Genomic DNA, 56,255 nt, shown 5'->3' with positions numbered 1-56,255 from the left:
CCCGGGACGGCCGGGCGGCGGGGTCGAGGCGCTGTCGTGCCCGCCGCGCACCTGCCGCCAGAACGCGGCCAGGTCGGACGCCCCGGGATAGCGCCCGGCCATCCCGACGACGGCGACGGGCCCGGCTGCCGGCTGCGCCGCCCGCTCAGCGGGCGGCTCCGCGGGGGCGGGGTGCGGCTGGAGTTCCGGCAGTGCGAGGACGACGGGGCCCGTCCCGGTGCCGGCGTCGGTCAGCAGCGCGGCGACCTGGGCCCGGTCAAGTTGGCCGTTCTTGAACCGGGTCAGGACTTCCTTCTCGTCCATCTGGACGTGCTCCTTCTGGGTCGTGTCTTTCGGATCGGGACACGGCTCGGGAGGTGTCCGGTGAATCGGCTTCAGCCGCGGCGGCCGAGCAGCACGAGGGCCTCGTCCACGGTGAGCCGGTCGTCGCGGATCGCGTCCAGCAGGGCGTCGAGGCCGCCGCCCGCAAGCGGCCGTACGCCGGGCGCCGCGGCCATGACAGCGGGGGCCGTGGCGGTGGGGGCGGGGGCGGGGGCGGACCACGCGACGGCCGGCCGGAGGGCCGGCTCCGGCGTCCGCGGGGCCGGGGTGAGGTCCTGCGCCACCTGCACGGCCCTGACCGCCTGCGCCGCCGCTCCCGTCCGCGTGGCGATGTACGCGGCCATGGCGGCGAGGTTCGGGTGCTCGTACAGCAGGACGGACCGCTCCTGGAGGCCGAAGCTGCGGTTCACGACGGCGATGAACTCCGCACCCACCATCGAGTCGACACCGAGCACGTTGAACGCGGCCGTGGTGTTGATGTCCCAGGGGTCGCAGCACAGGATCCCCGCGAGCTGCTCGCGCAGCACTTCCGCGATCCGGGTCGCCGCGGCGGCCGCCGGTGACTGCCGGGCGGTGGCGGCAGCGGCGGCGGCCGGCACCTCGTGCCCCGCCGCGGCGGGCACCGGCCCGGCCGCAGCCACCGGTGCGGTCACGGCGGGAGCCGGCGCGGACACGGCGGCCGCGCTGCCCGCCGCCCGCGCGACCTCGCGCGCGAAGGACACCGGGGTCGGGAAGTCGTACAGGTCGGTCGCGCGCACGCGCAGTCCGTACCGGGTGTTGACGACGGCCACGAACTCCACGACCAGCAGGGAGTCGAGCCCCATGGACTGGAAGGTCTGTTCGGGGTCGATCTTCTCCGCCTTGACGCGCAGGACGTCGCCGAGCACTCCGATGAGGTCGGTCAGTACGTCCGCAGGATGGTCCATCGTCATCGCAGGCTCCTCCAAGCCGTCGGGTGGAACACGGTCGCGCTCACGCGCTGCTGCCGGAGAACACCGGACGGGACGAGTGGTGGACACCCGTGTGCCGGACCTCGTCCCCGGCCTCCCCCACCCGCCCGGGCGCCGTGTCGGGGTCCGGCATTCCGACCCGGAACTCCCGTTCCGCGCCCTCCGGCACCAGGCTCGGCAGCAGCAGCGACCACAGTCCCGACACCCGGCGCTGCAGCTCGGCGTACGGCATGCCCGTGGCCGCCAGCGCCTCGATGCCGCAGGCTGCGGCGGCGACCAGGGATTCGATGCTCTCCCAGCGGCCCTCCGCGCGCAGTTCGCCCGCGTCCCGGGCCTCGCGCAGCAGTCCGCAGACCTCCGCGAGCCAGATCCGGTGGAAATCGGTGGCGGGCTGCTCGGGCAGCCCGGCGCACTCCTTGGTGATGCGGAAGCTGGCCGGAATCGCCGGTTCCTCACGCAAGTTGAGCGCGAGCCAGTGCGTCGTGTCGACCAGGATCTGGAGCGGAGAGCGGCAGGACGCGCGCAGTTCGCGCACCGCTTCGCGCAGCAGCTCACAACCGCGCAGCTGCACCGCCGCCGCCAGTTCGTCCTTGGAGGCGAAGTGGAAGTACAGCGCGCCCTTCGTCACTCCGGCGAACGCCGCGATCTCCAGGAGCGTCGCGTTCGCGTAACCGTTGCGGTGGAACATCTCGGCGCCCGCGTGCACGAGCTTCCTGCGGGTCCGCTCCGACCTCTCCTGCACGGCGCTGCCTCCTCGGTCCGTGGTCCGGAAGCGCCCCCGGCCCCGGGCCCCGGTCCCGGCCGCGTTCCCGGTGTCGGTCTCGCGTGCGGCGGCCATCTCAGCCCACGCGTACGAGTCGCTCGCTGCCGGCCTCCGCCGCCACGGGGGCCTCGGGGCCGGCCATGAGGATGGAACGCTGCAGCCGGCGCAGGGCGACCGAGGGCTCCAGCCCCAGCTCGCGTACGAGCGTGGCGCGCAGCCGCTGGTAGACGTCGAGGGCCTCGCCGCGGCGACCGGAGCGGTGCAGGGCCAGCATGAACTGGCCGTGCAGGTTCTCGTGCGTGCGGTAGCGGCTGGCCAGCACGGTGAGTTCGGCCAGCAGTTCGCGGTGCCGGCCGATCCGCAGATCGGCCTCGATGCGCTGGTCGAGCGCGCAGAGCCTGGTCTCCTCCAGCCGCCGCGTCTCCATGTCCAGCTGGATGCCGCCGGGTACGTCGGCGAAGGCCGGTCCGGACCACAGCGCCAGCGCCTCGCGCAGCAGCCGGGCCGCGTTCGGGAAGTCGCCCGCGTCCATCGCCCGGTAGCCCATGCCGGCGAGCCGGTCGAACTCGCGGACGTCGCTGGTGCCGCCGCCGCTGTTGAGCAGGTAGCCGCCGGGCAGGGTGACGAGCACGTCCTTGGCGGTACGCCGGCCGGCGGTGGCCGCTTCGCCCCCGCCGGCGGCCTCCCCCTCTTCCAGGGCGGTCGCGATGAGGGCCCGCAGCTGCAGGACGTAGGTCTGCAGTGTGGTCCGCGCGCTGCGCGGCGGGGCCCCCTGCCACAGTTCCTCGATGAGAGCCGACACCGGAACGACCTGGTCGGCATGGAGCGCCAGCAGTGCCAGCACCTGTCGCGGCTTCGGGGCGGTCGGCGTCACGGAGACTCCGCGTTCGCGCACCGCCAGTGTGCCCAGTACTTCGATGTCCACGCCGTACTCCCCTGTCCGTGGATGAGACTTCGCCAGTAAAAAACAGGACCGGCGGTTTGTCAATACGAAACCGACCGCGCTGTTTTGTTTCTTAGCTCACCTAACGAACCCTCAAAATCTGGCCCTGACCTGCACTTTCACGAGACCGCCAGAGCCCGGACGGCGCTGCAGCTTCGCTCCGTACCCCCTCCAGAACAGCCCTAGATTTGGCAAAACAAACCGCAAAGTCTCTGCACAAGTACGGTGAACAGGCGGATCCGCCCGCCCGTTCACCCCGAACGAAGCGGCCCCGGCCCCCCGCGTGCGAGCGGGGGGCCGGGGCACCGTCCCGTGGCCCCGGCGGGGCCACGGGAACGACAGGGACCAGAGGGACTGGCGCGATGACTAAGGGGAGAGCCTGACCGTCCCGGCGGCCTCGAAACCGGCGAGCCGGGCCGCCGGTACGACCGTCGGCAGCAGCAGCCGCCAGAACCGGGTCACCGTCGCCGCCGAAAGCCACGCGCCGTCCCGTACGGCGAGCACCTCGAAGCCCACGGTGGCCGCCACCACGGCGGTCGCCACGTCCCCGGCCTCCGTCTCCGGACGCAACTCCCCGTCCTCCTCCGCCTGCCACAACGCATCCTCGACCCAGCGGCGCCACCGTTCGCGCAGGTCGCCCGGGCGCGGCCGGGACAAGTCACCGCTGAGTGCGAACCCGGCCCGCAGCACCGGGTCGGCGCGCAGCGCCGCCGCGAGCCCGTGGGTGACGTCGACAATGAGCTGCACACGGCTCAACCCGGGCCGGAACACGCCCCCTTCCGCACGGGCGTCCCCCGTGAGCGCCAGAAGCCGGGTCAGCGCCACCTCCTCCACGGCGTTCGCCAGCGCGGCCTTGCTGGGGAAGTGGAAGTGCAGCGCCCCGTTGCTCACCCCGGCCAGCGAACTGATCGCGGTGAGGGAGGCCACCGAGAAGCCGTCCCGCTCGAAGGTCTCGGCTGCGGACCGGATCAGAGTTTCACGCGTGCGTGCAGCGCGTTCCTGCTTGACCATCGACTGCTCCGTCACTGCGAGGCGTGCCACGCCTGCGAAGGCGGGCCGGCGGGTGCTTGCTGCGGAGCGTCGCGACGCGGTCGGACGCTCCGGGGCCTCACTATAACAAACCGTCTGTGCGGTTTCTAAGTGGGAGAGTCCACACGGCCGGACATCAGACGAAGTTGACCGAAGTGCGCGCCGGACCGGCGACATTCGGACACAGTTGGTCAGCAGGCTCGAGAAACACTCAGACCGCACTCGACGCACCGGGCACCACAGAAAGCCCCGTAACGCGTGGCCGGACTGGGGCAGAGGCTAGAAGAATGGCTCTGACCAGCGGATACCTTCTATTCGGAATCAAATCATCCGCAATTCACACGAGTGGATGGTCAGATACCGCTAGAAATTAAACCGGTTGGTATGTATCTTTCCCAGCCAGAGGCAACACGTCCTTCTCGCCAGCGGAGCCCAGGGGGAGCAATGTCTGCGAGCACGTTCCAAGTCGATCGCTCAGCGGTCGGCGAAGAGCACACGAGGGACCTCTCAGCGGTCCCGACCCAGCCGAGCGGTTTCCGCTTTCCGTCGCTGACCGTCACCGTGCCCAAGGAATTAGTGCACCGGGCTTCCGTTGCCGAGGTCCTCCTGACCGACTGGCAGCGGGTGGACGACACGCACTTCCAGCTGACCGCGCAGTGGCCCCGGGGGCACAGCTTCTTCACGCCGGTCGTGGACGGCTACCACGATCCGCTGATCGGCTGCGAGACGATCCGCCAGATCGGCATGCTGCTGGGTCACGCCGAGTTCGGCATCCCCCTCGGCCACCAGTTCATCGTCTGGGACATCGACATAGCCGTGCGCCCGCAGCACCTGCGGGTGGGCTGGGCCCCCGCCGCACTCGACATCGAGGTCGTCTGCACGGAGGTCAAGCGGCGCGGCCGCAACCTGTCGGGTCTGCGCTTCGAGGCGGTGCTGCGGCGCGAGGGGAACATCGTCGCCACGGGGGGCGGCTCGTTCTCCTGCATGGCACCGGGGGTGTACAAGCGCGTCCGCGGCGACCACAACCTCGGCGGCGACTGGTACCAGCTGCCGCTCATCAGCCCGGCCGCGCCGCAGAGCGTCGGGCGCATGTCGCCCATGGACGTGGTCCTCTCTCCCACGGGCGAGACCGACCGCTGGCAGCTGAGGGTGGACACGCGCCACCCCATACTGTTCGAGCACGCGGTGGACCACGTACCGGGCATGGTGCTGCTGGAGGCGGCCCGGCAGGCGACGGCCTCCGTGCTGGGGCGGTCCTCGTACCTCCCGCTCGGCATCGCCGCCGAGTTCAAGCGGTACGCCGAACTCGACTCCCCCTGCATGATCGAGGCGCACCGCCTCCCCGAGCGGGGTTCCGACGGCGAGGAGACGGTGCTGGTGACCGGCCACCAGGACGGCGTCATGGTCTTCAGGGCCACCGTGACCGCGGGAGAACACGGCCTCTGACCGACGGCGGACGGGAAGGCGGCGGACGGGAAGACGCGTGACCGCGGGGCACCTTCACGGTGAGGAGAAGGCACTCAGATGTGCCCCGGCCCACCCACGGAAGGTGCCCGCGGGACGGCCCAGCAGCACGGGGACCGTCGCGTCCACCCCGGCCTTCGCCCCCGCACGCTGGCGCTCGGCGGCGGCCAGGATCGCCTCGGCGACCTCCTGCGGATAGCGCGCGGCCAGCGCGGTCCGCGCCTGCCGCGGACCGAGTTCCTCGAAACGCAGCGGACGGCCCAGCAGCTCGGCGAGCTGGGCCGTCTGCTCGGCCGCGCTGATCGCACGCGGCCCGGTCAGCGTGTACGCCCGCCCCGCGTGCCCCTCCTCGGTGAGGACGCGTGCGGCCACCTCCGCGACATCGCGCGGATCGACACACGCGTTGACCGACTCCCCGTACAGGGCGCGCACCACACCGTCCGACCGGACGGACCGCGCCCAGGACAGGGCGTTGGACATGAACGCGCGCGGGCGCAGCAGGGTCCAGTCCATCCCGGAGCCGCGCAGCACCTCCTCGGTCGCCCGCTGCCAGCGGGTGATCGCATCGTCCGCCCGCGGGTCCGTGACCGCCGCCGCCGACACCTTCACCACGTGCCGCACCCCGGCCGACAGCGCGGCCCGGACGAAGCGCTCGTCGTCGTCCCCGACGCGGCTGGTCACCAGGAAGGCGGAGCCCACTCCGTCGAGGGCGCGCGCGAGCGAGCGCGGATCACCGTAATCCGCGCGGACGATCTCGGCCGCGGCGGGCGCGTCCGTGACACGGGCCGGCTCCCGGGCCAGAACACGGACCGCCCGGTCCGTGGGGAGCCGGCCGAGCAGTGCCCGACCGACCGTCCCGGTGGCACCGGTGACGAGAATCATGGGTTTTCCTCCCTGAGGTGACTTTCTTCTTCCGCCGCCTGCGGCCGATGCGCGTTACTCGCTGTAAGATACGAACTGGGCGGTTTTTTTGTGGCCCACACGGAACGACACCCCTGAGGAAGGGGAGGAGGCACAGTGGCTGAGCAAGTCCGGGCCGTCCGTACACGGCAGGCGATTCTTTCCGCGGCGGCCAAGGTCTTCGAGGAGCACGGCTACCAAGCCGCCACGATCTCCCAGATCCTCGGCGCGGCCGGAGTGACCAAGGGAGCGCTCTACTTCCACTTCCAGTCGAAGGAAGACCTGGCCCAGGGGGTGCTCGCCGAACAGGACCAGCAGCTCATGGTCCCCGAGCGCGCCTCCAAGGTGCAGGAGATCGTGGACGTGGTCATGCTGCACGCCCACCGCCTCCAGACCGACCCCATGGTGCGCGCCGGCGTACGGCTGTCGATGGACCAGTTGGCACAGGGCCTCGACCGCAGCGGCCCGTTCCTGCGCTGGGCCGAGGTCGGCTGCACGCTGCTGGAGAAGGCGCAGGCCCAGGGCGAGCTGCTGCCGCATGTCGGCGTGCCCGAGACCGCGGACGTCATCGTGGGCTCGTTCGCCGGCATCCAGTCCATGTCCCAGGCCATCTGCGACTACGGCGACCTGGTGGCCAGGGTCTCCGCCCTGATGCGGCACCTGCTGCCCAGTGTCGTGATGCCCTCCGTCCTCGCCTCGCTCGACCTCGCGGAGACCCGCGGGGCCGCGGTGTACGCCGAGGCGCGCAAGGCGGCGGACGAACAGGCGCTCGCCACCGCGGGCTGAGGACCGGCCGCCGCCGTCCGCCGGGCGGGGCCGGCAGATCACCGGCCCCCGCTCCGTCACGCGCACCGCGTACGGGTGCCCCCGGCGAAGTACACCGACAGCGCGGCGCCCAGGCCCGCGCCTCCCGGTGCCCACGCGATGTACCCGTCGGGGCGCACCAGCAGGGCCTCGTAGGGCACGTCGGGCGTGGGCCGGGCGTGCACCACGCGCACGGTCCCCTCCCAGCCCCGCGCCTCCTCGCGGTGGACGGCGCCCGCGTCCCCGAGGAGCAGCAGCAGCGGCCGGCCGCCCTGGAGCAGCCGGATGACGTCCGTCTCGCCGGTCGAGGTGGTCAGTACCGCATTGTGGAGGAACGTTCCCGCGTCCGGACAGGCCCTTCCGGACCGCGCCGGGAGCAGCGCCGGGAGCACCGTGTCCTGTGCGCTGATCAGCCCGCCGAGGTGCCCTTGGGTGCCCTCCTGCGCCAGCAGCCCCGAGAACACCCCGCGCAGGGCGTCGAGCTCGGGCCCCGGCCGCATCAGCGCGAGCTGGGCCCGGGTGTTCTCGATGACCCGCCGGGCGACCGGCCTGCGCTCGGAGTCGTACGTGCCGAGCAGCTCCGGGCCCGCCTCCCCGCGCACCGCGAGGGCCAGCTTCCAGGCCAGGTTGAGGGCGTCGAGCACCCCGGTGCTCAGGCCCTGCCCGCCGATCGGGAAGTGCACGTGCGCCGCGTCCCCCACCAGGAAAACCCGCCCCTCGCGGAAGGTCCGGGCCAGCCGGGAGAAATCGCTGAACCGGCCGAGCCAGCCCGGCTCGTCCATCGCGATCCCGCGTCCGGCGATCCAGGACACCTCCGCGCGCAGTTCCTCCAGGGTGGGCGGCCGGTGCCGGTCGGCGTGCGCCCCGGCGCAGTTGAGCGTCCGCAGGTGCGTCCTGCCCTCGGCATCGACCTTGGCCACGATCCAGCCGCGCGGGGTCCGGTGCCAGCCCGCGGGCAGCGCGTCGGGCTCCGCGAGCCGGACCGCCCCCATCAGCGCGGAGATGGTGGCCGGATGGGTCTCGGAGCCGATGCCCGCCAGCTCGCGGACCGTGCTGCGCGCACCGTCCGCCCCCACCACGTACCCCACCTCGTACGCGACCGGCCCCTGCGGCCCCTCGGCCCCGATCCGTACCCCGTCGGCCTCCTGGACCATCCCGGTCACCCGGTGCTCGCGCAGGATCCGCGCGCCCGCGGCCCGGGCCCGCTCCTCGAACTCCCTCTCCAGCCGCGCCTGGGGGCACTTGAGGATCGGCGCCGGCTCGGTCTCGGGAGCGGTGATGAACAGGCCGGGCATCCCGGCGAAGTGGAAGGGGCTCCCGGCCCGGCCGCCCGGGGCAGCGGCGTACGGGGCGGCCGGAGCGGGCACATGGCCGCGCCGTGCCAGGCACTGCACGGCCCGGGCGTGCAGGGTGGTCGCCTTGGGCCGGTCGGACACGCGAGCCCTGGATTCGAGGAGCACCGTGTCGACCCCGTACGCGGCCAACTCCGCCGCCACGAGCATCCCCACGGGCCCGCCGCCCACCACCGCCACCTGCGCCCGCATACGACGTTCCCCCTGCACCGCGGCGCCCTCCCCCCTGGACGGCCCCCCCGGCGCGGAAATATACCGGGTGTCCCGTTTCTTTTCTAGGCGGCAAAACCCAAGGTCGAAAAGAACGCGCGGGCGGGCCGCCGGGGGGTGTCGTCGAAGTGGCCTCGTCCGCCAGTGAGGGACGACCGGAAGGGACTTCGACGACACCCCTTAGGGAAGGAGCCCGCGCACCGCCGAGGACATCGGCCCGCCCTCCGAACGCTCCGTCTTGCGCCCCTTCTTGCCCGGCGCCAGCGTCCGGGCGTCCACGGCCTCCGCCGGCGCCCCTGTCGCGTACAGCCCCTCCGGGGCGGTGTCCCGGTCGTGCGGCAGCAGCCAGAACACCCGCCGCCGGAACGTGCCGGAGGAGCGCGAGGGCTTCGCCTTCGGCCCCAGCAGCGCGTACCCGACCATCCGCCCGTCGCGGTGGTAGGCGGGCCGTCCGCGCCGCGTCGGCAGCCGGTCCAGGCTCTGGCGGACGTAGTCGAGCCGGCTGATGTCCTCCAGCCAGACGAGGTCCACCTCCTGGACGATCTCGTCTTCTGCGATGAGGGCGCTCACACTGTCTCCTCGTCCGCGAGCAGGCCGATGCCCGGGTAGTACTTGCGCTGGTTGGACAGGATCATTTCCTTCGGCGAGGCCAGTCCCACCGATTCGCGCACCCGCGCCGCGAAGGCCCGGGACGAGATCGCCGGAGCGCCCTCATGCTGGCACCAGCCCCTGTAGGCCGCGTAGAGCTGTGCCTGTTCCGCCCGCAGATCGGCCTCCAGCCGGCAGGTCTCGCCGATGAAGCGCCCGGTGTGGTCCTCGGTCTCCGCGTACGCCGTCGTCGCGATGCGGACCCGCTCCGGTCCCGTGAGGTCGCGGTCGCCGCCGAGGTAGCGGCGGGCGCCGTCGATCAGCCAGTTGAGGATGCCCGGGCCCTCCTGGGTGACGAGTACGTCCGCCAGGTTGTCGACCTTGCGGTCGTCGGAGACGACCCGCTCGAACGGGATCAGCCGCATGCGCCGCCAGAACGCGAACCCGCCGGTGCCGACCTCGGGACGGTGGTTGCCCAGCAGCCACATCTTGTGCGTCGGCTCGAAGCTGAAGAAGTCCTGCCGCATCCGGCGCGCCTTGATGCGGTCGCCTCCGGTGAGCAGTTTGACCCGGGCCTCGTCGAAGCGGTCGCCCGGCTTGACCTCGCTGCACACGATGACGCGGCGGCCGTGGAGTTCGGCGAGGTCGGTCGGATGCCCCTCGTACGGGCGGGACATCAGGAACCCGGGGGGAGCGGCGTCCGCGTAGTCCCCGAGCAGCTTCATCAGGACGTCCAGCAGGACGGACTTGCCGTTCTTGCCGGATCCGAACAGGAACGGCATGACCTGGGCGCCGACGTCCCCGGTGACGGAGTAGCCGAGCAGCAGCTGGAGGAAGTCGATCATCTCCGCGCCCTCCGGCCCCTCGCCGAACGTGTCGGTCAGGAAGCGGTTCCAGCGGGGCGTGGGCATCTGCCGCGGGGCCGCCGACGTGGAGCGGGAGTGGAAGTCCTTCGTGGGCTCGGCGGGGCGGATGTGGCCGGTCCGCAGGTCCACGACGCCGGCCGGGGTGCACAGCGCGTACGGATCGGCGTCCAGGCGGGCCGCGTTGAGCACCATCCCGGGGGCGGACTTCGCCTGGGTGAGCATGGCGTTCATCCCGCTGGTGCTGAGCGCGCGGCGGCGGTGCTGCTGGAGCGCGGCCGGGGGATGGACGCCGCGCGGGTCGGTGGTCGCGATGGACTCGGCCAGGTCGCCCGCGGACCACATGACGGTGTCGTCCTCGTCGATCTGCCAGCGCGTGCCGTCCCAGCGGAACCAGCCGATGCCCGGGACGTGCCGGTAGTCGTTGCGGTAGAGCTTGACGAACAGTTTGGCGTTGCCTCGGTCGGTGAGCGTGTCGGGCAGCAGCCCTTCGGCCGTCGCCTCGCTGCCCTCCACCGCCGATCCAGCCACCGGCAATGCCTCCATCGTCCCCGTCGCCGTCTCTCCCGGGAATCCGTCGGCCGCCTCCCGTCCGGCCGTCATCGCGGCGGGCTCCGGGCAATCCCGGGGGGCGCGGGGCGCCGGTACGGGCTGCGCGAGGATCTGCGCCGCGACGGCCTGTACGTCGAATCCGGCCAGCATGCTGTCGTTGTCCGGCCTCACATGCGGCCTCTGAGGGCGAGCGGGCGCGCCAGGCCCGCACTCAGTCCGCCGCGGATGATGGCGCGGCAGCGGCGCTCCTGCCCGGGGCGGGAGGCTGCGGCCGCGTCCTCCAGCGCCCGCAGGGCCTCGGCCTCGGTGACGTGTCCCGCCGCGACGAGTCCTCCGGCGGTGTAGGCGGCGCGGTTCAACTTCTCGGAGAAGGCGGCCCCTTCGGGTATCTCCGCGCAGCCGGCCACCTCGGCCAGCACGCCCGCGAGCACCCGCTGCGCGTCCGCTCGTCCCCCGCCGGCCGCGATGACGGCCTGCCGGGCCCGGGGCGGTACGGGCCGGGGGCCGGCGGCGGGCTCGGCGGGCAGGTGCCCGGTGCGCTCCAGTTCGCCCGCGAGCCAGGCCGGAAGCGGCGCGGGGCCGCGTACGGCTCCCAGCGGTCGGTAGACCCCGGCGGGGGTCACGGTCCCGGGAGCCACGATGTACCCGCCGTGCGCCCGTACGTCGACCTGCCAGGCCAGTGCCCGGGCGCTGCCCGACCCGGCGGAGCACTGCCACCGGCGGCCGCCCTCGTTGCGGTACCAGACGTGCAGGCCCCCCGACGGGGTCCGTACGCGCAGGGTCGTCTCGTCGTCGGCCGGGCTCGTGGCACCGCGCAGGGCGGCCAGCACGCCCAGGGTGTGGAAACCGTTGGCCAGCCCGGTCAGGTCGACGGTGTCGTGGATCGGAATCCCCGGCAACAGCCGCTCACGGCCAGGGAGTTCCGCCCCGTGCGCGTCGATGTCGATGACGACGAGGCCCGCCGGGCCGGTGGCGACGCCGACCCCGAGATCGGGGCGCGCACCCCACCACTGGCGGATCCGGTCGCAGTCGAGCGTGGCTGCGTGGAACCCGTGGCACCAGCGGCCCGCCCGCAGGCACGCGCAGGATCCCCGGTCGTGGCCCGGGACGCGGCACGCGTCGCAGTTGCCGACGGGCGTCTTGCGGCCCGGCGCAAGGGGGTGAACCGGCCACCCCTGGCGCGCGCACCACGTGGCAGTCGTCAGAGGCTGCGACACGACCGCTGCAGCTCTCGTGAACTGCCTTCGGTCGCTGCGCGAAACCCGCAGGTCAGCTGCCATTCACTTCCCCCATAAGCGACTGAAGCGACTCAACGCCCAACAACAGATTAGCGAAGCCACTGGGAGAGGAGAGGCATATGAGCCAGAACAGATGTGCGTGCCCACGAGCGGTCCCAGCGACTGTGCGACCTGGCCGAAAGCGACTGGCCCTCCTTCGGTCGCTCGTGGCGTGGCTCACAGAACACCAGGTCACAGACCCGTGCAAGGCAAAACAGCGACTGAAGCGACTGAAGACCCCCATATATGACACGCGCGCACGCACACACACGCGCACGCCAATGCCTCCATATACCCGAAACTTGAGTCGCTTCAGTCGCTGTTCTCTTCAAACAAGTCCCTGACCTGCATCTTCTCTCCTTCTCTGCGAGCGACCGAAGAGCCGCTCAGTCGCTTTCCTTCGGTCGCTGCCCCCGTCCCGCCCGCTCCGGGCATCCTTGAGCGGTTCTGGAGCCCCGCTCCGGCGGGAAGCGAGCAGCGGCTGAAACGGCGAACGTCCCGCCCTGGGGCGGGACGTTCTGCGGGAGACGGTCCGGGCCGTCGTCCCGGCTACTTGGGGTCGCGGTCGAAGACCGACTTCGACCAGAAGTAGCCGAGCAGGGTGAGGGCGAGGCACCAGCCGAGCGCCAGCCACCCGTTGACGCCGATCTCGGTGCCGAGCAGGAGCCCGCGCAGGGTCTCGATGGCCGGGGTGAATGGCTGATACTCGGCGATCGGCCGGAACCAGCCGGGCATCGCGTCCACCGGGACGAACGCGCTGGAGATGAGCGGGAGGAAGATCAGCGGCATCGCGTTGTTGCTGGCCGCCTCGGCGTTCGGGCTGACCATGCCCATCCCGACCGCGATCCAGGTGAGCGCCAGGGCGAACATCGTCAGGAGCCCGAAGGCCGCGAGCCATTCCAGGGCCGTGGCGTCCACGGAGCGGAAGCCGATGGCCACGCCCACGGCCCCCACCAGGACCACGCTGACGACCGACTGCAACACGCTGCCGACGACGTGCCCGACGAGCACCGAGCCGCGGTGGATCGCCATCGTGCGGAAGCGGGCGATGATGCCCTCGGTCATGTCGTTGGAGACGGACACGGCGGTGCCGATGGTGGTGGAGCCGACGGTCATCAGCAGGAGGCCCGGCACCAGGTAGGCGATGTACGCGGAGCGGTCGGCGCCGCCGCCCATGCCGGCGCTCATCACGTCGCCGAAGATGTAGACGAAGAGCAGCAGCAGCATGATCGGCGTCAGCAGCAGGTTCAGCGTCATGGACGGATAGCGCCGCGCGTGCAGGAGGTTGCGGCGCAGCATCGTGGACGAGTCGCGGACGGCGAGGGCGAGCGAGCTCATCGGGAAGTCTCCTTGGTCTGGTTGCCCGGGTTGGTCCGGTTGCTCCGGCCGGCCTTGTCGCCGCCACCGGTCAGGGCGAAGAACACGTCGTCGAGGTCGGGGGTGTGCACGGTCAGCTCGTCCGCCTCGATGCCCGCGGCGTCGAGCCAGTCGAGGAGGGAGCGCAGCTCGCGCTGGCTGCCGTCGCTGGGGATCTGCAGCGACAGCGCCTCGTCGTCCCGGGTGACCTCCCGCAGCGCGAGGGAGGCGCCGCGGTAGGCGGCCGGGTCGGAGAAGCGGAGCCGGACGTGTCCGCCGGGGATCAGCCGCTTGAGCTCTTCCGCGGTGCCCTCGGCCGCGATCCTGCCGTCGTTGAGCACGGCGATGCGGTCGGCGAGCTCGTCCGCCTCCTCCAGGTACTGCGTGGTGAGGAAGACGGTGACGCCGCCCGTGACCAGCTCGCGGATGATCTGCCACATGTTGTGGCGGCTGCGGGGGTCGAGGCCGGTGGTCGGCTCGTCGAGGAAGATGATCCGCGGGTCGCCCACCAGGGTCATGGCGATGTCGAGGCGGCGCTTCATGCCGCCGGAGTAGGTGGACGCCGGCTTCTTCGCCGCCTCCACCAGGTCGAAGCGCTGCAGCAGTTCGGCCGCCACGCGCCGCCCCTCGCTGCGGGAGAGGTGGTGCAGGTCCGCCATGAGGAGCATGTTCTCCTCGCCGGTGATCAGCCCGTCGACGGCGGAGAACTGCCCGGTGACGCCGATCGCGGCGCGCACCCCGTCCGGTGCCGTGGCGACGTCGTGGCCCGCGACCCGGGCCTGCCCGCCGTCGGCTGAGATGAGCGTCGAGAGGATCTTCACGACGGTGGTCTTGCCGGCTCCGTTGGGCCCCAGCAGTGCGAACACGGACCCGGCCGGGATGTGCAGGTCGACCCCGTCGAGAACGGTCTTGTCACCGTACGACTTGCGCAGACCGGTGGTGGTGACGGCGGCGGGCGACGCGTGACCGCCGGCCGACCTTGGCGTGGGCATGACAGAAGAAGGCATGAGGCCCTCCATTTCGAAGGCGTGGGAAGACGGAAGGGGCAGGGTGTCCGGTGCTCAGGCCTTGGCGCGGCGGACGTCGATGTTGCCGTGCCGGGTGCGGGCGCGGACCTGGACGGTCTCCTCGCCGCCCTCCGGGCTCTCGGACGGGGTGAGCCCGTTGCGGACCTGGCCGGAGGTGGAGCTGACGTCGAGCCAGGCGGCGGTGCCCTCGCGGACGCCGACCTCGATGGCCCCGTACGAGGTCTCCAACTGGACCGTTCCGCGGACCACTTCGCCGACGCGCAGCGTGCCGTGGGCGGTGGTGGCGGTGACCGAGTCCTCGGCCCGCCGGATCTCGATGTCACCGTTGGCGCCGTTCACCCGCAGCTCTCCGATCGCGGCGCCGACGGTCGTGCTGCCGTGCGAGTTCTTCAGGACGGCCGGCCCGTCGACGAGGCCGACGCGCAGGCTGCCGGAGCTGGTGGTGATCTCGGCCGATCCCTCGACCCGGTCGACGGTGATCGACCCGTGCGAGGCCTTCAGGTGCAGCGGGCCGGTGGTGTCGAGGCGGACGTCGCCGGACGAGGTCTTCACGCGGACCTCGCCGAGCCGGCCCTCGCCGAACACCTGGGTCCAGGAGCCGGTCGTGTCGATGCGCGAGCCCGTGGGCAGTTCGACGGTCACGTCGACGACGCCGGTGCGGCCGAACATGTTGGACTTGGGCGTCCTGACGGTCAGTACGCCGCCCGAGCAGGCGACCTCGGTCTGCTCGGCCGTCCGCACGTCCAGGTCCTTCTTCGGGTCGCGGGGGCGCACCTCGACGACGGTGTCGGTGCGCTCGCCGGCGACGAACTGGATGGAACCGGCCTCCACGCGCGCCGTGGCCGAGATCGGTTCGGGAGTGTCGAAAGAAGGCATGGCTGTCCCGTCCTCTTGGGTCTGTGGGGTGAAGTGGTGGCTTTGCGTGTGGGCTGCTGGGCTGGGCTAGCGAACCCAGCCGGTGATGCTCTGTCCGACGCTCTTGGTCTTCTCCGCCGGGCGCGGCCGGGCGCCGCCGTCGACCGCGGCGGACACGGCCCGCACCAGCCAGGCGTTGACCGACAGGCCCTCGCGGTTCGCGGCCTCCTCGGCGCGCGCCTTGAGGTGGGCCGGCAGGCGCAGGTTGACGCGGGCGGTGCTGCCCTCGTCGCCGTCGGGCACGGCCGGTGCCGGTGCCGGGAGCGGCTCGAAGGGCGCGGCCGGCCCGGCGGAGGCGCCGCCCTCGGTGGGCGGCAGCGTCACCACGAAATCCGGGTCAAGCCCCCGCAGCCTCAGGTCGACCGAGCCGGGCGCGAGCTCGCGGGTGATCTCGTCCATCGCGGCGGAGAGCACGTTGAGCATGGTCAGCCGGGTCGCCGACTCCAGCGGAGCCGTGAGCCGATCGGCCAGGTTGCGCGCTTCTTCCCCGCCGGCTTCGGCGGCCACCGCGAGCTCGCGGCGAAGGTTGTCGACATAGGGCGTGAGGTCCATGACTCAATGATGGCACCACAATGGCGCCACTTGCAAGCCCCGATGGCACCACCGATGGCGCCAGACTTTAAGAAGCGCCTCCCACCTGCGGAAACACCGGAGATATTCCCGCAACCGCGAGGGTGCGGCACCCGAGAACACACCCGCGAGGGCTCCGCATGGCACCGCATGGCGCCACCTGACGCCACCTGACGCCACGTGGCGCCACATGACGCGTCATAGCGCCACCAGCCCCTCAGCCCGCCTGCGGTCCGTACTCCCCCGTCAGCAACAGCTTCTTCTGCGGCTTGCCCATCGCATTGCGCGGCACCGCCGCCACGAACCGCACCTCCCGCGGCCTCTTGTGCACGGACAGGTACGCGGCGACGAAGTCCGTGAGCTCCTGCGCCGTCACCCCCTGCGCCACCACGAACGCCACGATCCGCTGCCCCAGGTCCGCGTCCGGGACCCCCACCACCGCCGCCTCGCTCACTGCGGGGTGGTCCAGCAGCGCGTTCTCGATCTCCCCCGCGCCGACCCGGTACCCGCCCGTCTTGATCATGTCGATCGAGGCCCGCCCCACGATCCGGTGCACCCCGTCCGCCTCGTCCACGGCCGCGATGTCGCCCGTACGGAACCACCCGTCCTCGGTGTACGCGGCCGCCGTGGCCTCCGGCCGCCCCAGGTACCCCGCGAACAGCGTCGGCCCGGTCAGCTGCAGCTCCCCGATCTCGGCGCCCGGCTCGGCCGCGATGCGCGTACGGATCCCGGGCAGCGGGGTGCCGACCGTACCGGGCCGTACCTCGCCGCCCGCCCGCCCGCTGACCGTGATCAGCGTCTCCGTCATCCCGTACCGCTCCACCGGCCGCAGCCCGGTCAGCCGCTCCAGGTCCCGGAACACCGGCGCCGGCAGCGCCGCGCTGCCCGAGACCAGCAGCCGCGCCCCCGACAGGGCGCCCGCGGCCTCCGGCTCCGCGGCGATGCGGGACCACACGGTCGGCACCCCGAAGTACAGGCTCCCGCCCGCCCGCGCGTACGCCTCCGGCGTCGGCCGCCCGGTGTGCACGAGGCGGCTGCCGGTGCGCAGCGCCCCGAGCACGCCGAGGACCAGCCCGTGTACGTGGAACAGCGGCAGCCCGTGCACGAGGGTGTCCTCCGCGCTCCACTGCCAGGCCCCGGCCAGCGCGTCCAGGTCGGCGGCGAGGGCCGCACCGGTCAGCACCACGCCCTTGGGCGCGCCCGTGGTCCCGGAGGTGTACAGCACCAGCGCCGGATCCCCGGGCGCGGCGCCCGGTCCGGTCCGGTCGGAGCGCCGGGCGAAGTCCACCTCCACCACCTCCGCCCCGGAGTCCCGCAGGATGTGCTCCCGCTCGGCGGGCCCGGCGTCGGGCGGCAGCGGTACGAACGGCACCCCGGCCAGCAGCCCGCCGACGGCGGCCGCGACGGTCTCCAGGGAGGCCGTCGCCGTCATCGCGAAGGCCTTGGCCCCGGCCACGTCGGCGGCCACCGCCCGCGCCGCGCCGAGCAGTTCCTCGTACGAGGCGCTGCGCCCCGCGACGGAGACCGCGTCCGCCCTGTCCCCGTAGACCCCGTCCAACGCCGTCAGCACGCTCGCGTCCCCCTCGGTGTTCACTCCGGCAGCTCGGCCCCAGGCTACGGCCCGCCACCTCCACCGGGGCACGGACGACGGGGCCCGGGGCCGCAGCCCCGGACCCCGTCGCCCGTGATCCCGCGGCCGGTCAGATGACGCCCTGGGCGAGCATCGCGTCGGCGACCCGCTCGAAGCCGGCGATGTTGGCGCCCGTCACGTAGTCGCCCGGCGCCCCGTACCGCTCGGCGGTCTCGTACGCGACCGCGTGGATCGACCGCATGATGCCCGCGAGCTCGTCCTCGACGCGCTCCGCGCTCCACGCGACGCGCGCCGCGTTCTGGCTCATCTCCAGCGCGCTGACGGCGACTCCGCCCGCGTTGGCGGCCTTGCCGGGCCCGAACGCGACCCCGGCCTCCTGCAACAGCCGCACGGCTTGCGGCGTGGTCGGCATGTTGGCGCCCTCGGAGACCGCCTTGACCCCGCTCGCGATGAGCGTACGGGCGTCCTGGCCGTCCAGTTCGTTCTGCGTGGCGGACGGGAAGGCCACGTCCGCCGGGACCTCCCAGACCCGCCCGCCCTGCACGTACCGTGCCGAGGAGCCGCGCCGCTGCGCGTACTCGCTCACCCGGCCGCGCTCGACCTCCTTGATCTGCTTCAGCAGCGCGAGGTCGATGCCCTTGTCATCTACGACGTAGCCGTGGGAGTCCGAGCAGGTCAGCGGGTTGGCGCCGAGCTGCTGGAGCTTCTCGATCGTGTACAGGGCGACGTTGCCGGAGCCGGAGACCACCGCGGAGAGGCCGTCCAGCGACCCGCCCCGGACCTTCAGCATCTCCGCGGCGAACAGGACGCTGCCGTAGCCGGTGGCCTGCGGCCGGATCGCGGAGCCGCCCCAGCCCGCGCCCTTGCCGGTCAGGACCCCCGCCTCCCAGCGGTTGGTGATGCGCCGGTACTGGCCGAACAGGTAGCCGATCTCGCGGCCGCCCACGCCGATGTCCCCCGCGGGCACGTCGGTGTGCTCGCCGATGTGCCGGTGCAGCTCGGTCATGAACGACTGGCAGAACCGCATGACCTCGGCGTCCGAGCGGCCGCGCGGGTCGAAGTCGCTGCCGCCCTTGCCGCCGCCGATGCCGAGCCCGGTCAGCGCGTTCTTGAAGATCTGCTCGAAGCCCAGGAACTTCACCACGCCGATGTCCACGGAGGGGTGGAAGCGCAAGCCCCCCTTGTACGGGCCCAGCGCGCTGTTGAACTCGACGCGGAAGCCGCGGTTGACGTGGACCCGGCCGCGGTCGTCCTGCCACGGCACCCGGAACACGATCTGCCGCTCCGGCTCCGTCAGCCGCTCCACCAGCGCCACCGCCGGATCCGCGTACTCGGGCCGCGCGGCGAAGACCGGCGCGAGGGTCTCCAGCACTTCCCGCACCGCCTGGTGGAACTCCGGCTGCGCGGGGTTGCGGCGCTCGATCTCGGCCCGCAGTGCTTCCAGCGTGTCCTTCGAGTCCTTCACGTATGTCCTCCTGGGGAGTACGGGTGCGTAGACGACGGCAGGTGCATGCTGCCATCAGGTCCGCGAGTACAGGTCGCTTCCAGGCGGAGTCTGTACGTACACGCGCACTTTTCCGAAGCGCGGTCCACCCCCCGGACACCCCGCGTGCCCCTACGATCGGCTGAGCCGTGAACGACCGCCCGCGCACGATCCGATCAGCAGGGGGAACAGGACGTGGACACCGCACGACTCGTCGTACTCATCGCCGCGACCGTGCTCGTGGGCCTGACGGCGGGCCTGTTCTTCGCCTTCGACGTGTCCGTGATGCCGGCGCTGCGGCGCTCGGACGACCGTACGCTCATCCAGGTGATGCAGCGCGTCAACGTCGCCATCATCAACGGCCTGTTCATGACCGCCTTCCTCGGCTCCCTGCTGCTGACGGCCCTCGCGCTGGTCCTGCACCTCGCCTCCGGCGCGGGCTCCGTGGCGCCGCCGCTGATCGCCGCGCTCCTCGCGTACGTCCTCCAGCTCGCGGTCACGGGCCGGGTCAACGTCCCGCTCAACAACGCCCTGGACCGGGCCGGCCCCGTCGAGCACATCGCCGACCCGGCCGCCGTCCGCAGGGCCTTCGAGTCCCGCTGGGTGCCGGCCAACCACTGGCGGACGCTGCTGTGCACGATCGCCCTCGGCTGCCTGGCCTGGGCCCTGGTCCTCAGCGGCCGCCTCTGACGCGGCCCGGCCGCTCCGTCACCGGGCGGTGGCCCGCCCGTACAGCACCAGCGCCCGTACGAGGGCGATCAGCGCCACCGTGCAGCAGAGCGTACGCACGATGTTCGCCGCGACCCAGGTCCCCTTGAACCGGTCCACGATCGGGAGGGCGGCCGTCCGGGCCGCGTCGCCCGCGGCCGCGAGCTCGTTGTTCAGCGGGATGTTGACGGTGAAGGTGATCACCAGGACGACGAGGTACAGCAACGCCCCCGCCCCCGCCCACACCGCGACCCCTCGCCGGCCCCCGCGCAGTTCCGCGGCCGCCGAGGCGACGGCGGCGAGCAGGGCCACCACGAAGACGGTGCCGAACAGCCCGTTGCCGTCGATGACGGCGTTGATGTTCCGCATCGCGGTGACGTACGTCTGATCGTCGCCCCGCGCCAGCCCCGGCATCACCGAGACGTCGAAGGCGAAGAACAGGCCCGCCATCAGGCCCACGAGCACGGTCGAGACCGTGAGCAGGGCGGTGGTGATCCGGCTGCCGCCGCCGGCGGCGAGGTCTGTCTGCATGTGAAGCTCCTTGTCTCCGCTGTCGGTCCCTGCTGTCGGTCTCTCTCGAAACATCCGCCGTCCGCGCACGACGCACCCTCGGTTAGGGTGCGGCCATGAGCACCTCCGCACTCCGCCTGGAGCCGGTCACCGCAGCCAACTTCGACGCGGTGTGCGCGGTCCGGGTGCGGCCCGACCAGGCCCATCTCGTGTCCCCCGTGGTCAAGTCCCTCGCCGAGGCCTACGTCCACGGGGACACCGCCTGGCCGCGCGCGGTCGTCGACGGCGACGAGGTCGTCGGCTTCGTCATGGCCTTCGTCGACATCGCCTGGGACCCGGAGAGGGACCCCGCAGACATCCGCTCGGGCATCTGGCGCCTGAACGTCTCCGCCGGCCACCAGGGCAAGGGCTACGGCCGCTTCGCGGTCCGCGCCGTCACCGCCGAGCTCCGCCGCCGCGGCTCGGGCCGCGCGTACGTCACGTGGGAGCCCGGCCCCGGCACGCCCGAGCCGTTCTACCTGGGCCTGGGCTTCCGCCTCACCGGCGAGTTGAGCGGCGGCCAGACCGTCGGCGTACTGGACCTGTCGGCCTAGGGGATCTTCGGACCGGGTCCTGTCCCGCCCGGCAGGACCACCGTGCGCGAGGGCCCGGCGGCCTCCGGCCGGGCCGTCCGCGCGGCCGCCGACCCCGTGCGGAACTCCTGCGGGCTCACCCCCCGTACCCGCTTGAAGGCCGTCGACAGCGCGAACGCCGACCCGTACCCCACCCGCCGGGCCACCGTCGCCACCGTGGCGTCCGGCTCCCGCAGCAGATCGGCGGCCAGCGCCAGCCGCCACCCCGTCAGGTACGCCATCGGCGGCTCCCCCACCAGCTCCGTGAACCGCCGCGCCAGCGAGGCCCGCGAGACCCCGGCCTTGTGCGCGAGCTCCTCCACCGTCCAGCCGTGGGCCGGGTCCTCGTGCAGCAGCCGCAACGCCCGCCCGACCACCGGATCACCCTGCGCCCGGTACCAGCCCGGTGCCCCCGAGCCGGGATCCGCGAGCCACGTGCGCAGCACCCCGATCAGCAGGAGGTCCAACAGCCGGTCCAGGACCAGCTCCTGGCCCGGCTCGTCCCGGGAGATCTCCGAGCCCAGCAGCCCGATCAGCGTGGCGTCCGCGGCCGCCGCCGGCCGGACCACGATCGTCGGCAGCGCGGCCAGCAGCCGGCGGCCGATCTCGCTCGGCGCCTGGTACGTGCCGCTCAGCATCACCGCCGACCCGGCCTCCTCGTGCTCCGCTCCCCACGTGCGCACACCCAGCGCCATGCTGTCGGTGACGTCCTCGCCGTCCGCGGTGCTGCACCGCTGGTCCGGATCGACGGTGACCTGCACCGGCGTGTCCGGGGAGTCGGCGATCGTGTAGGGCTCGGGCCCGCGTACGACGGCCACGTCCCCGGGGCCGATCAGCACCGGCTCGCCGCCGTCGGGGAGCAGCCAGCTCGTACCGTGCACCATCGTGGCCACCGAGAGCGGGGCCCGGTCCTCGATCCGTACCGCCCAGGGCGGGTTGTACACGGCCTTGAGGAGGAATGCGCCCCGGGCCTTGGGGCCTTCGAGGAGACCGCTCAGCGTGTCCATGGCCCCATCCTCTCCCCGCCCCCGCGTCAGGAACTCAAACCTCCCAGACACCGGTGGCCGCCGCCTCACGGGCGTAGTCGGCGAAGTCCTTCGGCTTCCGTCCGAGCACCTCCTCCACCCCGTGCACCAGGTGCGCGTTGCGCCCGTCGAGGATCTGCGCGAACAGGTCGGCGAACTCCTGCGGCAGGCCCACCTCGCGGAGCACGCCCCGGTACTCCTCGTCCGAGACGGGCACGTACGCGATCTCGCGCCCCGTCGCCTTCGACAGCTCGGCGGCGACCTCGGCGAAGCTCATCAGCCGCGGCCCGGACAGCTCGTACGTCCGGCCGGCGTGCCGGTCGTCGGTCAGCGCGGCCACCACCACCTCGGCGATGTCGTCCGTGTCGACGAAGGCCTCCACGGCGTCCGCGGTCGGCAGGGCGAGCTCCCCGGCCCGTACGGGCTCCAGGAAGAAGTCCTCGTCGAAGTTCTGGTTGAACCAGCTGGCCCGGACGACCGTCCAGTCGGCCCCCGACACCTTCAGGCACTCCTCCGCGTGCCGCGCCGCCGCCTCGCCCCGCCCGGACAACAGCACCAGCCGGCGCGCCCCGGCGGCCACGGCCACCTCGGCGAACGCCCCGACCTGCTCGGCGGCCCCGGGGAAGCCGAGGTCGGGATGGTAGGTGACGTACACCCGGTCGACGCCCTCCAGCGCCGGCCCCCAGGTCCCGGGCGCGTTCCAGTCGAAGGCGGGAGCGCCGGTACGCGAACCGATGCGCACGGGGCGCCCCTGGGCGCGGAGCTTCTCCGCGACGCGCCGACCGGTCTTGCCGTTCCCTCCGATGAGGAGGGCGGCGGGCGAGTTGTCGTTCGTCGTCTGTGTCATGGCTCAAGTCAAGCCCGCCCGGACGAGACGCGACATCGCCGAAGAGCTCAACTCCATGCGCGAGCGTCCACGCGCGGCTCAGGCCGGCCCCGCATCCTCGTTCAGGGTCCCGAAGTGGCCGATCACACTCCCTCAACTAGGGTCGAGATCAAGCAATGTGATCACATGTCGGTATGACCCCCACGAGGACTCTCTACCTGCTCTGCTCCGCCGCCCCGCCCGTCTTCGACGTGGCCCACGTGATCGAGGACGCCCAGTCCCGCGGCTGGGACGTCTGCCTCGGCCTCACCCCCACCGCCGCGCACTGGGTCGCCGGAAGCCTCGACGGCCTGGCGGCCCTGACCGGGCACCCGGTGCGCTGGCAGTACAAACTCCCCGGCGAGGCGGACGTATGGCCGCCCGCCGACGCCCTGCTCTTCGCCCCTGCCACCTTCAACTCCCTCAACGCCTGGGCCCTCGGCCTCACCGACCGCTTCGTCGTGGGCGTCGCCGCCGAGGCGATCGGCAAGGGCACCCCCGTCGTCACGATGCCCTGTACGAACGCCGCGCTCGCCGCCCACCCGCAGTTCGACCAGTCCCTGGCCACCCTGCGCGGTGCGGGCGCCTCCGTCCTCTACGGCGAGGGCGGCTTCGTCCCCGGCCCGGCCGGCCCCGACTCCCCGCCCCACTTCCCCTGGCCGGCGGCCCTCACCGCCCTGGACGCCGCGAGCGCCCCGCACATCCCGTGAGACGCGGCCCGTCGCCCATTCCACATCCCGGACCGTTAACGGCGTTAACGCCGTTAACGCCGGGCCGACCCGTCCGCCGGCGGACCACCGCACCGGCAACGCGGGATCCGTCCCAGTGGATCATTAACGGCGTTAACGCCCGGCGCCCCCGGCGGCCGGGACCGTTAACGGCGTTAACGGCGTTAACGGCGTTAACGCCGAAGGCCGACCGGAGCGGCCGCACCGTCGCCCCCGGCCCCCTCCCGTCCCCGCCCGCGCAGGGCCCGTACGACGGGGCCCGTCACCGCCGTCGTCACCAAAGCCATCAGCACCAGCGCCGTGAACAGCTCCGGTCCGATCACCCCGAGCCCGAGCCCCACGTTCAGCACCACCAGCTCCGTCACCCCCCGGCAGTTCATCAGCGCGCCCAGCGTCACCGCGTCCCGTACCGGCTGCCCCGCCAGCAGCGCGGCCCCCGCCCCACCGCCCCACTTCCCGGCGACCGCGACCGCCAGCACCGCCACCGCCCACAGCCACGCGGCGCCGCTCCCCAGCAGCCCCACGTCCGTCTTGAGTCCGCTCCCGACGAAGAACAGCGGCAGCAGCACCGGCACCGCGAACGCCCGCATCCGCTCCGCCGCCGCCTCGACCGCCTCCGTCCTCGGCACCACCGCCCCGAACACGAACGCCCCGAACAGCGCGTGCACCCCCATGGCGTTGGTCGCGTACGCCGACAGGCAGAGCCCGCTGCACAGACCGACCACCATCCCGGCTCCGGGCTCCCCCTCGGAAGCCCACCGCTTCACCCCCCACGCCAGCAAGGGCCGCACCCCCCACCACATCCCCGCCAGGAACACCCCGGCCAAGACTCCCATCCCGGCGATCCCCCACCCGGCCCCTCCCCCGCCCCCGCCGGCACCCGCGCCCCCGCTCGCCCGCGGCTGCGCCATGGCCACCACCAACGCCAGCAGACACCACGCCACCACGTCCGCCACCGCCGCGCACGCCATCGCCAGCGCCCCCACCGGCGTCCCGTAGAGCCCCTGGTCCTTCAGGATCCGCGCCAGCACGGGGAAGGCGGTCACGCTCATCGCGACGGCAACGAACAGCACGAACTCGGCGCGCCCGACCCCCTCCGGCGCGAGGACCCCGTACATCGCCAGCGCCAGCAGGCTCCCGAGCCCCAGCGGGATCCACACACACGCCTGACTCACCACCGCCACGGCCCTCCCCCGCCCCCGCAGCAGCCCGGGGTCAAGCTCCAGGCCGACCAGGAACATGAAGACCAGCAGCCCCAGGTTCCCCAAAACCCCCAGGTACGGCAGGACCTCGCCCGGCAGCAGCCACCGGCTCCCCGCCGGCCAGAGCCACCCGAGCAACGAGGGCCCGAGCAGGATCCCCACCAGGATCTCCCCGACCACGGCCGTCTGCCCGAGCCTGCGCATCAGGGCGGCGGCCACGCCACAGGCGAGGACGACGACGGGTACGGCCACCAGCACGGCTTCGAGCGGATCACGTGACGCTCCCACCACCACAGGCTTCCGCCGAAGCCCCCGCCCCGGCAACGAACCGCCCCACACTTCCAGGGGTCCGAGTGTCAACGGCGTTAACGGCGTTAACGGCGTTAACGCCCTCGGCTCCCACGAACCGTCAGTCACCCGGCACTTAAAAGTACTTGTCGACTGGTTTTCTTTGGCATCGCCCGAGTAGATTGAACCTTGTACGAGTTCCGGTCGCAGCAGTCGGCCGGGGCCCGCACACCGCCGACGGCAACCAGCAAGCGGCGAGCGCCAACGCACCAGGAGATCCCCACATGGCAAGGGCCCGGCAGGAACGTGCCGAGATCACCCGGCAAGCGATCCTCGACGGCGCGGCCATCGCCTTCGACCGCTTCGGCTTCGGCGCCGCCAGCCTCAGTGACGTGGTCAAGCACGCCGGAGTCACCAAGGGCGCCCTCTACTTCCACTTCCAGTCCAAGGAAGCCCTCGCCCGCACCCTGATGGACGAGCAGTTCCAGGTCTCCGAAGGCGTCCCCGCCATCGAGGAGCCCGGCCTCCAGACGGTCATCGACCTGACGCACCAGATGGCACACGGACTGCGCTCCAACGTCCGCATCCGGGCCGCCATCCGGCTCGTCATCGAGTTCGGCTCCTTCACCAACCCCGACCCCACCCCGTACAACGTCTGGATCGACACCGTCTTCGGCTGTCTGAAGCCGGCCCAGCACCGCGGCGACCTCTTCCCGTCGCTCGACCTGTACGACCTCTCGACACTCCTCGTCGGCTCGTTCACCGGGATCCAGGTCACCTCACACGTCCGCACCGGCCGCGGCGACCTGCACACGCGGGTGACCGACCTGTGGAACTTCCTCCTCCCCGGCATCGTCCCCGCCGACCGTCTCCCCCTCTTCGCCCCCGCCGGCTCGCCTGCCTGCCGGGCCGAACTCGGACTGACCACCACCCCGGACTCCGTGGCGGTACCGGTCGGCTGACGGCGCGTACAGGGCGGCCTCGCACACGCCGTGGTGAACCACGGGGGTGCTCGCTACGGCGGGTGCGAGGCCGCCCTGCGGCGTTCCCGGAGCCCATCGCACCGCCTCTGGCGCCATTTCGATAGCAAAACCCAAGCGTGGCGCGCACATCGGCCTGTGAACGTTAGTAAAGTCCCTCTCATGACTTCGCCCTCGTCTCAGAGCGACCGAGAGAAGGTCGTCTCCAAGCTCCCCCCGTGGCTCCGCCAGGAGTTGAAAATCCGCACCGCCCAACTGCGGGTCGACATCCAGGACGCCGTCCACCAGGGAATCTCTCACTGGAGCGCCCTCGCTTCCGCCCCCTCCCCCGTCGACACCTCGGGCGCCGAATCGTTCTCCACCTGGCTGCCCGCCGGCCAGTGGGAGTCCTTCCGCGCCGGCTCCAAGGACCGCGGCGTCTCCCTCATCCAGGGGCTCGCCCAGGCCGTCCGCCTCTGGCTGGAGATGAACCCGGCGCCCACGGTCAAGCGGCCCTCCGTCGTACGCCGCATCGTCGTGTGCAACCAGAAGGGCGGCGTGGGCAAGACCGCCATCACCGCCGGCACCGCCGAGGCCCTCGCCGAGGACCCGGACAGCCTCCACCCGGTCCGCATCGCCCGCCAGCTGGCCCGCGCCGCGTCCGAGGAGGCCACGGCCGGCGGGGAGCAGCACCCCGAGACCTCCTCCCCCCTGGACCTCGAAGACCTGCCGGGCCTCGGCATGCGCGTCCTGCTCATCGACTTCGACCCCCAGGGCCACCTCACCAAGCAGCTCGGCCAGCAGCCGCTGCCCATCGGCGGCGACAGCCTCACGTGCCACATGGCCGGCGAGGCCAAGGGCCCGCTCGCCGACCTGATCGTCCCCGTCCCGGACCAGCGTTTCGGCAACCGCCTCCACCTCCTGCCCGCGTGCACGGACGCCTTCCTCCTCGACGTCCGCCTCTCCACCGTCCGCGCCCGCGAGGCCGCCCTCGAACGGGCCCTGTCCCCCGTCGAGTCCGAGTACGACGTCATCCTCATCGACTGCCCGCCCAGCCTCGGCCTCAGCATGGACGCCGCCATCTACTACGGGCGCCGCCGCGACACCGAGCAGCCGGGCGCCTCCGGCGCGCTGATCGTCGTACAGGCGGAGGACTCGTCGGCCGACGCGTACGACCTCCTCACCTCCCAGATCAACGACCTGCGCGACGACCTCAGCCTCGACATCGACTACCTCGGTCTCGTCGTCAACCTCTACGACGGCCGCCGCGGCTACATCGCGACCTCCTCGCTCCAGGCCTGGATGGACATAAAGGATCCGCGCGTCGTCGCCGTCGTACCCGACCTCAAGGAACAGCGCGAGGCCGTCCGCGTGAAGCAGCCCCTGTTCGTCTACTCGCCCAAGGGCGACCAGGCCATCGCGCTGCGTGCCCTCGCCAGGGAGATCTCATGAGCAAGGCCGACAAACTCGGAGTCTCCGCTTCCTTCGCACGGGCCCAGCCCGTGAACGTCAGCCCCCGCCGCGCGGCGATCGCGGAGGCGACCGGAGCCCCCACCTCCGGAATGGCCGCGCCGTCCGAGGTTCCCATCGAGGCGCTCGCCCACAACCCGTTCAACCTCCGCGAGGACCTCACCGAGCTAGACGAGCTGGCCCAGTCCCTCATCTCCCGCGGCCAGCTCCAGCCCCTCGCGGTCGCCACCCGCATGGCCTTCATGGAGGCCCACCCGGGCCAGACCGACGGCCTGGGCCGGGCCCCGTACGTGGTCATCGACGGCAACCGCCGCCTGGCGGCGGCCCAGCTGGCCGGCCTCAAGACCATGCACATCCACGTGAACGACGCCCTTTCCGCCTCCGCGGCGGACATCCTGGAGTCGGCCCTGATCGCGAACGTCCACCGCGTGGACGTCGCCCCCATGGACCAGGCCCGCGCGCTCCAGGAGCTCGTCGACGTCCACGGCTCCCAGGCCCAGGTCGCGAAGCGGCTGGGCAAGACGGCCGCCTGGGTCTCCCAGCGCCTGACCCTCCTGAACCTCACCCCGGCCCTCCAGGAGAAGGTCGACACGGGAGAGCTCAAGGTGGAGCCGGCCCGCCGGATCGGGCGGCTGCCCCAGGAGCAGCAGGAGGAGGCGGCCGAGGACACCCTGCACTCCCCCAACCCGCCGCGCCAGCGCACGCACACTCCCCCGCCGACCGTTAACGCCGTTAATACCCCGACCCCGGCGCCGACCCCGACCCCGGCGCCGACCCGTCCGACCGTTAACGGCGTTAACGCCGTTAACGCTCCCGCACCCGCGGCCGCCCCCCGGATCACGATCGCTACGGACTCCCCGGAAACGATCGCGGACTCGCTGACGGCCCACCTGACCCCGGACGACCTCAAGGCCGTCACGGAACTCCTGATGCAGCGCCTCTGAGCGGGCATCCGATGCAGCACCCCACGCCGGGGGCGTTAACGCCGTTAACGCCGTTAACGCTCCCACGTGTGCTTCATGTGCGTTCAACGGTGCGGTTCACCTAGGCTGCACCCGGAGGTAAGCACCAATGCCCGACGAACAAGAGAGCCTCTTCGCAGCGGTCGACGCACTGCTGGAAGAAGCCGCCCAGGACCCGCTCCCGCACCCGGACGAGCGCAAGCGCCTGCGCGAAGCCGCGGGTCTGAGCCAGGACCAGATCGCCAAGGCCCTGTCCGTCCGTCGTGAAACGATCACGTCCTGGGAGACCGGCCGTACGGCCCCGCGCGCCCCGAAGCGCGCCGCATACGCCCGCCTCCTGGAAGGCCTCTCCACCCTCCACCCCGTTGACGCCGTCAACGCTCCCGCCCCGGCACCCGAGCCGACCGTTAACGCCGTTAATACCCCGGCCACCCCCGAGCCGACCGTTAGCGCCGTTAATACCCCGCCCCCTGCCCCTGCCCCGGCGCCGGACTCGACCGTTGGCGGCGTTAACGCCGTTAACGCTCCCGCACCGGACCCGGCAGCCACACCGCAGCCCGCACCCCCCACCCCCACCCAAGCCCAGACCGTTAACGCCGTTAACGCCGTTAACGCCGCGGGGTCCGAGGCGCAGCCCCGGTCGCGGGAAAGGGCGGGCAGGGGAACGGCCCCGCAGGGACACCCTCCCACCCCCCTGGAAGGGAACGGCCCCCTCCTCGTCCTGGACGGCACCGACAAGGCCCACGCCGCCCGGGGCCTCCTCCTCCCCCTCCCCCCCAAGGCCCGCACCGACCTCCCCACCCTCATCGCCTGGGCCCTCGGCCCCGACGCCGACCTCCGCTCCCCCCGCCTCCACCGCAACGGCAAGGACGGCGACCCCCTCCTCGTCCTCACCCCCGCCGCCGTCGAGGCCCTCGGCCTTCCCCCCACCCTCGAAGACCGCCGCACCCTCCGCCTCCCCGACGGCCACCCCACCCTCAAGCTCCTCGCCAAGGCCAAGTGGCAGCTCACCCGCCGCGGCTTCGGGCCCTGGCCCCGCATCTACCGCCCGGCCTCCCCCACCACCGGCCGCCAGTGCGTCCAGCTCGCGGTCCTCCCCTGGGGCGCCCTCGACGCCCGCGCCTGGGGCGAGCACACCGCCGAGCTCCCCGCCCCGGAACTCGCCGAGCTGCTCACCACGTACGCCACCCGCGTCCTCACCCCGCGCGGCTCCACCGCCGTCTCCGGCCTCGAACTCATGACGGCCCTGCGCCCGCCCACCCGCGCCGCGCGCAACCCCGAGACCAACGTCTGGGAGTCCGCCCCCGTCCCCGGCTCCCTCACCCGCGCCGTCGACCCCGCGCCCCCGGAGGCCCCCGACGAGCACCCCGTCGTCGCCGCCCTCCACCCCCGCTCCCACCAGCGCACCCCGGACCAGGTCCTCGACGAGGAGGCGTACGACTGGATCCGCGACCCCGAGCTCCTCACCGACGCCGAGTGCACCCGCACCCACGCCGTCGGCATCGACGTGAACATGGCCTTCGCCGCGGCGGCCAACCGCCTCCCCGTCGGCATCGGACCCGCCGTCCACACCCCGGCCCCCCGCTTCGACCCGAAGATCCCCGGCTGCTGGCTCGCGGACCTCTCCTCCCTCGAACTCGACCCGCGCCTCCCCAGCCCCTTCACCCCCACCGGCCTCCCCCCCACCGGCCCCGCCTGGTACGCCACCCCGACCCTCGCCTACGCCCAGGAGCTCGGCCACCCCGTCCACCCCACCGAGGCGTGGCTCCGCCCGGACCACGGCGCCTACCTCGACGCGTGGTACACCCGCCTGCGCGACGCGTACGTGGCCACCATGGCGGACCTCGGCGTCACCTCCGGGCTCCCCGAGCCCGAGTTCCTGGCCGCGATGGCCGAGCTCCAGGAGCACCCCGACCCCGTCCTGAAGCCGGTCCTCTCCGCGATCAAGTCCACCGTCAAGGGCGGCATCGGCAAGCTCCGCGAACGCCCCCAGGGCGCCGCGTACCGCCCGGGCGAACCCTGGCCGGCCCTCGAACGCCCCACCTGGCGCCCCGACATCCGCGCCGCCGTCATCTCCACGGCCCGCGTCAACATGCACCGCAAGATGCTCAAGCTCGCCGCCGCGGGCCTCCACCCCATCGCCGTCCTCTCGGACTGCGCGGTGTACCTGTCCGACGGCCCCGGCCCGCTCGACTTCCTCCCCCGCACCCCCGAGGGCAAGCCGCTCCCCGGCGGCTTCCGCCTCGGCGTCAGCCCGGGCATGGTCAAGCACGAGGGCACCCAGTCCCTCCTGTGGGCCGTCGAGATGCTCGACCAGGGACTCAACCCCGCCCGCCACATCAAGGGCCACGACGCCGCGGCCGACGGAGAGTAGCCGGACATGCCCGAGATCGACGACAGCCTCACCCGAGCCGACGAGCTGCACTTCACCCGCCCCGTCCCCAAGTCGGCGGGTGCCCAGATGCGCTTCCTCGTCAAGCAGCTCAAGTCCACCCGTGAGGCGGCCCGCCTGCTCGGCATCTCCCAGCGCACCGTCGAGCGCTACGTCAGGGACCAGATCAGGCGGCCCAAGCCGGCCCTGGCCGCCCGCCTGGAGTCCGAGGTACGCCGGCGCTGGCAGCCCCTGGTGCGCAAGCGCGCCCGCATGAAGGCCGCGCGGACGACCGGCCTGGTCATCGAGACCCGCGCCCGCTTCGGCTTCACCGCCGCCCCCGGCACCACCGACGACGGCCGCATGCGCCGCATCACCCAGCACCTGCCGCCGGAGTACGCGGGCCGCCTCTTCGCCGCCCAGGAGGCCGGCGCGGGCGAGGCACAGCTGCGCGCCATCGCCGCGGAAGGCCTCCAGGAGATCTACTTCAAGGACAACGGCGCCCGCGCCGGCGGTCTGCTGGTGGAGTTCACCGACATCGACTACGTCGACTTCGCCTTCTGAGGACCGCCGCGACCGGACGCCCCCAGGGACTGAAGGTGAGCCGAAGCACGATGGTTGTCATATAGGCAGTCTGGTTGTCGCCGCCGGTGTTGTGGGCGGTTGAGCCTGAGCGAGACAGGCCACGACTGTGGTCTCCGTGTCCGGCCTCTTGGTTCCGGTTCTCCTGGGTCGGCCTCTGCGGGCTCGGAGAAGCGGCGTTGTCAGTGGGCTCTGCCAGGGTGTGCGTCGTGGATGAACTGGTGGAGCGTGTCGACGATCAAGATCGTGTACTTGGGATGGTGGTCAGCCGCCGGCAGGCCATCCGGGAGGGTTGGCTCCACCGAGTCGCCGTGACGGTGTGTCGTGATGAGCGTGGACGGATCCTCGTCCACCGACGGTCAGAGCAGGTATCGCGCTTCCCCGGGCTCTATGAGGTCGAGGTCGGTGGCGCCGCAAATGTCGGCGAGTCCTATGAACAGGCCGCCGCGAGGGAGCTGACCGAAGAGCTGGGCATTCGTGCGCTGCCGCGCCTGCTGTTCACGTTCATCAACCGTAGCGGCTTGAGCCCTCACTGGCTCGGCGTGCACGAAGCCGTGGTGCCGGACGCCGTGGTCCTCGATCCCGATGAGGTCGCCTGGCATGGCTGGCTGACCGAGCCGGAGCTGCGGTCGGCCCTGCTGGAGTGGCGCTTCACCCCCGACAGCAACGAAGCCTTCAGCCGGTATCTGGCGTTCCTGACCGCCCGGTCCCGACCTTGACCTCAAGCTCTCGATCTTCGTTTCCGGTTACAGAACGACTGCCGAATGAGCGCCTGTGACAAGTCGGATGCCTCGTATGTGACAACGAGGCTGCTTCGACCGCCCCCGTTCACCAGCTCAGCCGGTCGCGCTGGTGACAACTTCTGAGCTTCGACTCAGAAGGGTCCGAAGGGACTGAAGGGACCGGGGACCCACCAGCCGATCCGGAAGGCCACGAGCCCCGTTTTCCCGCCCCGTCCCGGCCCTGAGCAGAAGCCCGGACAGGGACCGGAGGGACTCAAGGGACTGAAAAACGGAATCAGAAAACAAAAACGGAAACGAACAGTCCGGAAGCCCGGACAGGCTCGGACCCCGAGCCCGCGCCCGAAACCCCGCGCCCGAAAACCCGCGCCCGAAAACCCCAGCCGGGAATCCGGACGTCAGGCGACCGTCGGCGCCGACAGCCCCCGCTGCGAACGCTCGGTCTTCCTGCCCACCTGCCGCGGCCCGATCGTCCGCGGATCGACGGCCTCGCCCGGCGCGCCCTCCCGGTACAGACCGTGCGGCTCGGCATCCCGGTCGTGCGGCAGCAGGTAGAAGACGCGCCGCTTCTGCAGACCGCTGTCCGGGTCCGCCTCGGCGGTGTCGCCGAGTTCGGTGAAGCCGATCATGCGCCCGTCGCGGTGGTAGCGCGGCTTGCCCCGGCGGCGGGGCGTTTTGTCCAGGGCTTGACGCACGTAGTCGAGCTCTTCGGGGTCCTCCAGCCACACCACTTTGTCCTCGTGGGCGAGATCGCTTGATGTCAGTAGCGAGCTCATGGCCTGGGTCCCTCCTCGATCACATGGGCCCGGTGGGGCCCCTGGTCCCTCCACGCCGCGGGCGGCGGCGCCGATGCCGGTATACGACACGGTCCTGCGGGCCGCTGCCGGGTGGTGGATCTGTTCATCGTCCTTGTCCATCGTAGGCGTGCCCACCCCGGGGCGGCATCACCCATCGTCCGATCACGTCGTGGTTGCCCTGTTCGCCTCGCGCGGAGTCTGCTCCTCATCGGCCAGGAGAGCCAGTCCGGGGTAGAACTTCTGCCCGTTCGAACGGAGCATCTCGTTCGGCGAGGCGACGCCGACCTCGGCGCGGATGCGTGTCGCGAACGCGCGCGTGGTCGCGGGCCTCAGCCCCTCGCCGTCGAGGCACCAGGCACTGTACGCCCGGTACAGGGCTCCCTGCTCGACCTTGAGGTCGCGGGGTTCGGGCAGGTCGGCGCCACCCGTGGTGCAGCACTCGGCGAGGAAGCGCCCGATGTGGTCCTCGGTCGTCGCGTACGCCTGCGTGGCGCTGCGCACGACGCTCGGCCCGGTCAGCGCCGGCTTGGCCGCCAGGTAGGCCTTGGCCCCCTGGATCATCCAGTGGAGGATCCCGGCGCCCTCCTCCTGCACGAGCGTCTCCGCCAGGTTGTCGATCTTCCGGTGGTCGGGGACGACCTTCTCGAACGGGATGAGCCGGATCCGGCGCCAGAACGCGTGTCCGCCGGTGCCCACCTCGGGACGGTGGTTGCCGAGCAGCCAGAGCTTGTGGGTGGGCTCGAAGCTGAAGAAGTCCTGCCGCATCCGCCGGGCCTTGAGCCGGTCACCACCGGTCAGCAGTTTGACGCGGGCCTCGTCGAACTTGTCGTGCGGCTTGAGCTCGCTGCAGACGAACAGCCGGCGGCCGTGCAGCTCGGTCAGTTCCGTGGAGTGTTCGTTGAACTTGCCGCGCTCCATCAGGAAGCCGGGCGGCGCCACGTCCGCGTAGTCCCCGAGGATCTTGATGACGACGTCGAGGAGGGCGGACTTGCCGTTCGCGCCGACGCCGTAGAGGAAGGGCAGGACCTGCCCGCCGACGTCGCCGGTGATGGAGTAGCCGAGCAGGAGATGAAGAAAGTTGATCATCTCCTGCCCCTTCTCGTCGTCCCCGAAGGTCTCGTCGAGGAAGCGGTGGAACCGGGGCGTCGGCATCGCCTCGGGCGCCAGGTGGGTCGCCCGCGAGTGCAGGTCCCGCGTGGGATCCGGCTTGTGCAGGTCGCCCGTACGAAGGTCCACGACGCCCGCCGGAGTGCACAGGGCGTACTTGTCGCCGTCCAGGGTGTCGGGGTCCAGGGCGAGTTCGGGGGAGGCCTTCGCCTGGGTGAGCATGGCCTTGACGCCCGAGGTGGACATCGAGCGCTTGCGGTGCTGGGCCAGCTCCCGGTCGGTGAAAATCCCGCGCGGGTCGTGGACGGGCAGTTCCTCCGCCATGTCGCCCGCCGCCCAGATGGCGGCCTTCTCGCCGCCCGTGCGCTTCCAGCGGTACTCGTCCCAGACGTACCAGCCGAGCCCCTCCACGTGCCGGAACCGGTCGTGGTGCAGGTGCGCGAACAGCTTGGCGTTGCCGCGGTCGCTGAGGTTGTGCAGCAGGCCGGTCTGGACGAAGTCGGCGGCGCCCCCGCCGGCCGGGACCGGGCCCGCGTTCTGCTGGGCGGGCAGCCGGCGCTTGCCGCGCGCCGCCGCGGCGGCGAACACGGCGGAAGCCGTGGCCGCGGGCGGCGCCGAGGCCCCTGCGACGGGGTCGGCGGACACGCCCGGCTCCGCCGGCGTCTCGGTGCCGAACGCGGCGAGCTGTTCCGCCGCCGCCTGGGCGTTGAACCCCGTGCTCTTGGCGCTGCTCATGTGCGTTCCTTGGGATGGATCGGCCGATCGCTTCCGGCGCGCAGCCCTGAGTCGACGATGAGGACGTTGCGGCGCGACTGGTGGGGCCGCGCCCGGTCCGCCGCTTCGAGCAGGAGCGAACGCCCCTCCGCCGCGTCGAGGTGGCCGCCCGCGACGAGGCCGCCCGCGGTGAACGCCGCGCGGTTGAGCTTCTCGCTGAAGGCCGTTCCGGACGGGCTCGCCCCGCAGGAGCCGACTTCCTCCAGAAGCCCGCTCAGCAGCCGTCTCCCGGCCTCCCGGAACCTCCCGGGCAGGGGGGAAGCCACCGGGGCCGCAACGGCCGCAGAAGGGCGGGCAGAAGGCGCGGGGGAGTCGGGGGAGTCCGCGTGCCCCGTGCGGACGAGTTCGGCGGTCAGCCACAACGGCAGGGGCGCGGGCAGCCGGGCCCCGGGAAGCGCCTCGTAGACACCGGCGGCCGTACGGGTCGTCGGCGCCACGATGTAGCCCCCGTCGGCCCGTACGTCGACCTGCCAGGCGAGCGCGACCCGCGAGCTCGACCCGCTGGAACACCGCAGCCGGGGAGCGCCCTTGGGCGCCCGGTACCAGATGTGCATCCCGCCGGAGGGCGTACGGACCCGCAGGGTCGAGGTGTCCTCGCACGGGTCGGGCCGGGACCGGTGGGCGGCCAGGAGCGCCAAGGTGTCGAATCCGCTCTGCAGTCCGGTCAGGTCGACGCGGTCGTCGATGGGAATGCCGGGCAGCAGCCGCTGCCGGTCGGGCAGCTCGCCGGCGTGAGCGTCCACGTCGATGACGACGAGCCCGGCGGCGCCACAGGCCACGCCGATGCCGAACTCCGGCTGCCTGCGCCACCATTCGCGCAGGGTGTCCAGGTCGGTGGTGGCCGCGTGGAACCCGTGGCACCAACGGCCTTCCGCATGACAGGGGCAGGCCTCGGGGGAGTGGCGACGGCCCGTGCACTCGCGGCAGTTCGCGGCGGGCGTCTTGGCCCCCGGTGCCAGGGGGTGCACCGGGTAGCCCCGCGCGGCCAGCCAGGCCGCCACGTCCAGGGCCGTCCCTCCGGTCGCGCCGGGGCGCGGGTTCTCGGATTGGACCAGCACTGGCTCTTCCTTGACGAGGTCTGGGGGGCGGCTATTCGTGTCCCCGGGCCCGGTCCCTTGCGTACAGGCTGGCTGACCTGCGCCTCAGGGACCAGAGGGACTGAAGATTCACTATCGCGGAGATTACCGCAGGGACCGAGGAGCCTCAGGCCGCAGGCTTCGCCATATCGAGAGTTCAGTCCCTTCAGTCCCTCAGTCCCTGAAGTTCTACCCTGGTTCGTCCGGAAAAGTTCCGTCTTCGAATCCACTGCCACCCCGGGCGTGTCGCGGCGCTTCCTCCGACCCCCGCCGCCTCCCTCCAGCCGTCCTCAAGCGCGACGCAAGGAACCCGTGCCGACGGAAGCCCCCCGGGACAGGTACTGAACCACTCCGACCCCCGTTCAGTCCCTCCCTTTTCAGTCCCTCCACAAAGACGCAGGTCAGAGCGATGGACCTCGCCATGCAGGGACTGAAGGGACTCAGAATCACTACTTCCGCTCTTTACGTGCGTGCGTGTATGCGCGCAGGCATATAAGAAGCCTGGTAGTTCATATCTGGCTCATAACTGGAAAGTTGGGTCCCTTCAGTCCCTGGACCACCGGCGGCACCCCGCTGACCTGCAGGTTTATGCAGTGACTGAAGGGACAGGGACCGAAGCCGATCCACCGGCGTTCAGTACCTGTCGGGGGGAGGGAGTACCGAGGGAGGGGGCGGCGCCCCGCACCCCCAGATTCCGGGAGGGCCCGGGCCCTCCGCCCCGGCCACGCCGGAACACCCCGGAGAAGGGCCCCACCCGGCCCAAGGAGCCCGTCGCGCACCAGCGGCCCACCCGGGTGCCATGACATCTGTCATGCGAAGCGGTGAGCCCTCGCACTGCCCGGACCGGGACAGGGACCCAAAGATCGAGTCATGAACGTCATGGCCGGGCAAAATCTGCCCGCGAACCCGATGATCCGCGTCCTCCTGGCCGACGACGATCACCTCATCCGCGCCGCGTGCGCCGCGTTGCTCGCCCTGGAGGAGGACCTGGAGATCGTGGCCGAGGCCGCCACCGGACCCGAAGCGATCGAGCAGGCACTGCGCCACGGGCCGGACGTCGCCGTACTGGACCTGCGGATGCCGGGCCGGGACGGGCTGGCGGTGGTGGAGCGGCTGACGGAGCTCCTCCCGGCCTGCAAGACCATGATCGTCACCGGTCACGCCCTGCCCGGCCAGGTCGAGCGCGCCCTCGCCCACGGAGCCAGGGGCTTCGTCCTCAAGACGCTTTCCGCCCGCGAACTGGCCGCCGTCATCCGCCAGGTCCACGCCGGCCACCGCCGCATCGACCCGGCCCTCGCCACCGACGCACCGCTCAGGGGCGACGGCCCCACACGGAGACCACCGGGAACGTGGTGAGGCCGGGGCGGCCGTCGTCACGCGTCATGGACCGGCTGTCCCCGCAGGCACCGGCCCCGAGATCCGGTACAGCACACAACTGCGCAACGGCCCCTCGGGCACGCTCGGATCCGCGTAGTCCCCGTCAGGATCCCGCGTCATGCCGATCCGGGCCATCACCGCCCGGGAACGGACGTTGCCGACGGTCGTCGTCGCGATGATCTCCGGCAGTCCGAGCGCCCCGAAACCGAAGGCCAGACACGCCAGACCGGCCTCGGTGGCGTAACCGTGCCCCCACGCCGAACGCGTCAGCCGCCACCCGACGTCCACCCCCGAGAACGGCATGCCCGCGTCCACGACGTCCAGGCCCGCACGGCCGACGAATGCACCGTTCTCCCGGCTTTCGAGCGCCCACCACCCAAAGCCCCGCTCGTCGAACGCGGCGGCCATGGCAGCGACCGAGGCATCGCTGCGCTCCCGGCTCAGCGGTGCCCCCAGGTGCTCGCGGACTTCGGGATCGGCGTTCATCGCCGCCCACGGCCCGAGGTCGGATTCCCGCCACCGGCGGAGCAGAAGGCGATCGGTACGCAGTTCCGGCATGCCCTCCACCCAACGCGGCCACGCTCCCGATGTCGACCGGATTACCGGCCGGCGATCGGCTGCTGCCACCCGGCCACCCCTCCCAGAGCCATGACCGGAAAGGGCTGCGGCACAAGACACCCCCTAGCCTTGCCGGATGCTCCCGCCGCGCACTCCCCAGGTCATCACACGTCACCTCGACGGCCGGATCCACGCCTACGACCTGGCCTCCGCCGGCTTCGGCGAACTGGCACCCGCCGCCGTGTTCCGCCCGCGCGCCGGCGACGAGGCGGTGTCCTCGGCGGTCTCGCCCGACCTCCGCAGGGCGGTGTACACCACCCTGAACGAGATCGTCGCCCTCGACCCCGCCGGCGACGTGGCATGGACCGCGTCCTTCGAGCCGCACTCGGACGCTCCCCACGGCCACCGTCCCGGCTGCGCGCTCGCCCCGGACGCCCGTACGGTGTGGGTCTACCGCCCGGACGTCATGGCGGGCCGCGGACCGTCGGACCAGTGGGTCGTGTACGACGCGGACAGCGGGACCGTCCTCGCCCGCCACGAACTGGAGACCTCGGGTCACGGCGGCATCCACCTCGTGCACCCGACCGACGGCAGCGTGTACCTCGACGTCGGGGAGGGCCAGGACGGCACCGTCATCTTCCGCGGCTCGGCCCCGGTCGGCGCCGAGCCGGAGTTCACCACGTACCCGTGGGTCGACCGCTGCCTCATCGCCATGGCGCCGGGCGGAGAGCAGTTCATGACCGTCGACCACGGGCAGAACGACGTCGCCTTCCACCACCACCCCACCGGCGAGGTCCTCTTCACCCTTGCCGTGGAGGCCTTCGGACACGACCCCGAGGCGGACTTCGTGGAATGGGCCGGCGGCTACCTCACCCCGGACACGGCCCTCGTCACACTGGGCGGCGAGGACGCGGACACACAGGAGGAGTGGTTCCGCCACCACCTCGTCGACGTCCGCACGGGCAAGGTCGGAGGCGAGCTGGCCGTGGAGGTGCGCAGGAGCCCGTACGAACTCGTTCCGCTGGGCGACGGCACCTGGCTCACCGAGGCCCCCTCCGGCCACCCCTTCCGCCGCCCCGGCGCCTCATGAGCCCGTTCGGAGCCCGCGGCAGGCGTCCTGGCCGAGGAGCCACCGGGTCGCGGCCTTCAGCGTTTCATCGCGGTCCGTACGGATGTCGGCGCGGGCCGTGGGCACTTCCTCATCGGGCGGGATCGGCCCGTCGTAGGTCCGGCCGGTGCGGTCGGCATCCAGGGACGTGGTGAGGTTGACGGCCGCGCCGTCGGAGAGCGTGAAGCCGCTGTTGGCGGTGGGCAGACCGCTGGAAGCGGTTCCGAAGGTACGGGTGTCAGGACGTCCCTCGAAAGCGATGAGGAGGGCCTCCCCGGCGCTGGCGGTCCTCCCGTCGGTCAGGACGGCGACAGGCGCGTCCGGCCTCCCCACCGGGTCGGCGGGCCCCCAGCGGGATTCCTTGCCGTTCAGGCCCGGCCTGCGGTTCTTGACGTACCACGGCGTGCTGCTGCCGTCCGGGAAGACGAACGAACCCACCTTCCCCTCACCGAGCAGCGGCGCCGCGACGGCGAACATCGGCCATACGCTGCCACCGGTGTTCTGCCTCAGGTCGACGATCCATCCGCAGTCGATCCCGTCCCGCTCCGCCTCCTTGACCGCAGCACGCCCCTGCCGGACGTAGGTGTCCATGCCGGCGGGGGCCACGCCGACGCCGGGCAGCGAGAGGTAGCCCACCGGGCCGGGCAGCTGACGGCCGGTGAGACCGGTGAAGGTGTCCTCCGATGCCTGCCGGGTGATGGCGCGCTCCACCGGGGTCAGGAAGCTGCTGTGGTGGTCGCCGAGTTCCGTGAGGGCGTCCATGATGGCGGCGTAGGTGTCCGACGGCGTGCGCGCCGACTCCGTACGCGCGTAGGCGTCACGGCGCAGTCGGGGCCAGTCGACCTGGTCCCGGCGTACGGAATGGGCCTCCATCAGGTCCAGCGCGCGCGAGAGGTACTCCCGCGCGCCCTCCGGCGCGTCCCGGCCGGAGCCGTCGGCGGCCACCCAGGCGTCCCCGGCCGCGACGAGGAGGAGGAGCGTGAGGAACGCGGGGGCTGCGCGCCGACGTAACGCCGCCCACACGGCTCCCCGGGACGGCGGGAGCTTCGACGGGGTCGGGATGGGATCGCCTCCATTGGCTCTGCGGCGTGCGTCCGACGGGCGACCGGCTCGATCGCGACCCGTCACGCGCGCGTTCGAGCACCAGCTTCACCATCGAGCCCCCCGGACTCAAGGGACCCGGATACTCCAACGGGCGGCATACCGGCCCCCGTCGGACGCGGCGCCGTGACCAATGACCGTTTCCGCCAGTTTGCCGGTGGCAGGGGGCGGCATCCGGAATCGCCCCCGCCGTGAAAGGGAACAGGCATGGCTCAGGGTTCGGTGAAGTGGTTCAACGCGGAGAAGGGCTTCGGGTTCATCGAGCAGGACGGCGGGGGCCCGGACGTGTTCGTCCACTACTCCGAGATCCAGGGGAACGGCTACCGGTCACTGGACGAGGGCCAGCGGGTCGAGTTCGAGATCGGGCAGGGGCAGAAGGGGCCGCAGGCCCAGCAGGTCTACGCGATCTGACGCCTTCCTCACCGTCAGCGCACCCGGCCCGTCAACGCCTGACACCGGGTGCGCCGGCCGATCACGGCTCCCGCTCAGGTACGTGACGGCGCTGTCAGTGCCACCTGACAGCATGAACCCATGAGCAAGGTAGTGAACTTCAGCATGGCGAACCGCGGCGAGGTCGCCCGCTTCGCACCCGCCCGTGACCTGACCGCGGACGAAATGCGCCGCCTGGGCACCATGCGGGAGAAGGCACGGGCCCGACAGGACGACCTCGATGCCCAGGGAGTGGACTGGGGCCTGTCGGTGCAGGACGCCCTGGAGGAGCTGATCGCCGGTCGGGCCGACTCCCCCGCCGACTACGCCGGCTGCGCCTACTACGCGGCCCTCCAGATCATCATCGATCACAACGCTTCCGATCCGTCCACCCTGGGCAGCTACCGGAGCCCCGTCACCTACTTCTCGGCCCTGGACGACGCGTTGAGCGCAGCCGGCGTCCCCGCCGACCTGCTGCCCTGGCAGTACGTCTTCAGCGGCCCGCCCTCGGAGATCGGCTTCCGCATCCCGCGTCCGCTGGAGGGCTCCCCGGAGATCGGCTGTTGGCCACTTGCCAAAGCCGCGCCCGCGGTGGAGGCCTACCGGGCGGTGCTGGACCGCATCGACGCAGACCTGCGGTACGACCTGGAGGAGCTGACCAAGGCCCTCGACGAGTGGTCCTCCGAGTGGGTCGACGGGCAGGGCGCCTGGTGGTGGGCCGAGGACGGCTCGATCTTCTTCTCCATCACCGGATGACCGACCGGGCCGTCGCCCCGCGCGGGCGCTGAGCGGGGTCGCGATCGCCGCCGCTCAGTTCGGCGGCGCGGTGACGCGGGTGGCGAGCCCGTCGAGCAGGGCGGCCAAGCCGTAGTGGAAGAGGGATTCGGGGGAGAGGTCGGCGTCCGCCCGGGCGGCGGCGAAGGCGGGGAAGGCGCCACCGTCCACCAGGGCCGCCAGGCGGGTCTCCTGAGCCTGCATCCACTGCTGCCCGCTCACTCCGCTGGTGTGGGCCGCACCGGACTCGGACTCCAGGTCCACCGCGTGACCCCGCACATAGCCGAAGAGGGTCACGGCGGCGTGCATGCGGGCGCCGGCGTCCAGGCCGAGCCCGTCCAGGGCCGCGAGGGCCCAGTCGATGTGCCGGATGCCGTTCGGGATCAGCAGGGGCCGGTTGAGGTTCATGGCCGCGGCCAGCCAGGGGTGCGCCCGGTACAGCCGCCACTGCAGGGCCGCCGACAGCTCCAGCCGCTCCCGCCAGTGCGGCGGCGGCCGCTCCGGGAGGGCCTGCTCCCCAAAGGCCGCATCGGCCATCAGCACCACGAGCTGTTCCTTGTTGCTGACGTGCCGGTACAGGGACATCGCGGAAACCCCCAGCTCCGCGGCGAGCCGGCGCATGGTCAGAGCCGCGAGCCCTTCCGCGTCCGCGATCGCCACCGCCTCGCGGACGATCCGACCGCGCTGTGCGCCGTCGTCCTCGGCAGCGGGGCGGCGGCCCTGGCCGGCGGCGGGCCGCGCCGCGACCACGGTCCCGACTCCCGGCACCGCCCGCACCAACCCTTCCTGTCCGAGTAGGGCCAGGACCTTGCTCGCGGTGGCCATGGCGACCCCCCACCGCTGGGTGATGGCCCGGGTCGAGGGCACCCGCTCCCCGGGCCGCAGCTCCCCGCGCTCGATGCGCCCGCGCAGCTCGGCCGCGATCCGCGCGTACGGCGCCTGCTTCCGCTCCGTCATCCCACCCTCCCCAGTGCACTAGTACACGTACCCTAGAGCACTAGCTCGCTTTCACCAAAACAGCAGTTCCCCCAACCACTCCCGGCCTATACGTTGTACACATCACCCCGAGAGAGGACAGGGAAAATGAACGAGACGACCAAGAACCAGACCGTGCTGATCTCCGGCGGCAGCGTCGCGGGCCCCGCGCTCGCGTACTGGCTGCACCGCCACGGCTTCACCGCCACGATCGTCGAGCGGGCCCCGGAGCTGCGTGACGGCGGCTACGCGGTGGACTTCCGCGGTGAGGCCCTCGACGTCCTGGACCGCATGGGCCTTCTCCAGCAGATCCGGGCCCTGGACACCGAGATGGGCGATGCGGCCCTGGTGGACGCCGAAGGCCGCCAGTACGCCACCCTGCCGGCGGCGGTCTTCGCCGGAGACCTGGAGGTCCTCAAGGGCGACCTGACCCGGATGCTGTACGAGGCCACCCGCGAGACCACCGAGTACGTCTTCGGCGACTCCATCACCGGCCTGCACCAGGACGACGACGGCGTCCTCGTCACCTTCGAACACGCCGAGCCCCGCCGCTTCGACCTGGTGGTCGGGGCGGACGGCCTCCACTCCAAGACCCGCGCGCTCGCCTTCGGCCCCGAGGAGGAGTTCGTCCGCCACCTCGGCATCTACACGGCGATCTTCAACCTGGACAACTACCTCGGCCTTCAGAACACCGGCCGCCTCTACACGGCCCCCGGCAGGGCCGCCAACATCTTCACGGCCCGCGCGAACACCGAGGCCCGGGCGGCCTTCCACTTCGCCGCCGAGGACCTGGAGTACGACCGCCGCGACCCGGCGGCACACAAGCGCATCGTCGCCGAGCGCTTCGCCGACGAGGGCTGGGAGGTGCCACGTCTCCTGCGGGAGATGAACGCCACGCAGGAGTTCTTCTTCGACGCCAACGCCCAGGTCGAGTTGGACACCTACTCGGCCGGCCGCATCGTGCTCCTCGGCGACGCGGGCTACTGCGCCGGCCCCACCTCAGGCCGCGGCACCTCCCAGGCACTCATCGGCGCCTACCTCCTCGCCGGCGAACTCGCCACCCACCGCGACGACCACACGACCGCCTTCGCCGCGTACGAGCAGCAGATGCGCCCCTACGTGACCGAACACCAGGCCCTCGGCCGCGAGGGCGCCGAGCGGTTCTTCCTGCCCGCCCCCACCCAGGAGATCCTCGACATGCTGGCCGCCAGTGCCCCGGAAAACACCCGCACCGAACCGATCCGCCTCCCCGACTACACAGCCGCCTGAAAGCCGAAGCCCAGGACAACGGGCTCTGCGCGCCTACTGGCCTGCGCGACGCCTGAGCCAGGACTTCTCCAACTCCGACAGTGGTGGAGCAGCCACCGGCCCGACGTCGTTGTAGACGGCGATGGGGTCAAGCGGATCGGACCAAGAGCCGACCTTCCAGAGCCGATACACGTGTTCGCCCCCCTCCGGCAGCGGGACCGTGATGCTCTCGGGAGCGGGCGGCCCGGGAATGCACCGGCCGACGTCCTCGCCGTAGGGCCCACCCCCGAATATCGCGTGCATCCACCCTTGCGGAGGCCTGCCGCTCAGATCGAAAACGTCTTCCATACCCTCCCCCTCACCTGCGGAGACAGTAGCCCGCAGCGCCAAGATGGGCGACACGCCACCGTCTACTACGGGCTCGCGTGGGTCAGGAACCAACCCGTTCTGGCACAGGGCTGTCCGCACCCGCGGAAGAAGAGGCGGCTGCCGCGGACTGCGCGAGCTTCGCCACCCGCGCTGAATGCCATCGAATCTGCGGTCTGTCGCGCGTCTGGTGCGAACTGCTGTCGACTCGCACGTGCAGATGCCGAGTGCGCGGGCGGCAAGCCACCGGGCGTTCGACCTGGGGCCGGCGGCTTGGCCGAGGGGCCCGGCGGACTGAATCGAGGCAGGAAGTGGCAACTGATCGGTGACCCGACGCGTGAGGGTGCTTTGAAGCAGTCGCTGCTGTCTGGCCCTGTTCAGCCGGCCGCAGAGCAGTCGCTCTGGGTCGGTGCCGGAGGGGCAGGATGCATACACGAAGGCGGACGCACTCGGTTGAGGTGCGGGGGTGCTATGCGCGTGGCTCCTCTTCTGATGACTGAGCGCTTGGCTCGTTGGCGGGTGGTAGCCCGGCCTTCGCCCTTATGACGTCAGCACGTGCGCCTATCAGGAGGGCGTATGCCTTCAGGATGGCGGCGATCCCGGCGGCGATCGCAGTGGTCAGAGTGCTGGCAGCCGTAATGATCTGAGCGGTATCCGAAATTTGGAACCCTAGTTGGGAAACCCGCGCGATGAGCTCACTGAGCGTCCGATATGCGATCACAGAGGTGATCGTGGCGGTCAGGGCCAATACTCCTACGAGCCAGGCTTCGAGGTGGCGGATCCTGCGCCGAGTGTCGTGGGAAGACCGTGTTTCGGCTGCCTGATGTTCTGCGGCCACCAATCGCGACACGTGTTGCAGTGTCTTGTCGGGCGAGGGGTGTTCCTCTGCACTCTTCATGGTCGTTATCTTGGTGCCGCCATCTTCTTCATACGGGCGATTCGAAGATTTGCGCGAAATGCAGGAAGGGAGGCCTTCGCGATTCCACCCGTTCACATGGCCAGACCTTGCAGCGATGGCGCCCGCACGGTGGCGGAGTCGGAAGGGTCCACAGTGGGGGAGCGGAGCGGACCCGCCGAATGGGCCGAAGTCCCGGATCCCCTGAAACGGGGTCACCCAGGTAGCTCTGCTGAGGGTTGCGGAGTCGGCGGGATTCGAACCCGCGGACCGGGGAGGCAGGCCCGCCCAGTACCCGGTCAGTCGGCGCAAGAAGGACCTTCCTCACGCCGATCGCAATGGGCCGCTCTGCCACGACTCCGCAACCAGTGGGAGCTGCTGCTCCCACTGGCGAAGACCGTAGATGGAGCACCGCGACAGAGCGAACCCTTTTCCTGCAGAGCTCATGGCCGGCTCAGAAACTCCGCAAGCCAAGAGCGGGCCCGCGCAGCGAGCCGTTCGGGTGAGCACAGCGAATCCCGAACCTCCGGAGCGAAGCGAGGCAGTTCGTTGCCCCGGAGCAAAGCGGAGGGGCAGGCGCCGAGGCGCCACGCCCGAGTGCAGTGCGAGAGTCCAGAGGGCTGCGAAGCAGCCCCGCTCGGGGCTCCGCTGCGTACCACCCCGAGCCAGTCCGGCCCTGCGTTTCGGTGTCGTTGGGCGGCACTGGAGTCGTTGCTGCCAAAGGGGGCCAGGGCAGGGCGGCCGCCCCTCTGGTCTAGCCGGTAGTTGATCGACGGCAGACGGTTCCGGGTCCGCACCGGTGTTCCGTGGCGGGACGTGCCCGTCGAGCACGAGCCCTGGGCCGGGCCCACGACCTGTTCCGCCGATGGCAGCGCAACGGCACCTGGCAGCGGCCACATACCCAGCTCCAGTCCCTGGCCGATGCGAAGGGTGCGGATCACGTGGGCCCTGAGCGGCGACCCCACCTGCGCCACAGAATCTCGGCCTGGCGAGGACGACGCCGCCCTATCGGACCCGGCGCCTCTCCTCGCCGGTGGCCTTCGGTACCCGGCCCCACATCCACGTGCCCCCGGCGAGGAAGGCCAGCACTCCCATCACTCCCATGCCGGCGGTCCAGCCCACCCACTCCAGGACCGCGACGATCAGCCCCGCCAGCCCTTCCCCACCGGGGTTCTCCCCCGGAGCCGGTGGCTCAGCGTCCACCAGCAGGACGACCATCGCGCTGAGCGCTACCTGACTACCTGCCATCTCTCTCCATCCCCTGGGGAGCCCCGCCCGGCGGACCGCCTCGCAGCCTGCCGGGCGCTCCCCCGAGTGTGATCACTCTGCACGGAGCGTCAAGTGTGCGTGCTGGCGTCAACGACTGCCTACCAGGTTTCGGTTCCACCCATGGTCAGGACAGGTGGGGCCAGGGCGATGCCATCGGCTTCGCCACCGGGCCCACTGCCGGCACCTCAACGCCCCGGCACCGTAGGGCACTGGACCGGGCGGTCAAAGTCCTGCGCGCACTGTCGGCGCGACGATCTACGGCTCAGCCTTCGGAGAGGGGAACCGGAACGCGCCGTACATCAGCATCGTGCACGCGGCGGCGTACATATACCCGCCGGATCCCACGACTCCGAGGCCCCCCTGGGACATCCCATTGAACAGGCCGAAGAAGCACACCGCGGTACTGATGACGGCCACGACGATGTGCAGGGCCCGGGCCCAGTGCTGCCGGGCAAGCCCTGGATCACGGCGCGTGACGGCGATCGCCGTCACAGAGCTGCCGATGCCGAGCATGGCCGGCGCAATGAGCAGCCAGGCTCCGGCGTCATCCGTGGCATCCAGGACAGAACCCGTCCAAACGTAAGGGGGCAGGAGCATGGCGAGCGCCAGCGTCACGATTGCCGCCCAGAAGGGGGCGGTGGCGAGGCGGCGCGACCAGGGCGATGCAACTGGTGTTGCTGTCGGCGTGGCCGGCTTGGGCGTCGGCTGGGGAGGGACGGCCGACGGCGCCGTGGCGAGCTGGGCGGTGGCGGTGGGCAGCGCGTGGACGAGGGGCGTGGGTAGCCAGGTGGCGTTTCGGGCCGGAGCGGCTACCTCGGTCAGAGGATCGTTCTCGTTCTGGACCACGGCCAGTTCCTCGATGAGCGCGGTCACGGACGGGCGGAGTTCGGGGTCCTTGGCCAGGCAGCGGGCGATGACCTCCAGGCCCTGCGACGGCAAGCGTGCGAGGTCTGGTTCCTCGTACGCGATCCGGAAGTTGAGCATCTGCGCGGAGCCTGTGCCGAAGGGGCCGATGCCGGTGGCCGCGTACATCAGCACGGCTCCGAGGGCGAACACGTCCGTGGCCGGTGTCACGGGCTTGCCCGTGAGCTGTTCGGGGGCCATGAACCCAGGGGTGCCCACGATCATGCCGGTGCGGGTGAGCGCTGTGGCCTCCAGGGCGACGGAGATCCCGAAGTCGACCACCCGCGGGCCGTCCGGCGCGATCAGCACATTCGAGGGCTTGAGGTCCCGGTGTACCAAGCCGGCCCCGTGGATGGCCTCCAGCGCCTCGGCGAGTCCCGCGCCGAGGACGCGTACCGACTCCACCGGCCAGGGGCCGTGCGAAGCAATGGCTTCGTCCAGGGCCATTCCGGGAACGTAGGCCGTGGCAAGCCAGGGGCTCGGGCTGTCAGGGTCGGCATCGACCAAAGCAGCCGTGAAGAAGCCGGTGACTTTGCGGGCGGCGGCCACTTCGCGGGCGAACCGGCGACGGAATCCGGGATCCTGCGCGAGCTCGGGCCGTACCACCTTCACCGCGACCAGCCGCCCACTGGGCGAATGCCCCAGAAAGACCTGGCCCATCCCGCCGGCGCCGAGGCGCCCGGTTATCCGGTACCGCCCCACCCGCCGCGGATCGCTCGGTCGTAACGCGTCCACAAGCCCTCCCCCACACCGCGCGTCTGCTGCTCGCCATGCCCTGCGCGATTACAACACCGACGCGCCCGCAGGCGCAGCAGTACGCCCGCAACTCTCCTGCAGCGGCGAGTGCGACCATTCGCCGAGCCCTGGCCCGCGGCCCGGACGGCGACCGGCCCTCGGTCAGGCCCCGGCTCCAGCAGTTCGCCCGCACCTGGATGCCCGGTGCCAGGAGGCAAGACGCAGGCCCCGGGGGTCACGACGTCCCCGGGGCCTCCATTTCGCTGACCTCCCCGCTCACCGTCGAGCCGGGCAGCCCGTCAGGCTCAGTCCACCCCCAACTGCGCGCTGCCTACTGTCAGGGGTCCTCTCTACCCTGGCGTCATGACACGGTCTGAGTTCAAGTGAAATCCGCCGCCACGTGATCCTCGTCCACCGGGGCCTTCTCGGAAGACCAGGTCAGTCCGGGTCCCCGGTGGCCTGGAGGCGGCGCAGGGCCAGGATCAGGTTGCCGCTGCCGAGCGTCGCGAGCGCGGCGATGCCCCACAGGGTCGCCGCGACACCGGCCCGGTCCAACACGGCGCCCGCGGCCAGGAAGCCCAGCGGCCCGGCCAGGGTGCTGATCGTGACCACGGCCTGCAACACCTTGGGCCCGAAGCCGTCCGGCAGCCGGGCGGAGAGCAGGCCCATCAGCGGCGCGTTCGCCAGGGGCGCGGCGGCCGATGACAGGCCGACGGCGACGACGAGCACGCTGGCCGGCACGGGCACCAGGAGCGTCCACAGGGGCAGAGCGACGCAGACCAGGGCCGTACAGGCGAGTCGTACGGGGGCGACCCGTGCCGCCAGCACATAGGCGGCCACCGAGCCCACCAGACCACCGGCGCCATAGGCGGCGACCAGCAGGCCGCCGACCCTGGCGTCCCCGTCGAATCGGGCGAACGCCAGCACCGGCATGGTGATCATCTGAGTTCGCAGCATCAGCCCGAACACCACGGTGGACAGCATCGCCCGGCTCAGGAACCAGTCGCCGCACAGATGCCGCACCCCCGCCCACAGGCCGCGGGGCCCGGCCGCGGACCCTCCGGCCCCGCCACCCCCTCCCGGGACGCGGCGCAGCAGCAGCAATCCGGAGAAGGCGAACGAGGCCGCGTCCAGCCACACCACCGATGTGGTCCCGACCAGCGGGATCAGCGCGCCCGCGAGTGCCGGTCCGGCGAACGCCGAGCCGTTCGTCACACCTGCCAGCGCGCTGTTGGCGCGGGCCAGAGAGCGGGCGTGGGGGCTCAGCAGTTCCATCGCCAGCACCCGCTGTGCCGCGTGGTACGGAACGGCCAGCGCCCCGAGCGCCACGACGATCGCCATGAGGACGGCCAGATTGAGCGCGCCCAGGGTCTGCAGCAGCGGGATCAGCGCCACCACCGGAGCGCGGGCGAGATCGGAGATGACCATGGTCCGGCGGGCGCCCAGGCGCTGGATGACCTCTCCGCCCGCGAAGCCGAGCAGCGCCATGGGCAGCACCTGGCCAGCGAAGACCAGGCCCGCCCGGGTGGCCGAGCCGGTGGTCTCCAGCACCAGCCAGGGCAGCGCGAGCATGGTCATCTGGGTGCCCAACGCCGTCACCGCGCCCGCGACATAGACGGCCATCAGCGCAGGGCTCGGCCTGCCACTCACCGTGCCGTTCGGCGCTCCGCCGGGTGGGACGGGGGCTGCGCTGGGCCGGGTCGCCGCGATCGTCATCGGGTCGCCCCTTTCTCCTCGGTGGGTCCGGGCCATGTGGTCGCCCCCGCACCCTGTCGCCCGCCCACCGTCCGGTGCCAGGGAGGCACCGGCAGTAGCCCACTGCCGGTGCCGCTGCGCTTTCTTCCCTGCCACGCAGCCCGCCCGTCCGGCAGTGTGATGGCCGTCGGAGCCCACCACAGCCAAGGCCACCGGCGGTGGAAGCGGACACCAACGAAGGGAGGGACGGCGATGAGCGGCAGTATCGGAACGGCGGTGCACGTCCCGTCCTTCGCAGCCCGCGACGGGCGGCGAGCGGTCGAGACCCGGTATGTGGACGGTCTCCCGCAGATCGTGGCCTGGGATCTGACGACGGGTCAGCGCCGCCAGGCGACCACCGCACCGCTGGGTGTGGAGACCGCCGCCATCGAGCCGGACGGCCACGGCCTGTGGTGGTTCGACGGCGCTGCCGACGGTCAAGGCCGCTGGCTGCGCGGGCCGTTCGAGGGCGGCCACCCGCGCCCGGCGCTCGACGGCGTACCGGCCGGGCGGATGCACGGCCTGGCCTTCGACCCCCGCAGCGGCCTCGCCGCCGTCGGCGTCGGGGTCGCGGACCACTCGCGGTACTACCTCGGCCGACCGGGTGAGCGCGCCCGCCTGGTGGCCGAGGAGCCCGGTTATGCGGCAGTGGCGGGCCTGGCCCCCGGCGGCCGGCTGCTGGCCACCGCGGGGTGCCCGGCCGGACCGGCCGCGGTCCGGCTGTGGTCACCGGCCTCCGGCGTCCTCGTGGACGCCATCCCCGGCGCGGCGGGGGACGGCGACGGTGGCGCGGTGTGGGCGCTGGGCTTCCGCCCGGACCTCACCACCGCACGCCCGGAACTGCTGCTCGTCCTCGAACGCGCGGGCCGCTACACCCTGGCCTTCTGGCGGCAGGGCGAGGGGATCCGTACGCACGGTCCCGGCTCCGCGCTCGACTTCGATACGGAGATCACCGCCTGCTGGTACGGGCCCGGCCGCACGGCGCTGGTCCAGCAGGACCGGGCGGGACGCAGCCGCCTGCTGCGCGCCGACCTCGACCGCGGTACGACGACGGTGCTTCCCACGCCCGAGGGCACGATCATCGACTTCTCCTGCGCACCCGACCGCACGGTCCACTGCCTGTGGAGCCGCGACGGCGAACTGCCCCGGCCACTGATCTGCCACCCGGAAAGCCCGGAAAGTGCGGAGCACCCGGAACCCCCGGAACGTCCCGGCCGCTCCACGACGGCGTCACGCGGCACGGCGCCCGGCGGAACGACCGGATCCGGGCGCCGCGAGCTGTGGACACGTCGGCCGTACGGGCAGATCCACAGCTTTGTGGCCACCCCGCCCGGCCGCAGGGCGGGCCACCGCCCCTGGCCGACGGTCTTCCTCGTCCACGGCGGGCCCCACACCCACGACCGGGACGCCTATGACGCCCGGACCGAGGCCCTGGTCCGAGCCGGGTTCGCCGTGGTGCGCACCAACTACCGCGGCTCGACGGGCTACGGCCCCCGCTGGCGGGACGACTTCGGCCACCGGGTCGGCCTCGCCCAGCTCGAAGACCTCGCCGCGGTGCGCGGCCACCTCATCGACGCGGGAGTCTCGGAGCCGGGCCGTACCGGCCTGTGCGGCTACTCCTGGGGCGGCTATCTGACGCTGTTGGCGATGGGCGTCCAGCCCCGGCTGTGGGACGTGGGGCTGGCCGTCGCCCCGGTGGCCGACTACACGGCGGCGTACCGGGCGACGACGCCGGCGCTGCGGGAGGTCGACGACCGCCTCTTCGGCGGCACCCCCGAGCAGGTGCCACACCGCTATCGCGCGGCCTGCCCGATGACCTATGTGAGCCGCGTACGCGGCCCGCTCTTCCTCGCCGCCTCGGCAGACGACGAGAAGTGCCCTCCGGAACAGATCGAGCGCTATCTCGCCGCGCTGCGGCGCCATGACGTCCCGCATCGCGTCCGGTGGCTCGGCGGCGGACACGACGTGGGCCGTGACCCGGCCGGATACGCCGCCGCCTGGGCCGCCATGGTGCGCTACGCCGACGACACGCTGCGCGCCTCCCCCAGAACCGCCGACCACCGCAACAGCGGGCGGACCGGCTCGCACCACCCCGTCCACCACACCGAAGAAGCCGAAGAAAGGTCAACCCCATGAAGCGTCACGGACTGCGCGTCGACCCCATCAGCGCCACTGAGCGGGAGCGCGGGCTCATCATTCATCCGGACACCCAGGCCGCCCTGGACAAGGCGGTCCCGGTCCGGCCGAACGACCCGGCGCCGGCCTGCACCACCCGCACGAAGAAGAACAAGGAGAAGAAGTAGTCGCCCCTGCAGTGAGCCCGAGCAGCGCCGTAGCGGGGTGCCGAGCCCGGCACCCCGCCCGCGGCGCCGGCCGCGCCGGTGAGGACAGGAAACATCATGACCACAGCTACGGCAGCACCCCGGACGAACAGTCCCCGGCCGGAGAACCACCGGCCGGACAAGCCCGAGGCGACGGAAGCGCGCCAGAACCCGCCGACGTTCCTCAGCGACCCGTACCCGACCCTGGCCAGGATGCGGCAATCGGCCCCGGTCTCCGTGCTGCACAGCGACGGCGGCCTGCGGCTGTGGATCATCCCGCGCTACGCCGATGTCCGGGCCGCGCTCATCGACCCCCGCTTCGCGCAGGATGTGCGGCGCGCCCAGGCCTTGGCCGACAGCCGGGTCGAGGGCGTCAACCTGGGCGCCGAGATCACCCACATGCTCAGCAGCGATCCGCCCGACCACACCCGCCTCCGCCGCGTTGTCCAGGCGGCGTTCAGCCGCAAGCGGGTCGAGGCGATGCGGCCGATGGTCGAGCGCATCACCCTCGAACTCCTCGACGGGCTGGACGCGGCAGCCGCGCGCCACACGACCCGCACCACCACCGCCACGGTGGACCTGGTACGTGACTTCGCCTTCCCGCTGCCGATCCTCGTCGTCTGCGAACTGCTCGGCTTCCCGCCCGAGGACCGCGACCTCTACCGGAAGTGGTCGACCACCATCGTCACCCAGGAGGGCGACCACGCGGCGGTCCGGCGAGCCGTCCAGGAGATGGGCTCGTACGTCCTGGACATCGCCGACCGGCGCATCCGCCGCAATGACCGTCCCGCCGATCTGCTCACCGAGCTGCTGGAAGCCCGCGAGCGCGGGGAGCTGACGGACGACGAGATCGTCGGCATGGTCGCCCTGCTGCTGATCGGCGGGCACGAGACCACCGTGAACCTGCTGAGCACCTCCTGCCTCGCGCTGATGCGCGATCCCGGCCAGGCCGCCTGGCTGCGCGCCGATCTCACCCGGATGCCCGGTGCCGTCGAGGAGTTCCTGCGCTACGACTCCCCGATCTGCATGGCCACCACCCGCTTCACCACCGAGCCGGTGAACGTCGGCGGGGTGGAGATCCCGCAGGACGAGTTCGTGCTGCTGTCCCTCGGCGCGGCCAACCGCGACCCGGCGCGCTTCCAGGACCCCGACCGCCTCGTCCTCGACCGCCAGGACGCCGGCCATCTCGCCTTCGGCGGTGGCATCCACCGCTGCCTCGGGGCCCTGCTCGGCAAGCTGGAGACCGAGATCGCGCTCTCCGCGCTCCTCGCCCGCTTCCCCGGAATGACCCTGGCCTGCCAGGAGCGCGAATTGCGCTGGCGCAACACGATGATGCTGCGCGGCTTGGAGGCGCTGCCCGTCACCCTGCGCCGCTGACCCCTCCGCCCTTTCCGTCGCGGCCCGGGCCGGGGCGGTCAAGGAGAACGGTACACGGGAAGCGCAAGGGGGAACCGCCCCAGACGCACGTCAGACGAACAGGCCGCTGACCGACGCCGACCCGCAGATCAGGCACCCGCCCGGGACCGATCGGAGGCCCTGGGGGTGGGGTGAATATGGTTGCGATCTCTCAGTTTCGTGTCAGCGGGGTTGGTGTCAGTGGTGTGGAGGCCCGGCACTGGCTTGTTGTGCTGGTCAGAGGGCCGTGCTGTCTGTGGCGCCACTGACATGGAGGCGAGAGATCGCACTCAGGAGATAGGCCTCCTGAAGGCTGTGCTCAAAGCCCCGTATGAGGCCGAGGCCCAGTCCCGGGCCCTGGCAGAGGACTTGGCGAAGGCCTTGGACCTGGCGAGGTCTGAGATCGAGGCCGCCGAAGCGGCCCGAGACAGCGCGCAGGCGCAGGCTCGGGCCGCAGCTGCGGCCTCGGCCCAAGTCCGGGCCTCGGCCGAGGACCTGGCCGAGGCATGGACCGAGACTCACGCCCGCCCCGGGGGTCCGGAGGCTGTCGCCCCCACACCCGAGGACGCCTTCCTCCAGGCCGCCGCGCGCCGGCCACCGGGCGATATCGCCGCTGTGGTGGCCGGCCTGAGGGTCAAGGGGCAGGCCGCGTTCGCCGCCCGCCTCGTGCAGGAAACGGTCAGGGCCCGCAGTGTCGCGGACGTCACCGCCTTGGCCCTGGCCCTCCTGGACGCCGACCCCACCCCGCCCACCGCCGCGCAGCCGGCCCGGCGGGGGCCCGTGCCGTTGACGGGGATGGGACGCGCCCGCTTGAAGTCTGCGAGTCCGCGCAAGCGGGCCTGTGGCCTTGGCGGCTGACGCACCGGCATCCTGACCCAACTCCGCGGGCCGGGTTGCGTACCGCGGCGCGGCGGTGTCAGCGTCAGGTGCCAGGGCCCTCCTGCATACGTGCGACACGTGACCTCCCACCACTCGGAGGGTGCGGGCACGGGTTTCCCGTTTAAATCCAGATCACAGAATGAAGCATGGCGAGAGTGCACGCGGCGGGGTGGGCCGGATTTGAACCGGCGTCTTCCCTCTTAGCTAGAGGGTGCGTCGACCTCTGCGCTACCTTCCCCGCCGCGGCGCGAACAGCCTACCGAGCCTGGGTGGCGGGGTTGGTCCTGGTAGGCCTGTAGCTGGGCCCTTGTTCCCCGGCCGCCGGTTAGGTCGTGACCGCCCCCGTGCAGTTCCGGGAGGTCTGCCGTTGGGTTTCCGGTGCTGGATGCCTCGGTGCCGACCCCGCCAGGGGCACGCTAACCGGTACCACTGACAGCGCTGCTGGCGCCCGCGGAGCGGGTTTGGTCCTGGAGGCGAAGCCGTAAGGGCTCAGGGTGGTGGAGCGAAGCGGAGCCGCCCCAATGGACCGAAGGTCCGGACCCTGTGAAACAGGGTCACCCAGTCGGGGTGGAGCGAAGCGGAATCCCGGACCAGTCCGGAGCGAAGCGCGGGACTCTCTACATGCCCGCGGGAGACCGCGCTTCAGGGTGCCATCACGGGCGCGGTAGCGCGCGGCGGCCACGCCCCGTTCCTATGCCGCGGCCGCGGCGCCGCTCTTGGTCGGGGCCGGCTCGGGCGCGCCCTCCGAGCTCGGCCAGCCGGGCGCACTGCTCCTGCGACAGCTCGGTCCAGGCCTCGCGCTGCCGGTGCAGCCACCCGCCGATGTCGGCGCTGTGCACGGTCACCCCAGGGGTGATCTCGTCCACGGCTGTGCCCCGGTCGAACACGAGGGCACGTACGCCGGCGTGGTGGCGCTGCCAGTCGATCGGTGGCTCGACCTTGCTACCCGCTACGAACGACGAAACCGCAACCATCTACCTCGCCGGACTCCACCTTGCCGCCATCTTCATCTGGTCGGCGAGGTGATCCGAAGGAAAGGCCCTAGGCGGTGCCATGAAGTTGGCCAAGGGCGAGACCGGGGGTTCAGGATGAAGACGGTATTCGCCGGCATGTCTGGGCCGCTTTCCTACGACTGCGAACATCGGTGCGAAAGAATGTGCCGAACCCGATCCTCGTCAAATTTTATCTCGGCATTTGGTCTTGCACTGCTCCAGGATCGCCGGAAGTTTGACTTCATGGTGAATAGTGACGTGAGCGTAGGCGAAGTCGTCGGACCACATCTCGTCCTTATTTTGCGCATAAAGATCCGTTCCTATTCGCGATGTCCCCGGACGGACGCTGTCGAATACCCAATCTTCGCCATCTTGGTCCCCATTGGAGCAGACCGACTCCTCGTACAGTCGCAGTCTTTCTACCGCGAGGACACTTCTGTCAGGCATTAGCTGTAGCGTGACGTGCAGCTCAGCCCTCGCTTCGCCAGACGTGCCGCCACGTGAGCAAACGGTCTGCGTAAATTCGTCCTTCGGGGAATCGCTTGTCAGGCGAAACGTTCGGTCAAAGTGTTCCGAATGTGATCGGAATTTGACGGCACGGCCTTTTTCGGCGGCCTGCACTGAGCCATTGACTTGGACTATGTGAATTGAATTTACAGATGCAGATGCAGGCGCCGCCGTCCCCAGGAATGGAATGGGGGCGAGCAAGGCCGTGGCTGCCATGAGCGTTCCGAAATTCATTTCAACCTCGCGGTGTGGGCTCTGGCCACCGACGCCCGCTTGGCAAACCAGATGGGAGTGCCAGGTGGCCCTCTTGCCCAGCGTCCCACCAGGGAAATGGCAGTGCACCTCGGAGCGCGGTCCGGCCGCCGGGACAATAGTGACTGTGCTTTGTTCCACGGGCCGAATCCTCCACCGCCGCAACCGCTGATGGCCCGGACCCAAGAACAGGGTGCGGGCCATCAGCGCGTGTTAGATGTTCAGATCACCCCGAGCTCGGCCAGGGGGAGCGTCCGAGGGCTTCTCGGCGGCCATGGCAGTCAGGCTCCTGGACCGGCATACACCACCCCCGGCTGCTGCTAGCCACCCGCGAAGCGGGTAGTCCCGGAGGCGAAGCCGGAAGGACCGGGGTGGGGGAGCAGAGCGGACCCGTCCAACGGACTGAAGTCCCGGACCCCGTGAAACGGAGTCACCTCCGATACGGAGCATGGGAGCCCCTGGGACCGGCGAAGCCGGCCTCGTTCTGGTGAAGCGCAGCGGAACCAGAACCAGGTGCGAAGCGAAGCGCAGCACCCCGGCCTTTGGCCGGGCCATAGCTCGGTGAAGCCGAGCTCGCCGAGCGAAGCGAGGCGGTCTTCCTGCTCCGGAGCGAAGCGGAGGAGCCAGCGCCGAAGGCGCTCGGCCGAGCGCAGCGAGGCCGTTCACTCCTGAGCGCGCAGCGCTCAGGTACCCGCTCCGCGGG

51 protein-coding genes, 2 tRNA genes and 1 pseudogene (1 of these 54 running past the window's edge) are annotated in these 56,255 nt (G+C 71.6%); 20 read left to right on the top strand and 34 right to left on the bottom strand.

Translation table 11 applies throughout. The features are described 5' to 3' along the window. The 5 genes from ACFYXV_RS19160 to ACFYXV_RS19140 form a co-directional block, all read right to left on the bottom strand. Positions 1 to 303, bottom strand: the beginning of a protein-coding gene (locus tag ACFYXV_RS19160; RefSeq protein ID WP_389383535.1) for a beta-ketoacyl synthase N-terminal-like domain-containing protein. The gene continues 1,545 nt to the left of window position 1, outside the view; 303 of the gene's 1,848 nt are visible here — the first part of the coding sequence; the start codon lies at positions 301 to 303; its stop codon lies off the left edge, out of view. Between the two features lie 71 nt (positions 304 to 374). Further along, positions 375 to 1,253 (bottom strand): phosphopantetheine-binding protein, encoded by an 879-nt coding sequence (locus tag ACFYXV_RS19155; protein WP_389383534.1) that lies wholly within the window; start codon positions 1,251 to 1,253, stop codon positions 375 to 377. A gap of 40 nt (positions 1,254 to 1,293) precedes the next feature. Further along, on the bottom strand, positions 1,294 to 2,013 hold the full coding sequence (locus ACFYXV_RS19150; RefSeq protein ID WP_385466854.1) for a ScbR family autoregulator-binding transcription factor: 720 nt from the start codon (positions 2,011 to 2,013) through the stop codon (positions 1,294 to 1,296). Positions 2,014 to 2,110: 97 nt separating this feature from the next. Next, complete coding sequence (locus ACFYXV_RS19145; protein WP_389383533.1) at positions 2,111 to 2,959, bottom strand: BTAD domain-containing putative transcriptional regulator; 849 nt, start codon at positions 2,957 to 2,959, stop codon at positions 2,111 to 2,113. 384 nt (positions 2,960 to 3,343) lie between these two features. After that, entirely contained in the window at positions 3,344 to 4,018 is a 675-nt protein-coding gene (locus ACFYXV_RS19140; RefSeq protein ID WP_385476867.1) for a ScbR family autoregulator-binding transcription factor, read from the bottom strand. A 549-nt stretch (positions 4,019 to 4,567) separates the two neighbouring features. Here ACFYXV_RS19140 and ACFYXV_RS19135 point away from each other — a divergent pair. After that, positions 4,568 to 5,452 carry a ScbA/BarX family gamma-butyrolactone biosynthesis protein gene (locus ACFYXV_RS19135; RefSeq protein WP_385476864.1) on the top strand — a complete coding sequence of 295 codons (885 nt, stop codon included), beginning with the start codon at positions 4,568 to 4,570 and terminating at the stop codon, positions 5,450 to 5,452. A gap of 54 nt (positions 5,453 to 5,506) precedes the next feature. Here the strand turns inward: ACFYXV_RS19135 and ACFYXV_RS19130 are convergent, their stop codons facing one another. Beyond that, entirely contained in the window at positions 5,507 to 6,352 is an 846-nt protein-coding gene (locus ACFYXV_RS19130) for an NAD(P)H-binding protein (protein WP_385476861.1), read from the bottom strand. Between the two features lie 135 nt (positions 6,353 to 6,487). On the opposite strand from ACFYXV_RS19130, the gene ACFYXV_RS19125 reads away from it, so the two are divergent. Continuing rightward, on the top strand, positions 6,488 to 7,156 hold the full coding sequence (locus tag ACFYXV_RS19125; protein ID WP_385476858.1) for a ScbR family autoregulator-binding transcription factor: 669 nt from the start codon (positions 6,488 to 6,490) through the stop codon (positions 7,154 to 7,156). A gap of 56 nt (positions 7,157 to 7,212) precedes the next feature. Here ACFYXV_RS19125 and ACFYXV_RS19120 read toward each other — a convergent pair whose 3' ends face one another. The 10 genes from ACFYXV_RS19120 to gdhA form a co-directional block, all read right to left on the bottom strand. Further along, on the bottom strand, positions 7,213 to 8,718 hold the full coding sequence (locus ACFYXV_RS19120) for an FAD-dependent monooxygenase (protein ID WP_389383532.1): 1,506 nt from the start codon (positions 8,716 to 8,718) through the stop codon (positions 7,213 to 7,215). A 198-nt stretch (positions 8,719 to 8,916) separates the two neighbouring features. Beyond that, positions 8,917 to 9,306 (bottom strand): DUF6009 family protein, encoded by a 390-nt coding sequence (locus ACFYXV_RS19115; protein ID WP_385476853.1) that lies wholly within the window; start codon positions 9,304 to 9,306, stop codon positions 8,917 to 8,919. Next, entirely contained in the window at positions 9,303 to 10,889 is a 1,587-nt protein-coding gene (locus tag ACFYXV_RS19110; protein WP_385476851.1) for a phage/plasmid primase, P4 family, read from the bottom strand. Before ACFYXV_RS19110 ends, ACFYXV_RS19115 begins: the two co-directional genes overlap by 4 nt. Before the next feature lie 17 nt (positions 10,890 to 10,906). Continuing rightward, complete coding sequence (locus tag ACFYXV_RS19105) at positions 10,907 to 12,019, bottom strand: bifunctional DNA primase/polymerase (protein WP_389383531.1); 1,113 nt, start codon at positions 12,017 to 12,019, stop codon at positions 10,907 to 10,909. Positions 12,020 to 12,565: 546 nt separating this feature from the next. Continuing rightward, positions 12,566 to 13,354: an ABC transporter permease gene (locus tag ACFYXV_RS19100; RefSeq protein ID WP_383349899.1), complete on the bottom strand. Its 789-nt coding sequence runs from the start codon at positions 13,352 to 13,354 to the stop codon at positions 12,566 to 12,568. Then, a complete protein-coding gene (locus ACFYXV_RS19095) occupies positions 13,351 to 14,379 on the bottom strand; it encodes an ATP-binding cassette domain-containing protein (RefSeq protein ID WP_385476843.1) in 1,029 nt (342 codons plus the stop codon). The genes ACFYXV_RS19100 and ACFYXV_RS19095 overlap by 4 nt, the downstream gene beginning before the upstream one ends. A gap of 54 nt (positions 14,380 to 14,433) precedes the next feature. Continuing rightward, entirely contained in the window at positions 14,434 to 15,276 is an 843-nt protein-coding gene (locus tag ACFYXV_RS19090; protein WP_383349895.1) for a DUF4097 domain-containing protein, read from the bottom strand. A gap of 66 nt (positions 15,277 to 15,342) precedes the next feature. Beyond that, the gene (locus tag ACFYXV_RS19085; RefSeq protein ID WP_385476839.1) at positions 15,343 to 15,867 is read right to left on the bottom strand and encodes a toxin-antitoxin system HicB family antitoxin; all 525 of its coding nucleotides are present in this window, start codon (positions 15,865 to 15,867) and stop codon (positions 15,343 to 15,345) included. Between the two features lie 235 nt (positions 15,868 to 16,102). Then, a complete protein-coding gene (locus ACFYXV_RS19080) occupies positions 16,103 to 17,455 on the bottom strand; it encodes an AMP-binding protein (RefSeq protein WP_389383666.1) in 1,353 nt (450 codons plus the stop codon). Between the two features lie 130 nt (positions 17,456 to 17,585). Then, positions 17,586 to 18,941 (bottom strand): NADP-specific glutamate dehydrogenase, encoded by a 1,356-nt coding sequence (gene gdhA, locus ACFYXV_RS19075; RefSeq protein ID WP_389383530.1) that lies wholly within the window; start codon positions 18,939 to 18,941, stop codon positions 17,586 to 17,588. A gap of 213 nt (positions 18,942 to 19,154) precedes the next feature. Here gdhA and ACFYXV_RS19070 point away from each other — a divergent pair, with 213 nt between their 5' ends. Next, positions 19,155 to 19,649, top strand: coding sequence for a DUF1772 domain-containing protein (locus tag ACFYXV_RS19070; protein ID WP_389383529.1), 495 nt, complete (start codon positions 19,155 to 19,157; stop codon positions 19,647 to 19,649). Positions 19,650 to 19,667: 18 nt separating this feature from the next. Here ACFYXV_RS19070 and ACFYXV_RS19065 read toward each other — a convergent pair whose 3' ends face one another. Continuing rightward, a complete protein-coding gene (locus ACFYXV_RS19065) occupies positions 19,668 to 20,198 on the bottom strand; it encodes a DUF1772 domain-containing protein (protein ID WP_389383528.1) in 531 nt (176 codons plus the stop codon). 95 nt (positions 20,199 to 20,293) lie between these two features. Between ACFYXV_RS19065 and ACFYXV_RS19060 the strand changes: the two genes are divergently transcribed. After that, positions 20,294 to 20,770, top strand: a complete 477-nt coding sequence (locus ACFYXV_RS19060) for a GNAT family N-acetyltransferase (protein ID WP_385474427.1) — start codon at positions 20,294 to 20,296, stop codon at positions 20,768 to 20,770. Here ACFYXV_RS19060 and ACFYXV_RS19055 read toward each other — a convergent pair. Both ACFYXV_RS19055 and ACFYXV_RS19050 read right to left on the bottom strand, forming a co-directional pair. Continuing rightward, complete coding sequence (locus ACFYXV_RS19055) at positions 20,767 to 21,795, bottom strand: AraC family transcriptional regulator (protein ID WP_389383527.1); 1,029 nt, start codon at positions 21,793 to 21,795, stop codon at positions 20,767 to 20,769. The two genes, ACFYXV_RS19060 and ACFYXV_RS19055, sit on opposite strands and share 4 nt — an antisense overlap. 34 nt (positions 21,796 to 21,829) lie before the next feature. Then, positions 21,830 to 22,660, bottom strand: a complete 831-nt coding sequence (locus ACFYXV_RS19050) for an NAD(P)H-binding protein (RefSeq protein ID WP_389383526.1) — start codon at positions 22,658 to 22,660, stop codon at positions 21,830 to 21,832. 173 nt (positions 22,661 to 22,833) lie between these two features. Here ACFYXV_RS19050 and ACFYXV_RS19045 point away from each other — a divergent pair, with 173 nt between their 5' ends. After that, positions 22,834 to 23,388 (top strand): flavoprotein, encoded by a 555-nt coding sequence (locus ACFYXV_RS19045; RefSeq protein ID WP_385474433.1) that lies wholly within the window; start codon positions 22,834 to 22,836, stop codon positions 23,386 to 23,388. A 191-nt stretch (positions 23,389 to 23,579) separates the two neighbouring features. Here ACFYXV_RS19045 and ACFYXV_RS19040 read toward each other — a convergent pair whose 3' ends face one another. Then, the gene (locus ACFYXV_RS19040) at positions 23,580 to 24,896 is read right to left on the bottom strand and encodes a cation:proton antiporter (RefSeq protein WP_389383525.1); all 1,317 of its coding nucleotides are present in this window, start codon (positions 24,894 to 24,896) and stop codon (positions 23,580 to 23,582) included. Positions 24,897 to 25,180: 284 nt separating this feature from the next. On the opposite strand from ACFYXV_RS19040, the gene ACFYXV_RS19035 reads away from it, so the two are divergent. The 6 genes from ACFYXV_RS19035 (at position 25,181) to ACFYXV_RS19010 (ending at position 31,959) form a co-directional block, all read left to right on the top strand. Next, positions 25,181 to 25,858 (top strand): ScbR family autoregulator-binding transcription factor, encoded by a 678-nt coding sequence (locus ACFYXV_RS19035; RefSeq protein ID WP_385474437.1) that lies wholly within the window; start codon positions 25,181 to 25,183, stop codon positions 25,856 to 25,858. A 180-nt stretch (positions 25,859 to 26,038) separates the two neighbouring features. Beyond that, positions 26,039 to 27,307: a ParA family protein gene (locus ACFYXV_RS19030; protein ID WP_385474439.1), complete on the top strand. Its 1,269-nt coding sequence runs from the start codon at positions 26,039 to 26,041 to the stop codon at positions 27,305 to 27,307. Then, positions 27,304 to 28,269 (top strand): ParB/RepB/Spo0J family partition protein, encoded by a 966-nt coding sequence (locus ACFYXV_RS19025; protein ID WP_389383524.1) that lies wholly within the window; start codon positions 27,304 to 27,306, stop codon positions 28,267 to 28,269. Before ACFYXV_RS19030 ends, ACFYXV_RS19025 begins: the two co-directional genes overlap by 4 nt. A 127-nt stretch (positions 28,270 to 28,396) precedes the next feature. After that, positions 28,397 to 30,661: a telomere-associated protein Tap gene (gene tap / locus ACFYXV_RS19020; protein ID WP_389383523.1), complete on the top strand. Its 2,265-nt coding sequence runs from the start codon at positions 28,397 to 28,399 to the stop codon at positions 30,659 to 30,661. 6 nt (positions 30,662 to 30,667) lie between these two features. After that, entirely contained in the window at positions 30,668 to 31,222 is a 555-nt protein-coding gene (tpg, locus tag ACFYXV_RS19015) for a telomere-protecting terminal protein Tpg (RefSeq protein WP_389383522.1), read from the top strand. 227 nt (positions 31,223 to 31,449) lie between these two features. Then, positions 31,450 to 31,959, top strand: a complete 510-nt coding sequence (locus tag ACFYXV_RS19010; protein WP_389383521.1) for an NUDIX hydrolase — start codon at positions 31,450 to 31,452, stop codon at positions 31,957 to 31,959. 419 nt (positions 31,960 to 32,378) lie between these two features. Here ACFYXV_RS19010 and ACFYXV_RS19005 read toward each other — a convergent pair whose 3' ends face one another. The 3 genes from ACFYXV_RS19005 to ACFYXV_RS18995 form a co-directional block, all read right to left on the bottom strand. Further along, the gene (locus ACFYXV_RS19005; RefSeq protein WP_030872546.1) at positions 32,379 to 32,756 is read right to left on the bottom strand and encodes a DUF6009 family protein; all 378 of its coding nucleotides are present in this window, start codon (positions 32,754 to 32,756) and stop codon (positions 32,379 to 32,381) included. A 183-nt stretch (positions 32,757 to 32,939) separates the two neighbouring features. Further along, positions 32,940 to 34,619 (bottom strand): phage/plasmid primase, P4 family, encoded by a 1,680-nt coding sequence (locus tag ACFYXV_RS19000; RefSeq protein ID WP_385474448.1) that lies wholly within the window; start codon positions 34,617 to 34,619, stop codon positions 32,940 to 32,942. Next, positions 34,616 to 35,716 carry a bifunctional DNA primase/polymerase gene (locus ACFYXV_RS18995; RefSeq protein ID WP_389383520.1) on the bottom strand — a complete coding sequence of 367 codons (1,101 nt, stop codon included), beginning with the start codon at positions 35,714 to 35,716 and terminating at the stop codon, positions 34,616 to 34,618. Before ACFYXV_RS18995 ends, ACFYXV_RS19000 begins: the two co-directional genes overlap by 4 nt. 927 nt (positions 35,717 to 36,643) lie before the next feature. Between ACFYXV_RS18995 and ACFYXV_RS18990 the strand changes: the two are divergent. Then, positions 36,644 to 37,063 (top strand): annotated as a pseudogene (locus ACFYXV_RS18990) (response regulator); the annotation flags it as partial. Between the two features lie 51 nt (positions 37,064 to 37,114). Here the strand turns inward: ACFYXV_RS18990 and ACFYXV_RS18985 are convergent. Further along, complete coding sequence (locus ACFYXV_RS18985; RefSeq protein WP_389383519.1) at positions 37,115 to 37,669, bottom strand: GNAT family N-acetyltransferase; 555 nt, start codon at positions 37,667 to 37,669, stop codon at positions 37,115 to 37,117. A gap of 136 nt (positions 37,670 to 37,805) precedes the next feature. On the opposite strand from ACFYXV_RS18985, the gene ACFYXV_RS18980 reads away from it, so the two are divergent. After that, positions 37,806 to 38,759 carry a hypothetical protein gene (locus ACFYXV_RS18980; protein WP_389383518.1) on the top strand — a complete coding sequence of 318 codons (954 nt, stop codon included), beginning with the start codon at positions 37,806 to 37,808 and terminating at the stop codon, positions 38,757 to 38,759. Here ACFYXV_RS18980 and ACFYXV_RS18975 read toward each other — a convergent pair. Continuing rightward, positions 38,754 to 39,800, bottom strand: coding sequence for a S41 family peptidase (locus tag ACFYXV_RS18975; RefSeq protein WP_389383517.1), 1,047 nt, complete (start codon positions 39,798 to 39,800; stop codon positions 38,754 to 38,756). The two genes, ACFYXV_RS18980 and ACFYXV_RS18975, sit on opposite strands and share 6 nt — an antisense overlap. A gap of 285 nt (positions 39,801 to 40,085) precedes the next feature. Between ACFYXV_RS18975 and ACFYXV_RS18970 the strand changes: the two genes are divergently transcribed. Next, on the top strand, positions 40,086 to 40,289 hold the full coding sequence (locus tag ACFYXV_RS18970; protein ID WP_383349791.1) for a cold-shock protein: 204 nt from the start codon (positions 40,086 to 40,088) through the stop codon (positions 40,287 to 40,289). A gap of 120 nt (positions 40,290 to 40,409) precedes the next feature. Beyond that, the gene (locus tag ACFYXV_RS18965) at positions 40,410 to 41,063 is read left to right on the top strand and encodes a hypothetical protein (RefSeq protein WP_389383516.1); all 654 of its coding nucleotides are present in this window, start codon (positions 40,410 to 40,412) and stop codon (positions 41,061 to 41,063) included. A 54-nt stretch (positions 41,064 to 41,117) separates the two neighbouring features. On the opposite strand, the gene ACFYXV_RS18960 is transcribed toward ACFYXV_RS18965, so the two are convergent. Then, positions 41,118 to 42,038, bottom strand: a complete 921-nt coding sequence (locus tag ACFYXV_RS18960; protein ID WP_385474456.1) for a GntR family transcriptional regulator — start codon at positions 42,036 to 42,038, stop codon at positions 41,118 to 41,120. Positions 42,039 to 42,164: 126 nt separating this feature from the next. On the opposite strand from ACFYXV_RS18960, the gene ACFYXV_RS18955 reads away from it, so the two are divergent. Further along, the gene (locus ACFYXV_RS18955) at positions 42,165 to 43,325 is read left to right on the top strand and encodes an FAD-dependent monooxygenase (RefSeq protein WP_389383515.1); all 1,161 of its coding nucleotides are present in this window, start codon (positions 42,165 to 42,167) and stop codon (positions 43,323 to 43,325) included. An 814-nt stretch (positions 43,326 to 44,139) separates the two neighbouring features. Here ACFYXV_RS18955 and ACFYXV_RS18950 read toward each other — a convergent pair. The 5 genes from ACFYXV_RS18950 to ACFYXV_RS18930 form a co-directional block, all read right to left on the bottom strand. Continuing rightward, entirely contained in the window at positions 44,140 to 44,568 is a 429-nt protein-coding gene (locus ACFYXV_RS18950) for a hypothetical protein (protein ID WP_389383514.1), read from the bottom strand. A 239-nt stretch (positions 44,569 to 44,807) separates the two neighbouring features. Next, positions 44,808 to 44,926 (bottom strand) — tRNA-OTHER (locus ACFYXV_RS18945). A gap of 644 nt (positions 44,927 to 45,570) precedes the next feature. Further along, the gene (locus ACFYXV_RS18940; RefSeq protein WP_389383513.1) at positions 45,571 to 45,813 is read right to left on the bottom strand and encodes a hypothetical protein; all 243 of its coding nucleotides are present in this window, start codon (positions 45,811 to 45,813) and stop codon (positions 45,571 to 45,573) included. Between the two features lie 276 nt (positions 45,814 to 46,089). After that, a complete protein-coding gene (locus ACFYXV_RS18935) occupies positions 46,090 to 47,472 on the bottom strand; it encodes a protein kinase (protein WP_385474464.1) in 1,383 nt (460 codons plus the stop codon). Positions 47,473 to 47,910: 438 nt separating this feature from the next. Continuing rightward, positions 47,911 to 49,095, bottom strand: coding sequence for an MFS transporter (locus tag ACFYXV_RS18930; protein WP_389383512.1), 1,185 nt, complete (start codon positions 49,093 to 49,095; stop codon positions 47,911 to 47,913). A 324-nt stretch (positions 49,096 to 49,419) separates the two neighbouring features. Between ACFYXV_RS18930 and ACFYXV_RS18925 the strand changes: the two genes are divergently transcribed. The 4 genes from ACFYXV_RS18925 to ACFYXV_RS18910 all read left to right on the top strand — a co-directional run bounded on the left by ACFYXV_RS18925 (position 49,420) and on the right by ACFYXV_RS18910 (position 53,780). Then, positions 49,420 to 51,342, top strand: coding sequence for an alpha/beta hydrolase family protein (locus tag ACFYXV_RS18925; RefSeq protein ID WP_389383511.1), 1,923 nt, complete (start codon positions 49,420 to 49,422; stop codon positions 51,340 to 51,342). Then, positions 51,339 to 51,509, top strand: coding sequence for a hypothetical protein (locus ACFYXV_RS18920; protein WP_383352132.1), 171 nt, complete (start codon positions 51,339 to 51,341; stop codon positions 51,507 to 51,509). Before ACFYXV_RS18925 ends, ACFYXV_RS18920 begins: the two co-directional genes overlap by 4 nt. Positions 51,510 to 51,605: 96 nt before the next feature. Next, positions 51,606 to 52,904, top strand: a complete 1,299-nt coding sequence (locus ACFYXV_RS18915; RefSeq protein ID WP_389383510.1) for a cytochrome P450 — start codon at positions 51,606 to 51,608, stop codon at positions 52,902 to 52,904. Between the two features lie 387 nt (positions 52,905 to 53,291). Then, on the top strand, positions 53,292 to 53,780 hold the full coding sequence (locus ACFYXV_RS18910) for a hypothetical protein (protein ID WP_389383509.1): 489 nt from the start codon (positions 53,292 to 53,294) through the stop codon (positions 53,778 to 53,780). A 186-nt stretch (positions 53,781 to 53,966) separates the two neighbouring features. Here the strand turns inward: ACFYXV_RS18910 and ACFYXV_RS18905 are convergent. From ACFYXV_RS18905 to ACFYXV_RS18895, 3 genes are all read right to left on the bottom strand, one after another. Beyond that, positions 53,967 to 54,039: transfer RNA gene (locus ACFYXV_RS18905), tRNA-Ser, on the bottom strand. A gap of 415 nt (positions 54,040 to 54,454) precedes the next feature. Beyond that, a complete protein-coding gene (locus ACFYXV_RS18900) occupies positions 54,455 to 54,775 on the bottom strand; it encodes a helicase associated domain-containing protein (RefSeq protein ID WP_389383508.1) in 321 nt (106 codons plus the stop codon). Positions 54,776 to 54,976: 201 nt separating this feature from the next. Continuing rightward, entirely contained in the window at positions 54,977 to 55,693 is a 717-nt protein-coding gene (locus ACFYXV_RS18895; protein ID WP_389383507.1) for a hypothetical protein, read from the bottom strand. Positions 55,694 to 56,255 lie beyond the last annotated feature (562 nt).

The organism is Streptomyces sp. NPDC002181, assembly GCF_042890485.1.
Lineage (GTDB): Bacteria > Actinomycetota > Actinomycetes > Streptomycetales > Streptomycetaceae > Streptomyces.
Note: the sequence above shows the minus strand (reverse complement) of the source record. Positions and strands in the feature narration are given on the sequence as shown.

Bases quoted from the DNA above. Each gene is read 5' to 3' on its own strand.
- ACFYXV_RS19155 (WP_389383534.1), bottom strand. From the start codon at position 1,253: ATGACGATGGACCATCCTGCGGACGTACTGACCGACCTCATCGGAGTG.
- ACFYXV_RS19130 (WP_385476861.1), bottom strand. From the start codon at position 6,352: ATGATTCTCGTCACCGGTGCCACCGGGACGGTCGGTCGGGCACTGCTC.
- ACFYXV_RS19120 (WP_389383532.1), bottom strand. From the start codon at position 8,718: ATGCGGGCGCAGGTGGCGGTGGTGGGCGGCGGGCCCGTGGGGATGCTC.
- ACFYXV_RS19110 (WP_385476851.1), bottom strand. From the start codon at position 10,889: ATGCTGGCCGGATTCGACGTACAGGCCGTCGCGGCGCAGATCCTCGCG.
- ACFYXV_RS19105 (WP_389383531.1), bottom strand. From the start codon at position 12,019: ATGGCAGCTGACCTGCGGGTTTCGCGCAGCGACCGAAGGCAGTTCACG.
- ACFYXV_RS19100 (WP_383349899.1), bottom strand. From the start codon at position 13,354: ATGAGCTCGCTCGCCCTCGCCGTCCGCGACTCGTCCACGATGCTGCGC.
- ACFYXV_RS19095 (WP_385476843.1), bottom strand. From the start codon at position 14,379: ATGCCTTCTTCTGTCATGCCCACGCCAAGGTCGGCCGGCGGTCACGCG.
- ACFYXV_RS19090 (WP_383349895.1), bottom strand. From the start codon at position 15,276: ATGCCTTCTTTCGACACTCCCGAACCGATCTCGGCCACGGCGCGCGTG.
- ACFYXV_RS19085 (WP_385476839.1), bottom strand. From the start codon at position 15,867: ATGGACCTCACGCCCTATGTCGACAACCTTCGCCGCGAGCTCGCGGTG.
- ACFYXV_RS19065 (WP_389383528.1), bottom strand. From the start codon at position 20,198: ATGCAGACAGACCTCGCCGCCGGCGGCGGCAGCCGGATCACCACCGCC.
- ACFYXV_RS19060 (WP_385474427.1), top strand. From the start codon at position 20,294: ATGAGCACCTCCGCACTCCGCCTGGAGCCGGTCACCGCAGCCAACTTC.
- ACFYXV_RS19055 (WP_389383527.1), bottom strand. From the start codon at position 21,795: ATGGACACGCTGAGCGGTCTCCTCGAAGGCCCCAAGGCCCGGGGCGCA.
- ACFYXV_RS19050 (WP_389383526.1), bottom strand. From the start codon at position 22,660: ATGACACAGACGACGAACGACAACTCGCCCGCCGCCCTCCTCATCGGA.
- ACFYXV_RS19045 (WP_385474433.1), top strand. From the start codon at position 22,834: ATGACCCCCACGAGGACTCTCTACCTGCTCTGCTCCGCCGCCCCGCCC.
- ACFYXV_RS19035 (WP_385474437.1), top strand. From the start codon at position 25,181: ATGGCAAGGGCCCGGCAGGAACGTGCCGAGATCACCCGGCAAGCGATC.
- ACFYXV_RS19030 (WP_385474439.1), top strand. From the start codon at position 26,039: ATGACTTCGCCCTCGTCTCAGAGCGACCGAGAGAAGGTCGTCTCCAAG.
- ACFYXV_RS19025 (WP_389383524.1), top strand. From the start codon at position 27,304: ATGAGCAAGGCCGACAAACTCGGAGTCTCCGCTTCCTTCGCACGGGCC.
- tap (WP_389383523.1), top strand. From the start codon at position 28,397: ATGCCCGACGAACAAGAGAGCCTCTTCGCAGCGGTCGACGCACTGCTG.
- tpg (WP_389383522.1), top strand. From the start codon at position 30,668: ATGCCCGAGATCGACGACAGCCTCACCCGAGCCGACGAGCTGCACTTC.
- ACFYXV_RS19005 (WP_030872546.1), bottom strand. From the start codon at position 32,756: ATGAGCTCGCTACTGACATCAAGCGATCTCGCCCACGAGGACAAAGTG.
- ACFYXV_RS19000 (WP_385474448.1), bottom strand. From the start codon at position 34,619: ATGAGCAGCGCCAAGAGCACGGGGTTCAACGCCCAGGCGGCGGCGGAA.
- ACFYXV_RS18985 (WP_389383519.1), bottom strand. From the start codon at position 37,669: ATGCCGGAACTGCGTACCGATCGCCTTCTGCTCCGCCGGTGGCGGGAA.
- ACFYXV_RS18980 (WP_389383518.1), top strand. From the start codon at position 37,806: ATGCTCCCGCCGCGCACTCCCCAGGTCATCACACGTCACCTCGACGGC.
- ACFYXV_RS18970 (WP_383349791.1), top strand. From the start codon at position 40,086: ATGGCTCAGGGTTCGGTGAAGTGGTTCAACGCGGAGAAGGGCTTCGGG.
- ACFYXV_RS18965 (WP_389383516.1), top strand. From the start codon at position 40,410: ATGAGCAAGGTAGTGAACTTCAGCATGGCGAACCGCGGCGAGGTCGCC.
- ACFYXV_RS18960 (WP_385474456.1), bottom strand. From the start codon at position 42,038: ATGACGGAGCGGAAGCAGGCGCCGTACGCGCGGATCGCGGCCGAGCTG.
- ACFYXV_RS18955 (WP_389383515.1), top strand. From the start codon at position 42,165: ATGAACGAGACGACCAAGAACCAGACCGTGCTGATCTCCGGCGGCAGC.
- ACFYXV_RS18950 (WP_389383514.1), bottom strand. From the start codon at position 44,568: ATGAAGAGTGCAGAGGAACACCCCTCGCCCGACAAGACACTGCAACAC.
- ACFYXV_RS18940 (WP_389383513.1), bottom strand. From the start codon at position 45,813: ATGGCAGGTAGTCAGGTAGCGCTCAGCGCGATGGTCGTCCTGCTGGTG.
- ACFYXV_RS18930 (WP_389383512.1), bottom strand. From the start codon at position 49,095: ATGGCCGTCTATGTCGCGGGCGCGGTGACGGCGTTGGGCACCCAGATG.
- ACFYXV_RS18925 (WP_389383511.1), top strand. From the start codon at position 49,420: ATGAGCGGCAGTATCGGAACGGCGGTGCACGTCCCGTCCTTCGCAGCC.
- ACFYXV_RS18920 (WP_383352132.1), top strand. From the start codon at position 51,339: ATGAAGCGTCACGGACTGCGCGTCGACCCCATCAGCGCCACTGAGCGG.
- ACFYXV_RS18915 (WP_389383510.1), top strand. From the start codon at position 51,606: ATGACCACAGCTACGGCAGCACCCCGGACGAACAGTCCCCGGCCGGAG.
- ACFYXV_RS18900 (WP_389383508.1), bottom strand. From the start codon at position 54,775: ATGGTTGCGGTTTCGTCGTTCGTAGCGGGTAGCAAGGTCGAGCCACCG.